Annotated in this window: 50 protein-coding genes and 14 pseudogenes (2 of these 64 running past the window's edge); 32 read left to right on the forward strand and 32 right to left on the reverse strand. The window is 68.4% G+C overall.

Translation table 11 applies throughout. The annotated features are described in order from the left end of the window. From HK415_RS09525 to HK415_RS09535, 3 genes and pseudogenes are all read left to right on the forward strand, one after another. Positions 1–7 (forward strand): annotated as a pseudogene (locus HK415_RS09525) (tripartite tricarboxylate transporter substrate binding protein) (it extends 976 nt beyond the left edge of the window). 62 nt (positions 8–69) lie between these two features. Further along, positions 70–543 carry a tripartite tricarboxylate transporter TctB family protein gene (locus HK415_RS09530; RefSeq protein WP_171558461.1) on the forward strand — a complete coding sequence of 158 codons (474 nt, stop codon included), beginning with the start codon at positions 70–72 and terminating at the stop codon, positions 541–543. A 29-nt stretch (positions 544–572) separates the two neighbouring features. After that, positions 573–2,041: pseudogene (locus HK415_RS09535) on the forward strand (tripartite tricarboxylate transporter permease). Positions 2,042–2,141: 100 nt separating this feature from the next. Here HK415_RS09535 and HK415_RS09540 read toward each other — a convergent pair. Beyond that, entirely contained in the window at positions 2,142–3,203 is a 1,062-nt protein-coding gene (locus tag HK415_RS09540) for an Ldh family oxidoreductase (protein ID WP_171558463.1), read from the reverse strand. Between the two features lie 108 nt (positions 3,204–3,311). Between HK415_RS09540 and HK415_RS09545 the strand changes: the two genes are divergently transcribed. Beyond that, entirely contained in the window at positions 3,312–4,574 is a 1,263-nt protein-coding gene (locus HK415_RS09545; protein WP_171558466.1) for a phospholipase D-like domain-containing protein, read from the forward strand. 7 nt (positions 4,575–4,581) lie between these two features. Here the strand turns inward: HK415_RS09545 and HK415_RS23890 are convergent, their stop codons facing one another. The 4 genes and pseudogenes from HK415_RS23890 to HK415_RS24875 all read right to left on the reverse strand — a co-directional run. Then, positions 4,582–5,022, reverse strand: coding sequence for a hypothetical protein (locus HK415_RS23890; RefSeq protein WP_216369760.1), 441 nt, complete (start codon positions 5,020–5,022; stop codon positions 4,582–4,584). Continuing rightward, positions 4,995–5,621: a matrixin family metalloprotease gene (locus HK415_RS23895; RefSeq protein WP_216369761.1), complete on the reverse strand. Its 627-nt coding sequence runs from the start codon at positions 5,619–5,621 to the stop codon at positions 4,995–4,997. The genes HK415_RS23890 and HK415_RS23895 overlap by 28 nt, the downstream gene beginning before the upstream one ends. Before the next feature lie 11 nt (positions 5,622–5,632). Beyond that, complete coding sequence (locus tag HK415_RS09555) at positions 5,633–6,445, reverse strand: caspase family protein (protein ID WP_309246820.1); 813 nt, start codon at positions 6,443–6,445, stop codon at positions 5,633–5,635. 50 nt (positions 6,446–6,495) lie between these two features. Continuing rightward, a pseudogene (locus HK415_RS24875) lies at positions 6,496–7,452 on the reverse strand (hypothetical protein); the annotation flags it as partial. 112 nt (positions 7,453–7,564) lie between these two features. On the opposite strand from HK415_RS24875, the gene HK415_RS09565 reads away from it, so the two are divergent. Together HK415_RS09565 and HK415_RS09570 are read left to right on the forward strand one after the other, a co-directional pair. After that, positions 7,565–8,437, forward strand: a complete 873-nt coding sequence (locus HK415_RS09565; RefSeq protein WP_171558472.1) for an alpha/beta fold hydrolase — start codon at positions 7,565–7,567, stop codon at positions 8,435–8,437. A gap of 85 nt (positions 8,438–8,522) precedes the next feature. Further along, positions 8,523–9,872 carry a cyclic nucleotide-binding domain-containing protein gene (locus HK415_RS09570; RefSeq protein WP_171558474.1) on the forward strand — a complete coding sequence of 450 codons (1,350 nt, stop codon included), beginning with the start codon at positions 8,523–8,525 and terminating at the stop codon, positions 9,870–9,872. A 19-nt stretch (positions 9,873–9,891) separates the two neighbouring features. Here the strand turns inward: HK415_RS09570 and HK415_RS09575 are convergent. Then, positions 9,892–11,465: pseudogene (locus HK415_RS09575) on the reverse strand (ABC transporter substrate-binding protein). A 57-nt stretch (positions 11,466–11,522) separates the two neighbouring features. Then, positions 11,523–12,896, reverse strand: a complete 1,374-nt coding sequence (locus HK415_RS09580) for a S8 family serine peptidase (RefSeq protein WP_171558477.1) — start codon at positions 12,894–12,896, stop codon at positions 11,523–11,525. A gap of 333 nt (positions 12,897–13,229) precedes the next feature. Between HK415_RS09580 and HK415_RS09585 the strand changes: the two genes are divergently transcribed. Beyond that, on the forward strand, positions 13,230–13,406 hold the full coding sequence (locus HK415_RS09585) for a hypothetical protein (RefSeq protein ID WP_171558480.1): 177 nt from the start codon (positions 13,230–13,232) through the stop codon (positions 13,404–13,406). Between the two features lie 169 nt (positions 13,407–13,575). On the opposite strand, the gene HK415_RS09590 is transcribed toward HK415_RS09585, so the two are convergent. The 14 genes and pseudogenes from HK415_RS09590 to HK415_RS09645 all read right to left on the reverse strand — a co-directional run bounded on the left by HK415_RS09590 (position 13,576) and on the right by HK415_RS09645 (position 23,349). Then, complete coding sequence (locus HK415_RS09590; protein WP_171558482.1) at positions 13,576–14,355, reverse strand: phosphatase PAP2 family protein; 780 nt, start codon at positions 14,353–14,355, stop codon at positions 13,576–13,578. Next, the gene (locus tag HK415_RS09595) at positions 14,313–14,609 is read right to left on the reverse strand and encodes a hypothetical protein (protein WP_171558485.1); all 297 of its coding nucleotides are present in this window, start codon (positions 14,607–14,609) and stop codon (positions 14,313–14,315) included. The genes HK415_RS09590 and HK415_RS09595 overlap by 43 nt, the downstream gene beginning before the upstream one ends. Positions 14,610–14,736: 127 nt before the next feature. Continuing rightward, positions 14,737–15,960 carry a hypothetical protein gene (locus HK415_RS09600; RefSeq protein WP_171558487.1) on the reverse strand — a complete coding sequence of 408 codons (1,224 nt, stop codon included), beginning with the start codon at positions 15,958–15,960 and terminating at the stop codon, positions 14,737–14,739. Further along, entirely contained in the window at positions 15,912–16,631 is a 720-nt protein-coding gene (locus tag HK415_RS09605; protein WP_171558489.1) for an adenylate/guanylate cyclase domain-containing protein, read from the reverse strand. The genes HK415_RS09600 and HK415_RS09605 overlap by 49 nt, the downstream gene beginning before the upstream one ends. A gap of 86 nt (positions 16,632–16,717) precedes the next feature. Then, complete coding sequence (locus HK415_RS24880; RefSeq protein ID WP_373684640.1) at positions 16,718–16,942, reverse strand: NYN domain-containing protein; 225 nt, start codon at positions 16,940–16,942, stop codon at positions 16,718–16,720. Then, on the reverse strand, positions 16,840–17,259 hold the full coding sequence (locus HK415_RS26950) for a PIN domain-containing protein (RefSeq protein WP_373684667.1): 420 nt from the start codon (positions 17,257–17,259) through the stop codon (positions 16,840–16,842). The genes HK415_RS24880 and HK415_RS26950 overlap by 103 nt, the downstream gene beginning before the upstream one ends. Further along, a complete protein-coding gene (locus HK415_RS26275) occupies positions 17,244–17,558 on the reverse strand; it encodes an excalibur calcium-binding domain-containing protein (RefSeq protein ID WP_309246641.1) in 315 nt (104 codons plus the stop codon). The genes HK415_RS26950 and HK415_RS26275 overlap by 16 nt, the downstream gene beginning before the upstream one ends. Before the next feature lie 140 nt (positions 17,559–17,698). Further along, complete coding sequence (locus HK415_RS09620; RefSeq protein WP_171558492.1) at positions 17,699–18,649, reverse strand: SMP-30/gluconolactonase/LRE family protein; 951 nt, start codon at positions 18,647–18,649, stop codon at positions 17,699–17,701. A 187-nt stretch (positions 18,650–18,836) separates the two neighbouring features. Continuing rightward, positions 18,837–19,450: pseudogene (locus tag HK415_RS26955) on the reverse strand (tripartite tricarboxylate transporter substrate-binding protein); the annotation flags it as partial. Positions 19,451–19,458: 8 nt separating this feature from the next. Then, positions 19,459–19,644, reverse strand: coding sequence for a hypothetical protein (locus HK415_RS24895; RefSeq protein WP_253261833.1), 186 nt, complete (start codon positions 19,642–19,644; stop codon positions 19,459–19,461). A 38-nt stretch (positions 19,645–19,682) separates the two neighbouring features. Beyond that, positions 19,683–20,746, reverse strand: a pseudogene (locus tag HK415_RS09630) (cyclase family protein). 5 nt (positions 20,747–20,751) lie between these two features. Then, the gene (locus tag HK415_RS09635) at positions 20,752–21,681 is read right to left on the reverse strand and encodes an NAD(P)-dependent oxidoreductase (protein WP_171558494.1); all 930 of its coding nucleotides are present in this window, start codon (positions 21,679–21,681) and stop codon (positions 20,752–20,754) included. Beyond that, positions 21,678–22,369, reverse strand: a pseudogene (locus HK415_RS09640) (RraA family protein). The gene HK415_RS09635 and the pseudogene HK415_RS09640 overlap by 4 nt, the downstream one beginning before the upstream one ends. Before the next feature lie 5 nt (positions 22,370–22,374). Further along, the gene (locus HK415_RS09645; protein ID WP_171558497.1) at positions 22,375–23,349 is read right to left on the reverse strand and encodes a Bug family tripartite tricarboxylate transporter substrate binding protein; all 975 of its coding nucleotides are present in this window, start codon (positions 23,347–23,349) and stop codon (positions 22,375–22,377) included. A gap of 115 nt (positions 23,350–23,464) precedes the next feature. Here HK415_RS09645 and HK415_RS09650 point away from each other — a divergent pair, with 115 nt between their 5' ends. The 4 genes from HK415_RS09650 to HK415_RS09665 all read left to right on the forward strand — a co-directional run bounded on the left by HK415_RS09650 (position 23,465) and on the right by HK415_RS09665 (position 25,974). Beyond that, positions 23,465–24,247, forward strand: coding sequence for an IclR family transcriptional regulator (locus HK415_RS09650; RefSeq protein WP_171558499.1), 783 nt, complete (start codon positions 23,465–23,467; stop codon positions 24,245–24,247). Between the two features lie 95 nt (positions 24,248–24,342). Continuing rightward, entirely contained in the window at positions 24,343–24,708 is a 366-nt protein-coding gene (locus HK415_RS09655; protein ID WP_171558501.1) for a hypothetical protein, read from the forward strand. Between the two features lie 118 nt (positions 24,709–24,826). After that, positions 24,827–25,486, forward strand: coding sequence for a glutathione S-transferase family protein (locus tag HK415_RS09660; protein ID WP_171558504.1), 660 nt, complete (start codon positions 24,827–24,829; stop codon positions 25,484–25,486). Between the two features lie 119 nt (positions 25,487–25,605). Further along, complete coding sequence (locus tag HK415_RS09665) at positions 25,606–25,974, forward strand: c-type cytochrome (RefSeq protein ID WP_171558506.1); 369 nt, start codon at positions 25,606–25,608, stop codon at positions 25,972–25,974. Positions 25,975–26,113: 139 nt separating this feature from the next. Here HK415_RS09665 and HK415_RS09670 read toward each other — a convergent pair whose 3' ends face one another. The 5 genes and pseudogenes from HK415_RS09670 to HK415_RS09690 all read right to left on the reverse strand — a co-directional run bounded on the left by HK415_RS09670 (position 26,114) and on the right by HK415_RS09690 (position 32,567). Then, positions 26,114–27,724 carry a DNA polymerase gene (locus tag HK415_RS09670; protein ID WP_171558509.1) on the reverse strand — a complete coding sequence of 537 codons (1,611 nt, stop codon included), beginning with the start codon at positions 27,722–27,724 and terminating at the stop codon, positions 26,114–26,116. A gap of 639 nt (positions 27,725–28,363) precedes the next feature. Then, complete coding sequence (locus tag HK415_RS09675; RefSeq protein WP_171558512.1) at positions 28,364–29,266, reverse strand: RNA-directed DNA polymerase; 903 nt, start codon at positions 29,264–29,266, stop codon at positions 28,364–28,366. 449 nt (positions 29,267–29,715) lie between these two features. After that, positions 29,716–30,918, reverse strand: a pseudogene (locus HK415_RS09680) (aminotransferase-like domain-containing protein). Positions 30,919–30,989: 71 nt separating this feature from the next. Continuing rightward, positions 30,990–31,574, reverse strand: coding sequence for a hypothetical protein (locus HK415_RS09685; protein WP_171558514.1), 585 nt, complete (start codon positions 31,572–31,574; stop codon positions 30,990–30,992). A 96-nt stretch (positions 31,575–31,670) separates the two neighbouring features. Beyond that, positions 31,671–32,567: a LysR family transcriptional regulator gene (locus HK415_RS09690; RefSeq protein ID WP_171558517.1), complete on the reverse strand. Its 897-nt coding sequence runs from the start codon at positions 32,565–32,567 to the stop codon at positions 31,671–31,673. A 94-nt stretch (positions 32,568–32,661) separates the two neighbouring features. Here HK415_RS09690 and HK415_RS09695 point away from each other — a divergent pair, with 94 nt between their 5' ends. From HK415_RS09695 to HK415_RS24905, 7 genes and pseudogenes are all read left to right on the forward strand, one after another. Further along, positions 32,662–33,636 (forward strand): Bug family tripartite tricarboxylate transporter substrate binding protein, encoded by a 975-nt coding sequence (locus HK415_RS09695; RefSeq protein WP_171558519.1) that lies wholly within the window; start codon positions 32,662–32,664, stop codon positions 33,634–33,636. Positions 33,637–33,673: 37 nt separating this feature from the next. Continuing rightward, positions 33,674–34,477, forward strand: a pseudogene (locus tag HK415_RS26280) (CoA-binding protein); the annotation flags it as partial. Positions 34,478–35,250: 773 nt separating this feature from the next. Beyond that, entirely contained in the window at positions 35,251–35,790 is a 540-nt protein-coding gene (locus HK415_RS26285) for an acetate--CoA ligase family protein (RefSeq protein WP_309246643.1), read from the forward strand. Then, positions 35,783–36,562, forward strand: a complete 780-nt coding sequence (locus tag HK415_RS09705; protein ID WP_171558521.1) for an enoyl-CoA hydratase/isomerase family protein — start codon at positions 35,783–35,785, stop codon at positions 36,560–36,562. Before HK415_RS26285 ends, HK415_RS09705 begins: the two co-directional genes overlap by 8 nt. Further along, positions 36,559–37,991: pseudogene (locus HK415_RS09710) on the forward strand (aldehyde dehydrogenase family protein). The gene HK415_RS09705 and the pseudogene HK415_RS09710 overlap by 4 nt, the downstream one beginning before the upstream one ends. After that, positions 37,988–38,356 carry an enoyl-CoA hydratase-related protein gene (locus tag HK415_RS24900; RefSeq protein ID WP_253261834.1) on the forward strand — a complete coding sequence of 123 codons (369 nt, stop codon included), beginning with the start codon at positions 37,988–37,990 and terminating at the stop codon, positions 38,354–38,356. Before HK415_RS09710 ends, HK415_RS24900 begins: the two are co-directional and overlap by 4 nt. After that, on the forward strand, positions 38,350–38,799 hold the full coding sequence (locus HK415_RS24905) for an enoyl-CoA hydratase-related protein (protein WP_253262153.1): 450 nt from the start codon (positions 38,350–38,352) through the stop codon (positions 38,797–38,799). The genes HK415_RS24900 and HK415_RS24905 overlap by 7 nt, the downstream gene beginning before the upstream one ends. 6 nt (positions 38,800–38,805) lie before the next feature. On the opposite strand, the gene HK415_RS09720 is transcribed toward HK415_RS24905, so the two are convergent. Further along, a complete protein-coding gene (locus tag HK415_RS09720) occupies positions 38,806–39,429 on the reverse strand; it encodes a hypothetical protein (protein WP_171558523.1) in 624 nt (207 codons plus the stop codon). Between the two features lie 155 nt (positions 39,430–39,584). Here HK415_RS09720 and HK415_RS09725 point away from each other — a divergent pair, with 155 nt between their 5' ends. The 10 genes and pseudogenes from HK415_RS09725 (at position 39,585) to HK415_RS09765 (ending at position 47,641) form a co-directional block, all read left to right on the forward strand. Then, positions 39,585–40,424 (forward strand): dienelactone hydrolase family protein, encoded by an 840-nt coding sequence (locus tag HK415_RS09725; RefSeq protein WP_171558525.1) that lies wholly within the window; start codon positions 39,585–39,587, stop codon positions 40,422–40,424. After that, positions 40,355–40,807, forward strand: coding sequence for a response regulator (locus HK415_RS09730; RefSeq protein ID WP_171558528.1), 453 nt, complete (start codon positions 40,355–40,357; stop codon positions 40,805–40,807). The genes HK415_RS09725 and HK415_RS09730 overlap by 70 nt, the downstream gene beginning before the upstream one ends. 55 nt (positions 40,808–40,862) lie before the next feature. After that, a complete protein-coding gene (locus HK415_RS09735; protein ID WP_171558530.1) occupies positions 40,863–41,549 on the forward strand; it encodes a TetR family transcriptional regulator in 687 nt (228 codons plus the stop codon). Positions 41,550–41,700: 151 nt separating this feature from the next. Next, positions 41,701–42,066, forward strand: a pseudogene (locus HK415_RS24910) (TRAP transporter small permease); the annotation flags it as partial. Positions 42,067–42,168: 102 nt separating this feature from the next. Next, positions 42,169–43,449: a TRAP transporter large permease subunit gene (locus HK415_RS09740; RefSeq protein ID WP_253262154.1), complete on the forward strand. Its 1,281-nt coding sequence runs from the start codon at positions 42,169–42,171 to the stop codon at positions 43,447–43,449. A gap of 94 nt (positions 43,450–43,543) precedes the next feature. After that, positions 43,544–44,485: a TRAP transporter substrate-binding protein gene (locus HK415_RS09745; RefSeq protein ID WP_253262155.1), complete on the forward strand. Its 942-nt coding sequence runs from the start codon at positions 43,544–43,546 to the stop codon at positions 44,483–44,485. Positions 44,486–44,492: 7 nt separating this feature from the next. Further along, positions 44,493–44,966 (forward strand): type II 3-dehydroquinate dehydratase, encoded by a 474-nt coding sequence (aroQ, locus tag HK415_RS09750; RefSeq protein WP_171558534.1) that lies wholly within the window; start codon positions 44,493–44,495, stop codon positions 44,964–44,966. A 23-nt stretch (positions 44,967–44,989) separates the two neighbouring features. Next, positions 44,990–45,823: pseudogene (locus HK415_RS09755) on the forward strand (shikimate dehydrogenase family protein). Positions 45,824–45,827: 4 nt separating this feature from the next. Then, a complete protein-coding gene (locus tag HK415_RS09760; RefSeq protein WP_171558537.1) occupies positions 45,828–46,739 on the forward strand; it encodes a 4-hydroxyphenylpyruvate dioxygenase in 912 nt (303 codons plus the stop codon). Further along, entirely contained in the window at positions 46,736–47,641 is a 906-nt protein-coding gene (locus HK415_RS09765; protein ID WP_171558539.1) for a sugar phosphate isomerase/epimerase family protein, read from the forward strand. The genes HK415_RS09760 and HK415_RS09765 overlap by 4 nt, the downstream gene beginning before the upstream one ends. A gap of 195 nt (positions 47,642–47,836) precedes the next feature. Here HK415_RS09765 and HK415_RS09770 read toward each other — a convergent pair whose 3' ends face one another. Then, positions 47,837–48,262, reverse strand: a complete 426-nt coding sequence (locus HK415_RS09770; protein WP_171558542.1) for a type II 3-dehydroquinate dehydratase — start codon at positions 48,260–48,262, stop codon at positions 47,837–47,839. A 17-nt stretch (positions 48,263–48,279) separates the two neighbouring features. After that, positions 48,280–49,290 (reverse strand): TRAP transporter substrate-binding protein, encoded by a 1,011-nt coding sequence (locus HK415_RS09775; protein ID WP_171558544.1) that lies wholly within the window; start codon positions 49,288–49,290, stop codon positions 48,280–48,282. An 85-nt stretch (positions 49,291–49,375) separates the two neighbouring features. Here HK415_RS09775 and HK415_RS09780 point away from each other — a divergent pair, with 85 nt between their 5' ends. Next, complete coding sequence (locus HK415_RS09780) at positions 49,376–50,188, forward strand: IclR family transcriptional regulator (protein WP_171558547.1); 813 nt, start codon at positions 49,376–49,378, stop codon at positions 50,186–50,188. Between the two features lie 93 nt (positions 50,189–50,281). Here the strand turns inward: HK415_RS09780 and HK415_RS09785 are convergent, their stop codons facing one another. Together HK415_RS09785 and HK415_RS09790 are read right to left on the reverse strand one after the other, a co-directional pair. After that, positions 50,282–50,539 carry a hypothetical protein gene (locus HK415_RS09785; RefSeq protein WP_171558550.1) on the reverse strand — a complete coding sequence of 86 codons (258 nt, stop codon included), beginning with the start codon at positions 50,537–50,539 and terminating at the stop codon, positions 50,282–50,284. 182 nt (positions 50,540–50,721) lie between these two features. After that, positions 50,722–52,223 (reverse strand): annotated as a pseudogene (locus HK415_RS09790) (gamma-glutamyltransferase family protein). Here HK415_RS09790 and HK415_RS26960 point away from each other — a divergent pair. Then, positions 52,147–52,308 carry a hypothetical protein gene (locus tag HK415_RS26960; RefSeq protein WP_373684668.1) on the forward strand — a complete coding sequence of 54 codons (162 nt, stop codon included), beginning with the start codon at positions 52,147–52,149 and terminating at the stop codon, positions 52,306–52,308. The pseudogene HK415_RS09790 and the gene HK415_RS26960 overlap by 77 nt on opposite strands. 49 nt (positions 52,309–52,357) lie before the next feature. Here HK415_RS26960 and HK415_RS09795 read toward each other — a convergent pair. Further along, positions 52,358–53,325, reverse strand: a pseudogene (locus HK415_RS09795) (Bug family tripartite tricarboxylate transporter substrate binding protein). A gap of 81 nt (positions 53,326–53,406) precedes the next feature. Here HK415_RS09795 and HK415_RS09800 point away from each other — a divergent pair. Both HK415_RS09800 and nth read left to right on the forward strand, forming a co-directional pair. Then, a complete protein-coding gene (locus HK415_RS09800) occupies positions 53,407–54,267 on the forward strand; it encodes a LysR family transcriptional regulator (protein ID WP_171558552.1) in 861 nt (286 codons plus the stop codon). An 80-nt stretch (positions 54,268–54,347) separates the two neighbouring features. Further along, a protein-coding gene (gene nth, locus HK415_RS09805; RefSeq protein WP_171558554.1) for an endonuclease III crosses the window boundary here: on the forward strand, positions 54,348–54,760 show its 5' portion. It continues 241 nt past the right edge of the window; only the first 413 of its 654 coding nucleotides appear in the window; its start codon is at positions 54,348–54,350; its stop codon lies beyond the right edge, outside the window.

Consider the following 54,760-nt stretch of genomic DNA (forward strand, 5'->3'; position numbering starts at 1 on the left):
GAAGTGATGGGGTGGAAGCGAGCGCGCGGCGCTCGCCCCGCATGACCGCGGGAACGACGAAGAACAACAATGAAACTCAATGACGCGGTCTTCGGGCTGCTGCTGACGCTCCTGGGGGCCGCCGTGCTGTTCGGCGTCCAGGGCTATCCCAAGATCCCCGGCCAGCCGGTCGGGCCCGCCCTCTTTCCCGGCCTCATCGCCGCCGGCCTGTGCGTGGCCGGCGTGCTGCTGATCGCGCGCGGCTGGCGCCAGCGCGCGCAGCAGCACTGGCTGGCCTGGGACGACTGGGTGCGCTCGCCGCGCCACGTGATGGCGCTGGCGGTGCTGCTCGGCTCGGTGGTGTTCTACATGGCCGCGGCCGACGTGCTCGGCTTCCTGCTCACGGCCTTCCTGATCCTGATGGCGCTGTTCCTCGTGCTGCGCGTGCGGGTGCCGGTGGCGCTGGCCGTGGCCGTCATCGCCACGCTGCTGGTGCACACCGCCTTCTACAAGCTGCTCAAGGTGCCCCTGCCCTGGGGCCTGCTCACGGGGGTGTCCTGGTGACGAGCGCCGCCGTCCTGCAGGCCTTCGCGATGGTGTTCGAGCCGGCCACCCTGCTGGCCATCTTCCTGGCCGCGCTGTTCGGGCTGTTCGTGGGCGCGATCCCCGGGCTGACCGCGACCATGGCGACCGCACTGCTGGTGCCGGTCACCTTCTTCATGCCGCCGATCCCGGCGATCGCCACCATGGTGACGGCGACCGCGATGGCGATCTTCTCCGGCGACGTGCCGGGCTGCCTGCTGCGCATCCCGGGCACGCCGGCATCGGCCGCCTACACCGACGAAGCCTATGCCATGACGCGCAAGGGCGAAGCGGAAGTCGCGCTCGGCGCCGGCCTCGTGTTCTCCGCGGTCGGCGGCCTGTTCGGCACGCTGGTGCTGATCCTGGCGGCGCCGACGCTGGCGGAGTTCGCGCTGAACTTCAGCTCCTTCGAGTACTTCTGGCTGGTGCTGCTGGGGTTGACCTGCGCGATCTTCATCACCAGCGACGCGCCGCTCAAGGGCCTGGTGACGCTGCTGCTCGGGCTGCTGGTCGCCTGCGTGGGCCTGGGCAACCCGGCGGGCCACCCGCGCTTCACCTTCGGCAACTCGGAACTCACCGGCGGCATCGGCATGATCCCGATGATGATCGGCATGTTCGCCATCTCGGAGCTGATCCGCTATGTCGTGGACACCAGCCCCACCCCCGAACTGGTGGTGGAGAAGGTGGGCAACGTGATGAAGGGCCAGTGGGCGCTGGCCAAGAAATATCCGATCCAGATCCTGCGCGGCAGCACGCTGGGCACGGCGGTCGGCGCGCTGCCGGGCGCGGGCGCGGACATCGCGGCCTGGATGTCCTATGCCATGAGCAAGAAGTTCTCCAAGGAGCCGGAGAAGTTCGGCACCGGCCACGTGGAGGGCATCGTCGAATCGGGCTCGGCCAACAACAGCGCGCTGGCGGGTGCGTGGATCCCGGCGCTGGTGTTCGGCATTCCGGGGACTCGATCACGGCGATCGTGATCGGCGTGCTCTACATGAAGAACATGAACCCGGGGCCGACGCTGTTCACCACCAACCCGCAGAACATCTACGCGGTGTTCCTGCTGTTCATCCTGGCCAACCTGATCATGATCCCGCTGGGCATCCTGTGCATCAAGGTGGCCAAGCGCATCCTGCGGGTGCCGCGCAACATCCTGATGCCGCTGATCCTGCTGTTCTGCGTGGTCGGCACCTTCGCGATCAACAACACGCCCTTCGACATCGGCGTGATGCTGGTGGCCGGCGTGATCGCCTACCTGCTGGAAGCCAACAAGTTCCCGATCGCGCCCGCGATCCTGGGCGTGGTGCTCGGGGGCATGCTGGAGGAGAACTTCATCACCTCGATGATCAAGTCCAACGGCAACCTTGGCGCCTTCCTGTCGCGCCCGATCGCCGCCGGGCTGGCGGTGGTGACCATCCTGGTGTGGTTCCTGCCGGTGGTGATGCGGATGGTGCGGGCGCGGCGGGCGGTAGTCCCAGCGTAGCCGGCAGGGGTGCCTGCGTAGGCTGGCGGTGAGCGCCGCGAACCCCAGCGCTTGCGCGCATCGCTGGGGTTCCTGCGTCACCCCGGCCTACGAGCCTGATTCATTGCGCGGTGGGGAACTTCACCTTCAACTTCTCCGCCCACGGCTTCAGCGCCTCCATGATCCCCGGATGCAGCGTCACGCCCTCGGCGCGCTGCTGCCGCATCAGCGCATCGCCCTTCTCGCCCGGCAGCCGCACCGGCTTGCCGGCCTGCGCGGGCCGCGACGCGTGGCACTGGCGCGCGACTTCGTCCATCTGGCGCACGAAGTCCGCGCTGCCGCCGAAGGCCGCGGGGTCGATGATTTGCACGAACACCGTCGCGCCCCAGCCCTGCTTGGGGTCGGCGCGGCCGAAGCCCGCGAGGCCGCCGGTCAGCGCCTCCACCATCAGCGACAGCCCAAAGCCCTTGTGCCCCGAGTCCAGTCCGCCCAGCGGCAGGATCGTGCCCTTCGGTTCCTGGAACAGCACGGCCGGATCGTTGCTGGGCTTGCCGTGCCCGTCGATCACCCAGGGCGCCGGCAGCTTGCCGCCTTCCTGGTGCAGCCGGCCCGTGAGTCCGTTGGTGGTGGCGGACGTGGAGATGTCCGTGACGATCGGTGCGCCGCTGGTGGGAATGCCGGCGGAGATCGGGTTGGGCGTGAACACCGGGTCGAGTCCGCCGTAGGGCGCGACGCTGGCCGAGTTCGCGTCCGAGGACGCCAGGATCATCATCAGTCCCTGGTCGGTCGCCCGACGGTGGAAGGCGGCCAGGCAGGCGATGTGGTGGCTCTGGCGGATGACGACGGTGCCGGTGCCGCAGGCCCTGGCCTTGGCCGCCGCGGCCTTCATCGCCTCCAGCACCAGCCACGGCCCGGGCAGGCGCCGGCCATGCCAGGTCAACGCGGCCGGCGCTTCTTGGATCACCTCGGGGCCGCCCTCCAGCCGCATGGACCCGCTCTCGATCTCGCGCAGGTAGGCCGGCAGCAGCTGCAGCCCGTGCGTGGTGTGGCCCAGGAGGTCGCCGTCGACCAGGATCTCCGCGACGGCCTGGGCCTTGTCGCCGGGCATGCCGGCGGCGGCCAGCGCGTCGCGCGCGAAGGCGGTGAGGGAGGAAGCGGCGTAGCGCGGGGCGGACTGCGTCATGGTGGCGCAGTCTAGCGGCGGCGGCGAACACCTCGTTACGGACAAGCCCTAGCCCCCGCGCGGCCACCCACAATGGCCCACTTCAACGGCCCAGCTTCGCACCACTTCATGACCGACAACCTCTGGGCCTGGCTTTCCCTCGCCCTGATCGCCGCCCTGGTGCTCGTCATCTGGTCGATCCGGCGCCATCGCAGCCCCATCCTGCAGGTGCAGACGGACTGCGGCATCGAGCAGCTGATGCCCTCGCTGTCGGGCCTGACGCTCAGCACGCCGGTGGAAGGCAACAGCGTGCAGGTGCTGGAGAACGGCGGCTTCTACGACGTGCTGGAGCAGCGCATCCGCGCCGCCCAGCGCTCGGTGCACTTCGAGACCTTCCTGTGGAAGCCCGGCAAGCTGGGCGACCGGATGGCGGCGGCCTTCATCGACCGCGCCCGCGCCGGCGTCCCCGTGCGCATCACGCTCGACGCGCAGGGCTGCAAGACCCTGGAGAAGGACCAGGTGGCGCGGATGCGGGAGGCGGGCTGCAAGCTCAAGTTCTTCCACAAGCACTCGATCTACACCATCGGGGTGATGAACGACCGCACCCACCGCAAGATCTGCATCCTCGACGGCAGCGAGGCCTTCGTCGGCGGCCACTGCATCACCGACGACTGGCTGGGCGACGCCGAGGACCACCAGCACAACTCGGACGTCAGCGTCTGGCTGCACGGGCCCATCGTGCACAGCATCCAGGGCTGCTTCAGCGAGAACTGGGCGGGCGAGACCGGCGAGCTGTTCGTGGGCGACGAGTACTTCCCGGTGCTGCAGAAGGCCGGGAACATCTCGGTGCATGCCGCCTTCGCCAAGCCGGAGAACTCGGCGCCGGCGGTGAAGATCCTGCACCACACCGCGCTGTGCCTGGCGCGCAGGAAGATCTGGATCCAGAACCCGTACTTCATTCCCAAGCAGGAGGCCATCGCCGCCTTCGGCACCGCCGTCAAGCGGGGCGTGGACGTGCGCGTGCTGATGCCCTCCACCAGCGGCTCGGACTCGCCGCTGGTGCAGCACGCCGGGCACTACCACTTCGAGCAGCTGCTCAAGCTGGGCGTGCGCCTGTTCGAGTACCCCCACACCCTGCTGCACCAGAAGGTGATGACCATCGACGGCTGCTGGAGCGCGGTGGGCTCCACCAACTTCGACGACCGCTCCTTCGACACCAACGACGAGGTCACGGTGGGCATCCTCGACGAGGGCATCACGGCGCAGCTGGATGCCATCTTCGAGAAGTACTGCCGGCGCGCCGAGGAGATCAAGCTGGAGAAGTGGCGCAAGCGCAGCGTCTTCATCAAGGTCAAGGACAACGCGGCCTACCTGCTGAACGACCTGCTCTAGCCCCTCCTCACCAGACCATCACGGCCGCCTGGCCCGGCTTCTTCGCATAGCGCAGGCGCAGCCGCAGCAGGTACTCCTTGCCGGCGTCCAGGTGCACCTTCAGGTGCGCGTTGTCGTCGGTGCCGCCGTCGTCCTCCAGCGCCAGCGGCTTGCCCTTGGGGCTGGCCTGCCGGAACAGGGCCATCAGCGCGTCGGCATCGCCGAAGGTGCGGAACTCGTAGTCGCGCGTCTCGATCGGCTGGAAGCGGAAGTCCGCCTGCTGGCCCGAGCCGAGGTACAGCGAACTGGCCTTGAAGGGCTTGAGCGTCTTGATCGCCTGCGGCTTGAGCGCGGGATAGAAGGCCTTGGCCCACTTGCGGTCGCGCGCCGACAGGCCGCCCTTGGGATGCAGGCCCTTGCCGTACTTCTTCGGCTGCACGATCAACCCGGCCTCGAAGGGGTAATGCATGATCGAGTTCGGGTCCCAGGACGAGCCCTGCACCTTGTCGGCCTGCAGCTTGTCGATGATGTTGTGGCGGGGGTCGCCTTGCTCCAGTTGTTCGGCGGTGCCGCCAGCGCCTGGTACACGGCGGCTTCGTTCCACACGATGCCGGCGAAGGGGTTCTGGTGCTCGTGCGGGAAGCCCAGGCTGTGGCCGATCTCGTGCAGCGCCGTGTCCAGCCCCTCCGCGGGATCCTCGGTCAGGCTCCAGCCGAAGTTCATGGTGCGCGGGTCCTCGCGTTTCGTGAGCACGTCGGTGCCGATGTAGGACCAGGAACCGTCGCCGTCCTGGAAAGCGATGCGGAAGTCGGCCTCCCCGGCCTCGTGCACCTCGGCGAACTCCAGGCCGATGCCCAGCGCCTTCCACATCTTGAAGGCCTCGCGCACGACCTCGCGGTCGCCCTCGCTGCCGGCCCACTTCTTCGGCTTGTCGTAGAACCAGTACCGCAGCTGCGAGCCGTTGAGCCACTTGTACTGCGTCTCGCGTAGCAGCCGCGTGCGTTCGTCCGCGGCCGGCGCGGGACGCAGGTAGCCCTTGGGATAGGTGACGTTGCAGAAGCGGTGCATGAGGTTCTCCTTCAGAGGGGTGCCAGCCCCGGGATCATTTCGCGCCGGCGCATGTCGGCGCAGTGCAGCTGCGGGTTCTGCGGCTCGGCGACCACGCTGGCGATGCGTTCGCCGGCCCTGGCGATCAGCTGTTCGAAGTTCAGGCGCGGGCGTTTCTGCCGCGCGGCCTGGTGCAGCACGCTGCACACGCTGTAGGTGAAGGCGCCGAAGGCGGTGACGCCGTGCCGGTATTCGTAGGCCAGCTCGCCTTCGGCGCAGGCTTCCAGCATCACCGGCACGTAGGGGCCGAAGTGGTCGTTGGCGGACTTCGCGCTGCGGTACTCCGCCGCCGACGGCGTCCACAGGCTGGTGCCGCGGCCCATGCGGCGCACGCTGCCGTTCTCGCCCAGCCAGGACTTGCGGTCGCTGGCGCGCGCGAGCTGGCGGTCCTCCTTGGCCGTGACGCGCGCGAGCTGTTGGCGCGGCAGCCACATCTGGCTGCGGCCGTCCCAGCGCAGCATGCGGTGGCGGATGTCATCGGGCGGCGTGAGCCCGCGCGCGCGCAGCGCCGACCCTCGCGTCATGCCGCCGGCATGGCAGCAGTCCAGCATCACGGTGAACTGGCAACCGTAGGGAAGCTGGCCGTAGAGCGCCGCCAGTTCGTCGTCGGTGATGCCGTCGCCGCGGCTCCAGTCGAAGTCCCAGGGCACCAGGCATTCGTCGAGCCGGTCCACCTCGGAGTCGCGGCCGTAGCCCGGCACCTGCGCGCCGTGGCCCGCGAAATAGAAGAACAGCTGGTCGCCCTCGCGCGCTTCCTCCAGCAGCCAGCGCAGCCGCTCGCGGATCGCCTCCCCGTCGCGCGCTCGTTCAGCACCACGCGGATGCCGTCCACGGGGAAGCCGAGCTCCTGCAGCGCGGCGCTGACGGCGAACACGTCGTTCACCGGCCCTTCCAGCCGGTTCTGCGCTTCGGGATAGTCGGCCACGCCCACCAGCACCGCCTTCTGCTTGAGCTCCGGCGGCTTGGCGCGCGTGACGATGCGGGCGTGCTGCTGCGCGAGGTCGGTCGGCCGCGTGCCGGCGGCCACGGCGCGGCCGCGCGGCGCGGTGGCGGCCAAGTCCTGCCACACCGTCAGCGCGGTCTGCTCGTGCCCGAGGTAGCTGGCGCCCTCGTGGTCGGCGAAGCCGGGCAGGTCGAAGAAGGTGTCCACCTGGCGGAAGCGGCCCACCGAGGGCAGCCCCACCGGGCAGGTGAAGACGTCGTCTTCCGCGTTGAACAGGTGCCACCAGAAGCGGCAGCTCTCCAGCGGCTCGATGCGGCCGCCGAACACCGAGCGCACGGCGGGATTGCCGATCTGCGAGCCGAAGGAGACGAAGGTCAGGTCCTTGGCCAGCGTGCCGCCGGCGACCTCGTCGGGCCGCAGCGTGTCGTAGGCGATCAGCGAACCCAGGCTGTGGGCCAGCACGATGTCCGGCTGGAACTGCTGGATCACGAAGGACAGCCGGTCGCGCAGCAAGGCGCGCAGTTCCTCCAGCGCCACCCACTGGGCGATCATGCCGGCGGTCCAGCGCACCGAGTCGAGCGCCGACGCCAGGCCGCCGCGCGAACGCAGGCGGTCGGTGAGGCCGTGGAACAGGCCGCTGGAGGAAAGCCGGTAGAGCGCCTCGATGACCTCGGGCACCCCCAGCGGCGCGCTTTCGAACAGGTCGTCGTAGCCGAGGAATTCGACGGTGTGTTCCAGCCCGGGACGCCAGGCCCCCAGGCCGTCGGCCACCGCCTGCCGCCACTTGGGCTGCCAGTCCGTCGTCTTGGCATCGCCATGGCCGACGCCGTGAATCGCCAGGATCCGCATGTCTTCCCCCTGCCGGTGGAACGGGCCCCGGCCCGCCCAAGATATAGAGCGGATGCGGGGCGCGCAACATCCTCACGTCGGGAGATGCGCGCGCGCGAGTGACAATTGATCCATGTCGTCCATCGAGCAGCATCCCCTGGAATCCGAACTTCCCGCCGAAGCCCTGCGCGTGCTGGCGCAGGCGACCCGCCACGCCACGCCTTGCGGCGACGGCCAGCTCGTGTGGCACACCTGGGGACACGCTGGCGGCGAGCCGCTGGTGCTGCTGCATGGCGGCAGCGGCAGCTGGACGCACTGGATCCGCAACGTGGAGGCCCTGGCCGCAGCGGGCCGCCGGGTGGTGGTGCCGGACCTCCCCGGCTTCGGCGACTCGGCCCGGCCGCCGGGTGGGCAGGACGCCGACGCCGTGGCCCCGGTACTCGCCGACGGCATTCGGCAGATACTGGGCGACGCGCCGGTCGATATCGCCGGCTTCTCCTTCGGCGGCCTGTGCGGCACGCTGCTGGCCGCCTCGCATCCGCAGCGCGTCCGGCGCCTGGTCCTGGTCGGCGCGCCCGGCCTCGGCCTGCGCAGCAAGCGCCTGCCGCTGACCGCGTGGCGCGACCAGCCGACGCTGGAGGGCCGGCTGGCCGCCCACCGCAGCAACCTGGCCACGCTGATGCTGCACCGCCCGGAAGCCATCGACGCGCTGGCCATCGCGCTGCAGGCGGCCAACGTGCCGCGCGACCGCATGCACCGCCGCCGGCTCGCCCTGACCGACATCCTGCTGCAGACCCTCCCGAAGCTCGCCTGCCCGGTGGACGCGATCTACGGCGCGGCCGATGCCCTGTACATCGACAGCATCCAGCGCCTGGAGCCCCTGCTGCGCACGGCGCCGCGCTTCGGCGAGCTGGTGCTGCTGCTGGGCGCCGGGCACTGGGTGCCCTACGAGGCGCCCGCCGCCTTCCACCGAGAGCTGCTGCGGCTGCTCGCCGCGCAAAGGTGAATGGATTACATTCTGGCCGGTACCGCCCCCGGTCCTCCCGCGGAGCTTGCTGCCTAACTGGCCTGCATCCACACGGAGGAACACCATGTACGCAGCTGCCGAACAACGCATCCACAACGTGCACACCCTGACCGCGGGGCCGGCGCGCTGCGCGGACGACTGGGCCTGGCGCGTGCTGGAGGAGATCGACTACGGCCTGATCGTGGTCGACGTGGACTGCGAGGTGCTGCACGCCAACCACCTGGCGCGCCACGAGCTGTCCCGCGAACGCTTCATGCGCACGCACGGCGAACGCCTGCTCGGCCCGAGCGCCTGGCACACCGAGCAGATCGTGCGCGGCGTGCAGCGCGCCGCCCAGGGCCGCCGCGAGATGATCGTCCTGCGCAACGGCGACCTGTGCCTGCACGTGGCCTGCGTCCCGCTGTTCAACGGCTACGAACAGGGCGGCTCGGTGCTGCTGATGCTCGGCCGCCAGAACGACACCGGCAACCTGGCGCTGGCCTTCTTCTCGCGCAGCCACGGCCTGACCCCGGCCGAGGAGGCGGTGCTCAAGTGCCTGTGCGACGGCCTGCGCGTGCCCGAGATCGCCACGGCCAAGGGCGTGTCGGAGAACACGGTGCGCACGCACGTGCGGTCGCTGCGCGACAAGACCGGCATCAACAGCATCCGCGGCATGATCCAGCGCATCGCCGCCTTGCCGCCGGTGGTGCCGATGACCCTGTCGATCCGCCGCGCGGCGCATCGCAAGAGCAATGAGCGACCAGCGCCCGCTGCTGACCCCCTGCCCGCCCCGGCGGCGGTCGGCGGCGGCCTGCGGCCGGGCCAGTCGCACACCGAGGCGCTGGCCGCGCGCGGCACCGAGCGCACCTTCCGCAAAGGCCTGCTCCTGATCCAGGAAGGCGACCTCGGCAGCACGCTGTTCATCGTGCGCTCGGGCCGCCTGCGCGCCTATGCGGCGGATCCGCAGGGCAAGGAGATCACGCTGGGGATCTACGGCGCCGGCGAATACGTGGGCGAGATGTCGCTCGACGGCGGCCCGCGCTCGGCCAACGTGGAAACGCTGGAGACCACCACCTGCTCGGTGATCACCCGCGAAACGCTGCTCGCCTACATCGCGCAGGAACCCGCCTTCGCGCTGGAGATGATGGCCCGCCTGATCCGCCGCGCGCGCCTGGCCACCGAGAGCACCCGCAGCCTGGCGCTGATCGACGTGTACGGCCGGGCGAAGCGCCTGCTGGAAGAACTCGCCGGCCCGCCCGCCGCCGACGGCTCGCGCACCTTGCGCGAACGCATCACGCACCGCGAGATCGCCAGCCACCTCGCCTGCTCCCGGGAGATGATCAGCAAGCTGATGAAGGACCTGGAGGTGGGCGGCTACGTGGAGAAGCGCGAGCAGCGGATCGTGCTGGTGAAGGGGTTGCCGGCGCGGTGGTAGCGGCGCGGCGCGGCAGCACCTACTTCACCGTCACCCAGCGCCACTCCAGCCAGTTGTCCGCGCGATGCACCGCATCGACGTTGCTGCGCATCGCCCACGGAATCACCTGGCGGTGCAGCGGGATGTGGTGGACCTGGGCGTTGTGTTCGCGGAAGGCGGCCTTGATCAGTTCGGCGCGCCTGGCGGGATCCGCCTCGCGCGAGGAGGCAGCAGCCAGTTCGTCGAGCTTCGGGTTGTTGTAGTTCCCCCAGTTCCAGTAGCCGACGCCCTTCTCGCCGCGGGAGCGCACGATCGGCGTCAGGGTGGTCTCGGCGTCGGTGATGGACCCGCCCCACCCCAGCATGTACATCGAGGTCTCCAGCTTTTCCATCTTCGCGAAGTACAGCGCCCGGGGCATCGCGTTCACCCGGACCTTCACGCCCACCTGCCCCCACATGGCCGCCAGCGCGACGCAGATCTCCTCGTCGTTGATGTAGCGGTTGTTGGGGCAATCCATCGTCACCTCGAAGCCCTGCGGATAGCCCGCTTCGGCGAGCAGGCGGCGCGCCAGCTCCGGGTCGTGCGGCAGCCGCCGCTCGAATTCAGGATCCTCGTACGTGCCCAGGCTGCTGGGGAGGATGGATCCCGTGGGCACCGCCATGCCGCGCATCAGGTTCGCCCGGATCGTCTCGATGTTGATGGCGTGGTACAGCGCGCGCCGCACGCGCACGTCCTTGAAGGGGTTGCGGCCCTTGATGTTGCTGTTGAGCAGCTCGTCGCGCGCCTGGTCCATGCCGATGAAGATGGAGCGTGTCTCCGGTCCCTCCACGACCCGCACGCCGGGGGTCTGGCGCAGCCGCTGCAGGTCCTGCGGCGCGGGATCCAGCACGAAGTCCAGTTCACCGGAGAGCAAGGCGGCCGTCCGCGTGGCGTCGCTCCGGATCGACACGTACGCGACTTCCTGGACGTTGCCTTCGAAACCTCCCCAGTAGGCCGGGTTGCGGCGGAAGGTGGTGCGCACGTCGGGCTGGCGCGACACCAGCGCGTACGGTCCGGTGCCGTTCGCGTTCAGGTGCGTGAACTTGGCTTCCTTGTTCTTGAAGTCGAGCGGCGTCGCCGCGTTGTTCCGCTCGCTCCAGGCCCCTTGTTCATGATGAAGATGAGCGAGGCATGCTGCAGGAAGATGGGGTTCACCTGTGGCAGCTGGAACTCCACGGTGAGCTCGTCGATCCGCTTCGGCTCGCCCATCGCGCTGGCGTATGCCTGCATCGCCGACGTCGCCGACTGGGCGCGCCTGACCGAGAACACCACGTCGTCGGCGCTGAAGTCCGCGCCGTCGTGGAACTTGACGCCCCGCCGCAGCGACATGCGCCAGGTCGTCGGCCCGACCTGGGTCCAGGAGCTGGCAAGTCCCGGCACCAGCTCCAGCTTGCGCCCGCGCTTGACGAGTGTTTCGTACACCTGCCCGTTGATGGAATTGGTCAGGAGCTCGTTCTGCGAGTGCGGATCCATCGTCTGCGTGTCGCCCTGCGAGGCCCATCGCAACACCTGGGCCGGCAAGGCGACGGGCAGCGCCATGCAGGCGAAGAGGAGGACGGCGCGCAGGAGCTTCATGCGCGCCAATCTAGTTCCCCGTGCCGCGGTGTGTCCAGCGAAATCGGCGGCGCGCCGCTATTGCACGATGTGCTGGATGTCGATCTGCGGATCCTCGCGCGGTGTGGGGCCGGGGGTCAGGGGCGGCAGTGCGCGCAGCCGCACGACCGTGCGGGCGGCCAGGGGCGCCGCGACGCTGGTGCCCGCGCGGCGCGTGAAGCCCGCGCTGCGGTTGCCCCAACCCACGATCCCCAGCGCATTGGCGGACGCATCGGCCGGGGCGGCCACGTCGATCAGGAACCGGAGATGCGCGCTCGGCGGGCGCGCCGGGCCGCCCGCACTGTACTGCGACCGCAGCCGCTCGCGCGCCTGGTAACTGCCGACCACCGTGATGCCGCTGCCCGTGGCCAGCCCGTTGATCGAGTGGGCGTCGTAGGGCCGCCCCTTTCCGGCGGGCGCTCCCGACTCGAAGTCCCAGTCGCGCGAGAAGCGGCGCGGGAACGTGGACTGGTAGCTGCGCGTGGCGCCACCGAGTGCGGGCGTGCTGCGGGAGATGTAGGCGAAGACGTCTCCGGGGGCACCGGGCCTGCGGACCAGGATGCGCCAGTCGCCCACTTCGCCGCCCGCGCCCTGCGCCGCGAGGGTCGGCGGCAGCACGAAGAGCACCAGCCGCTGGTGTCCGCCGAACGTCGTCGCCTGCTGCAGGCTCAGGATGCCGGCAACCGGACGCCCCAGGCCGTCGGATCCGGACCAGGCGCCGTCGCCGCTGACGAATGCGGGTGCACCCGTGGCCTTCGGGGAAAGCAGCGCGAACTGCATGTCATCGAGCGTGTGCGGCGCCCACACCTCGACGAAGGTCTGCCGTTCGTTGCCGGGCAGGACGCGGACGCGGAACGTGTGGGTTCCACCGGGCGCGGCGGCCAGGTTGACGCGCTCGTGCGTGTTCGTGCGCAGGGTATTGCCCGCGCTCACCAGCACGTGCATGGTCTTGCCCAGCGTGAGCCGCGCATAGTCGATCAAGGCAGCGGCCGCGGTGTCGTAGAAGGACTGCCCGTCGTGGCTGCCATCGTAGGTCTCGGAGGAGATCGGAACCACGATGTCCGTCGTCTGCGGGCCGGCGCACTCCAGGATGTATTCCAGCGCGGCCAGCCGGTACGTCCCCAGGGCGCTGCGCGGCACGCCCTGGATGTACATGGATGGCAACTGCACGAACACGAGGTCCGGGAACTGGTTCTGCAACGCGCTCTGCCCGCGCTGCGGGGCGTGGTCGTGCTGGCCCTGCCACAGCAGGGTGGAGTTCGCGTGGGCTCCGAACAGGCAGCCCAGGATGTGCGCACCATGGGATGACTCCCGGCACAGCTCCGGCAGGCCGGCCCGGCGGTACAGGGCCCAATCGTCGGCGGCGGACCAGCCCGCGCTGAAGACATCGAGCTGGACGTTCGACGCTGCCATGCCGAAGTTCCAGGGGCTGGCGCGCTGGCGCCCGGCACGCCCAGCGCGCCGCCCTGTTGCCACAAGCTCAGCACCCGGGTGCCACCGGAGGCCAGGCGCAGCCGGCTGTTGGCGAAGGGGCAGCCGTAGTCGACCATGCCCACCAGGACGCGGCTCCGGCAAAGCGGCGGCGGGGCGCCGGGCCTTCCTGGCTGCAGGGGCTGCGCAGGCCCCGTGGGGCGCGTCGGCTGCGGGGCCACGGCGACCTCGAACCGCAGCACGGTGCCTGCGGCCGCCGCCTGTTCGACCCTGCGCAGCCCTGCCGGGTTGACGATGGCGGTGCCGTAGACGTGGGTGTTGTTCCACCACGGCTGGTGCAGCGTGGCGTCCGGCGCAGGGAACACGGTCTCGCAGAGCGCGCGGACCGCCTCCTTCTTCTTCTGGACCGTCAGCCGCAGCTCGAACGCGACCAGGAAGAAGGCGGGCGGCCCGCCGAACTGGGCGTACCTGGTGGCCGAAGCCCACGCGTAGTAGGCGTCGAGGGCGCGCGGTGGAATCGCAATTCCATGGCCGGCGTCCGGCAGCGACAGTGGGGTGAAACTCAGGTCCATGGCGGCTCCCGGCGTTCAGGTGTGCCGGTTGCGCCACTCTCCCCACGCGCCGCTCCAGAGGTAGCTGAGCAGCGGAGCCGTCGGGAAGGTCACGTTCGGCGCAGCGGCCACGCCGTTGGGCAGGTTCCCGCCCGGTGCGGGGGATTCGCGCGGTACCCGTCGAGGAATCCGGGCTGCGTGATCGTGTGGGTGGCGTAGCGGACCTCGTCGAATTCCCATTGCTGCAACGGACGCGCCTGCGTGTTCGTCACGTTGTTGCCGTTCACGACGGCCACGTTCCAGCTGTTGCAGGGATCCAGGACCGTGCACCGCCTGACGAAGTACTCGCCCAGGGCCATGCCCAACGCCGCACCCGGCGGCAGGTCCACGGGGAAATGGACGCCGGCGACGATGCGGTTGAAGGACATCCGGAAGGCCTGCCGGTACAGCATGGCGCGCAGGCCCGCGTTGTTCGCATTCGGGTCGGCCAGCTCGCACAGGATGCAGGCCGTCATGTAGGCCTGCGCCGCGTGTCCCATCGGCAGCGAGCCGTGGCCCGGAGTGGTCACCATCGGCTGCACGTCCGGAGAGTAGTTCACCGGGCGCCAGCAGCCCAGCTCGTGCTTGAACCGCATCTCGACGAAGATCGCCAGCTGCAGGGCGACGTTCAGGAGTTCGTAGGTCTTGGGGGTCAGGTCCGGCCGCATCTGCAGGATCGCGGCCCAGAACGCGAATTGCGAGTCGATCTGCGCCAGGATCTCCGCCGCGCGGTCCTCGCGCAGTTCCGCGTAGTTGAGGACTTCCGCCAGCTCGTTCACGAACAGGGGCCGGCCCGGCCGGCGGATGGTCACGGATGGCAGCGTGACGGGCCCGCTTGCGGTGATGTCCATCCGCAGTCCGGCGGTGAGGCCTCCCCGGCCGCCACCGGCTGGAAACTGATCGCCTGCAGCAGCTCGAAGGTGGCGAGATACGAGCGAACCCAGGGCTCCCACCGCCCCAGCGTCTCGATGTTCCCGATGGCGGGCAGCGGCGGCAAGGGATAGGGAACGCTGGGCATTCCGGGGTCGGTGATCCCTTCCCTCGCACGATTGATCGCGCCCACGAACAGCGGGTTCGCATAGCCGTCCATCAGGGTGGCGATCACGGCGGCCCCCCGGCCGCGCCGCCGGCCGCCCCACCCGCCGCGCCCCCGCGGCTCCGCCGGCTGCACCACCCGCCGGGTTTGCTGCACTGGAAAGTACATAGAAGGCCATGGCACCTCCTCGGTTTGTCTAACGTAAGGGGACGCCGGCCGCGGCCAGCGCCTTGGCGAACCGTTCGACCTTGTCCGTTACTGCGGGTCGACGGGAAAGGTATCGCTCGACGGTGAGGCGGGGCGCCACTTCCATCAGGCGGCGGACCATCTCGTGAGCGAACGCCTCCTGCCCCGTTTCCATGCCCGCGATGACGAGCACGCGGAGGGTGGGCGCATGGAACTTGTTCAACATCCAGGAGCGCCGCGCCTCCTGCAGCGCGCGCTCCATCTGGTCGTCGAACAGGAGCGCGGAGGCGAGCAGGCTGTGGTAGTAATAGCGGATCGGATCCAGCGGGGACAGCGCCATCGCCTTTTCGGCGCTGCTGACGGCCGCGCCCGTTTCCGCTGGCAGCACGGACTGGACGGTGGCACGGAACAGCCAGCCGAGGGAACAGCTCGGGTCCAGCGACAGCGCCGAATCGATGCGCTGGCGCGCCGTGTCCACGTCGGACTTCAGGTGGCAGTACACGAAGCCCTCGATGGCCAGCGCGAGCGCGTTGTCCGGTTCCGCGTCCAGTGCGCGCCGCGTCTGCGAAAGCGCGCTTTCCGCCTCGGCCTGCGGGTCTTCCACCAGCCCGCGGGTCGCCTTGAGGACGCTCCAGTTGGCGCGCCACGCGCGCGCGATGGAGGACCGCGGATGGCGCTCCAGGAGGTAGTCCAGCGCGGCACGGCTGCGGTCGAAGCTCGCCGGACTCGACTGGTGCATCAGCTGGATGCCGCCGAGCAGGACCGTGTAGCTGCGCAGCGTGGGCAGGGGCGCGACCGTGGCGCTGCGCGCCTGGGCATTCAGGAGCGCGGCCACGGCAGCGTCCGCGATCCGGTGCGGCAGCTCCGACTCCAGCCGGAACAGATCCTCCACCTCGGCTTCGAGGCGATCGGCCCAGACGACCGTCCCCTGCCGAGCATCGGCGAGCTCGACGCTGCACAGGATCCTGCTGCCGCGCACCAGGTAGTTGCCGGACAGGACGAAATCCGCCCCCAGGATCTGGTGCAGCGATTCGGCCCGGAGTTCGCGGTCGCGGAATGCGACGGCACTGAGCCTGGAGATCACCTTCAGCTGCGGCGTGCGCACCAGCTGGCCGATGACCCCGTCGGCGATCGCATCCCCGATGGCCCGGGATTCCGCACCGTCGTGGCCTCCCCGGAAGGGGATCACCGCGATCGTCGGATGCAGCTGCGTTTCCTGCTCGCGGGCGGGCACCAGCAGGGCTGCGCCGCCGCCGCCCCGACCCGGTAGACGCGCACCGGCTCGGCCACGTGCTTCAGGTGGCACTCGCCCATGTCCTCCACGTCGGCGTCGAGGCCCACCACGAGCTCGTCGCGCACCTGCTCCGTCACCATGGTTTCGCCCGGCGAGGCGAGGCTCGCCACGCGTGCGGCGAGATTCACGCCGGAGCCGTAAATGTCCAGTTCGTCGACATACACATGCGTGGCGTTGATGCCCGCCCGCAGGTGGAGCTGGGCCTCGGGCGGGAGGTCGCGGTTCACGTCCGCGAAGAACTGGTGCAGCTCGAGCGCGACGGCCACGGCCGCGGGGGCCGATTCGAACTCGGCCATGATGCCGTCGCCGAGGCTTTTCACGAGCCGCCCGGAATGTCTTGGCAGCACCGAGCGCGTGGTGTGCTGGACGAAGCGCCGCCAATGGTCGATGACGGCAAGCTCGTTGGCCGCCATCAGGCGCACGGACTCCACCAGATCCATCACCAGCACGACCTTCTGCCGCAGCGGAAGTGCGAGCAGCGGAAGGTCGTCCTCGTCACGATGTGCGGCACTACCCATCGTGTCCGGCGGTGGTGGCGCAGTCATACCCTGGTCTGGGGAGGCGGAGTCGGAGTCGGAGTCGGAGTCGGAGTCGGAGTCGGCCAGTTTCACACAGCGTCCGTCCGCTCACAAGCGGATACGGCCCTCGCTCCCCCGCCATCAGGAGGAAGCCGGCAAGCCGGTGCCCGGGTCAGTCGCTAAGGCAGGCGCGCGACGACGTCTTCGTAGTAATGGAACGCATCGCAGGCGCTCGCCCAATGCCGGTTCGTCGCATTGCGCGTGCCGATGCCGACGATGCGCCGGCCTGCAGCCCTTACCTTCAGGGCCAGCGGCGCGAAGTCACTGTCCCCGCCGACGACCACGATGCAGCCGATATGCGGCCGGCGATCCAGGTCTTCCATCGCATCGAGGCACAGGCGGATGTCGGCACCGTTCTTGGCGCTGCCGCCCGGGGGAACAGCTGCACCAGGTCCATGGCGCTCTCGAGCAGGACCTCGCGGTAGCGGCCGAAGAACTGCCAGTTGCAATACGCGCGGTTGATGGAGAGCGGCCCCAATGACGCGGCGAGCGCGATCACGGCGGGCACGTTGACCAGCGGCTCCTGCACCTTGAAGCGGTTGTCCGGCCGCGCATAGGCGCCCGGGTCCACGGCCTCCACCAGGCCGGCGTGCAGGTTCTCGAAGTCCCAGTAGAGGGCGACCGAGCCGGTCGGCACCACGGCGTTCAGCGCTGGCACCACTGGATCTCGCAAGGGATGCCGTCCTGGTCCTGGTCCAGGTTCAGCTTGGGGCTCTTGCAGTTCTGCAGGAAGAACATCGCTTCCTCACAGGACGTCATCTGCTCGCATTGCGTGCGCGCATCGCAGCGGAACAGCGGCTTGCCCGCGTTCACCGACGACGATTCGGTGCGCGGCACCTCGATGCGGGGCACGGGTACGGTCGTGCGCTCGCCCGGCGGCTGCCACCAGACGAACCAGGCGATGCCCGCGACCACGCCGAGCACGATGGCGCCTGCAACGACTCTTTCCGCAACTCGCACCGGGGTTCCTCCTCGGCCGATGGTAACGGGCCGCAGCACATCCGTGGGGCAGCGCGGCGTCGTTCCCGCGGAGGCGGGAACCCAAGGCGTCGAAAAGACGCTCGAGAGCCAGCTGTGCTTGCAGCCTCGTCCGTGGCGGGCTACTTCGGTCCGTGTGCCGCCCAGCGATCAGGCGAAGGCCGATGCAAGGGCAGTCCCGGAATGTCCATCCGCGCGCGCAAGATGCTTCCGCTGGTGGACTCGGTGAAGTAGACGTCGGTCCGCTGGGGTCCCCCGAATGCGAGATTGGTCAGCGACGTGCCCACCGGGCTGCGGATCACCTCCACCGGCTCTCCGTGCGGTTCCAGCACCCAGCAGCAACCCAGACCAGGATTGGCGACCAGGATGCGGCCGGTGCTGTCCACGGCCAGTCCGTCCGGGCCGCTGGGCCCGTACGACGTGAAGAAGGCGCTCACCTTGGAGACACTGCCATCCTCGAGCAAGGGCACGCGCCAGACCTGGTTGCCGCGGGTGACGGCGAGATAGAGCACCCGCTCGTCCGGCGACAGCGCGACGCCGTTCGGGCTCGGTACGTTGTCCAGCAGGCATTCGAGGCGGCCATCCGGCCGCAAGCGGAACAGCCGTCCCGTGGGATCGTGCAGCCCCGTCTGCCCCTGGTCGGTGAAGTAAAGGTTGCCCGACCGGTCGAACACCAGGTCGTTCACGCCCTTGAAGCGCTCCGAGTTGCGACGCTCCAGCACCGGGCGCACCTGCCCGGTGGCAATGTCGCACTGCATCAACCCGTTGAGGTAGTCGGTGACCAGGAGCCTGCGGTCATCGATCCACTTCATGCCGTTGGGCTCGCCCCGCCATTCGGCCACCAGCGACCAGTTGCCTTGCGGGTCGATCCGGAAGATGCGGCCGAACGGAATGTCCGTGACGTACAGGTTGCCCGCGGCGTCGAAGACCGGGCCCTCCAGGAACGAATCCGTCGGCTGGCCGCCGCGATTGGCGTCGGCCCAGTCCGAGCGCACGCCCGTGCGGCGGAACTGCTCCGGCATGGCCGTGAAGACCTCCGCCTGGCGAACGAGGGGCTTCTGCAGCAGGAACATGGCCGGATCCTACGGGAGGCTCATTCCTTGCGGATGTCGGCGGCCTTGACGGTCTGCGCCCATTTTCCGGACTCCACCGCCAGGTACTTGCGGAACTCCTCGGGGTGGAAGCGACCAGCCGCGAGCCGAGGCTGTCGAACTTCTCCTTGACGTCGGGCTGCGCGAGCACTTCCTTGACCGCCGCCTGCAGGCGATTGACGATCTCCGGCGAGGTGCCCGCGGGCACGAACATCCCGTTCCACTCGTAGGACTCGTAGCCCTTCACCGCGGCTTCGGCGATGGTCGGCACGTTCGGATAGTTCGGGTGACGGGTGGCAGAGGAGATGGCCAGGGGCTTGACCAGCCCGTTCTTCACATGCCCGCTGAGCGCGGGCAGGTTGCCGAAGCCCATGTCGACCTCGCCGCCCACCAGGGCCATCAGCGCGGGGCCACCGCTCTTGTACGGGACATGCAGCATCTTCACGCCGGCGCCTTGCGTGAAGAGTTCGGCGCCCATGAACTGCACCGTCCCCTGGCCGCCGGAGCCGAAGGTGAGCTTGCCCGGCGCCGCCTTCGCCGCCTTCAGCAGGTCCTGCAGGCTGTTGTAGGGGAGGACTTGGGCACCGCGAGGAGCATCGGCGTGACGGCGACGAGGCTCACCGGCGCCAGGTCCTTCTGCGGGTCGAACGGCAGCTTCTGCAGGTGGGGGTTGATGGACAGCGGGGTCGCGTCGTACAGGACGGTATAGCCGTCGGCGTTGGCCTGGGCCACCGAGCTTGCCCCGATGATGCCGCTGCCACCCGCCTTGTTGACCACGATCACGCTGGTCTTCAGCTTCGGACCCAGGTGCTGGGCGATGAGGCGCGCAGCGCATCGGCGGTTCCGCCGGGGGCATAGGGCACGACAATGCTGATGGGCTTGCCATCCGGCCAGGTGGCCGCAGAAGCTGCAGCGGGAATGGCAGCAAACGCAAGGGCCGCGCTCGCCATCAGGGCGTTCATCGATCGACGATTCATGTGTCTTCCTCTCCGGTGGAAATGGGCAGGCGCCTGCCTCAGGTGGTCGCGATCGGCGTCGCGGGCGATCCCACTGCGCCGGGCAGGCGCAGCGGGGGTGCGGTGAGCAGGAAACGATGGCGCGCGTGGGTGCGCAGCCAGCGCGCGAGTTCCGTCAGGTACCAGAGCTCACCGAGCGGAATCCCGTTCTTGAACAGGCAGTGCTCATGCAGAGGCAGGCGCGGCCGGCGGATGCGGCCGGCGGAGGCCGGTTGGGGCACCACCAGTTCGACGGCGGGGTTGTCCGCGACCAGGCAGGCCAGGCGCACGTCGACGATCCAGTTCAGGAGCTTGTCGTCGTTGCCATCCAGGCCGCTGCCCGTCTCGTGCAGGCGGGCCGCATCCGGCTGGCGGTTCATGGCCAGCAGGGTGTCGGCGAACCCGGTGTGCAGGCACACCATGTCGCCCGGCTCGATCCGGACGCCGTCGGCTTCCAGTACGCGCATGAGCATGTCGTAGCCCACCGCCTGCCGGCGGCGGCCCAGGTGGTGTTCGAGGTCGACCAGCACGCCGCGGCCCTGCACGCCGTGTTCGGCCATGTGCTCGATGCCAAGCCTGGCAGCCTGCGGGTCCGGGTAGTGCGCGAACGTGCCCGCTGCCGCGGCATCCACCCTGCCGGCGTGGATGTCGGTGCCGGCGCGAAAGCCGTTGTAGAACACCATCTCCGGTATGCCGTCGCCGTCCGCATCGAAGCGGCTGCCCACGTGGGCCAGGCTGTCCCACTGGGTCGAATACTGCAGGCTCATCAGGACCACGTCGTCGTTGACGACGTCGGTCAGGTTCTCGTCCTCGGTGGCATAGCTCCAGCAGAAGCCTTGCTGCCCCTCGCTCCGGCCGTCCCGCACCACCGCAAAGCGCCGCGGCGGAATGCGCCGCTTGTTCAGCGACTGGCCGCCCGGGAAGTCCAGCGGCAGGCTGAGGCAGAAGGTGCGGCCCTCGCGCACTTCGGCGATGCCCTGGAGCACCTTCTCCGAAGTCACCAGGTTCAGCCGGCCCCTCTGGTCGTCCGGCCCGAATTCCCCCAGCGGGATCCCTCCGGCGCTTGCTTCCAGCGGCGCGGCATGGCGGTCAGGCGGGCTGGGCCTGCAGGACCTGCAGCAGGTTCTGCGCAGCACCCACGCCCATGTTGACGTAAGCGTCGGCAGTGACCCCGCCGATGTGCGGGCTCAGCACGATGTTGGGTTCGCCCTGGAAGGGGTGCGGCGCAGTCATCGGCTCGACCGCGAAACTGTCCAGTCCCGCGCAGGCGACCTGCCCGGAGCGCACGGCTTGCAGCAGTGCCGCCTCGTCGACCAGGCCGCCGCGGGCCGTGTTCACCAGCAGGACGCCGCGCTTGCAGGCGGCGAGCGATTCTGCATTGACCATGCTGCGGTTCTCCGGCGTCAGCGGGCAGTGCAGCGAGATTGCATCCGATTCACGCCAGACGGCCGCCAGCTCGACCCGACGGACGAAGTCCGGCAGGTCGCGCGCGAACGGATCGAAGCCGATCACCTTCATGCCCATCGCGTCGCACATCCGCGCAAAGCGCAGGCCGATGGCGCCCAGCCCGATGAGACCGATGGTGCGGCCGTTCAGTTCCACGCTCTTGTGCGTGGCCTTGTCCCAATGGCCGGCATGCATGCGCGCGTTCAGCTGCACGACCGACTTGGCGCAGGCCAGCAGCAGCGCGAGCGCCTGTTCCGCCACGGCCGCGGCATTGGCGCCGACGGCAGCTCGCACCTCGATGCCGCGCGCACGGGCGGCCTCCTTGTCGATGGTGTCCGTCCCGCTGCCGTGCTTGGAGATGACCCGCAGGGACGGGGCCGCATCCATCACGTTCGCGCCGACCTTGCCGTAGCGCACGATCATGGCCACCGGGTCATGGCGCCGGCACAGCGCGACCAGGTCTTCTTCCTGCGGCGTCTTGCCGGCGTAGACGATGTCGAAGCCTTCCAGCAACGCGAGCGCCTGCGGCGCGAGATCGGCGCCCGTGACGAGGATGGCGCGGCGCTCGCTCACAGGCTTTCCCCTGCCTTCAGCACGCCCGCGGTGCGCAGGGCGCCTTCCAGCCAGGAAGCGGCCGTCTTGCCCTCCCCGATCTGCGCGATGCGGGCGGTTTCGTCCTCCACCTTCTTGCGCGCAAGCGGTAGCAGGGCCTCGACGCGTTCGCGCTCGATGACGACCACGCCGTCGGCGTCCGCCACCACGAGATCACCGGAGTGCACGGTCACGCCGCCGCAGCTCACCGGATGGCCGATGCGCCCGGGCACGTTCTTGGTCGGGCCGTTCGGATTGGTGCCGACCGAGAACACGGGGTAATCCATTTCGTCGATTTCCAGGCTGTCGCGGACGGCGCCGTCGATCACCACGCCGGCCAGGCCCAGCTGCTTGCAGGCGGTCATCATGATGGTGCCCATCAGGGCGGCGGTGCGATCGCCCTTGCCGTCGATCACGAGCACGTCGCCGGGCTTCGCCAGCGCGATGGCGGCGTGGATCATCAGGTTGTCACCGGGGCGCACCTCCACCGTGAGGGCCGTGCCCGCCAGCTTCATGCGCGGGCGCAGCGCCGCGATGCGGCCGTCCAGTGCGCCGCGGCGGCCGTTGACGTCCGCCAGGATGGCGGCCTGGAATTCGGACGCCTGGCGCACGAGCTGGGGGAGACGCGGTCGAAGTCGCGCACGATGTCGGAAGTGGGTTGCATGCTCATCGTCCTCAATCCACCTTCGCGCCGGATTCCTTGACGACCTTGCCCCAGCGGACCATGTCGTCGCGAATCAGCTTGCCGAACTGCTCGGGGGTGCTGCCTTCCACGTCCGCGCCCTGGTCGCTCAGCTTCTTCAGCAGGTCGGGCGCCTTCAGCGCCTTGTTGATCTCGGTGTTCAGGCGCGCCAGCACGTCGGCGGGCAGCTTGGCCGGGCCGGCGATGCCGAACCAGGTGACCGCCTCGAAGCCCTTGTAGCCGGACTCGGCGATCGTGGGCACCTGCGGCAGGTCGTCGGCGCGCTTGGCCGAGGTGACCGCGATCGCGCGCATCTTGCCGTTCTTGATGTGACCGATCAGCGTGGGCACGGAGGACACGTACAGCTGCACCTGGCCACCGATCAGGTCCGTGGCGCCCTGCGCCGCGCCCTTGTAGGGCACGTGCGTGAGCTGCACGTTGGCCGTGCGCTGGAACAGCTCGGTGGCCAGGTGCGCCACGGTGCCGTTGCCGGAGGTGGCGTAGTTCAGCGACAGCGGCTTGGCGCGCGAGGCAGCCACCACGTCGGCCAGCGTCTTGTAGGGCGAGTCGGCCGCCACCACGATCACCAGTGGCGCGCTGGCCACCAGGCTCACGGGCGTCAGGTCCTTGATGGGGTCGTAGGGCAGCTTGCTGTACAGCGTGGGGTTGATCGCCAGGTTGCTGGTCTGCCCCAGCACCAGCGTGTAGCCGTCGGCCGGCGACTTGGCGGCGGCGTCCACGCCCAGGTTGCCGCCGGAGCCCGGCTTGTTGTCGATGACGATCGTCCAGCCGGTGGCGGTGGCCACCTTCTGCGCGACCTCGCGGCCGATGATGTCGGTGCCGCCGCCGGCCGGGAAGGGCACGATCAGCTTGATGGGCTTGGCGGGCCAGGCCTGCGCGAGGGCGGAGCCGGACGTGAAGGCGGCGGCCAGGGCGAGGCCCAGCGCGGCGCGACGAGTGAATTGCATGCTTTGTCTCCTGCGGGTGGATGGCGGCCCGCCTGCCTGCGTGACCGTGGGGCGGACTTTAGGGGCGCGTTTCGCTCCGTACAATGGGGTTGCATTCCATACACCCCGGTTCACCATGCGAAACGCTACCGTCCGCAAGCCCGCTCCCGCCCCTGCGTCCGCCGAGGAAGGCAGCGGCGCCGGCGGAGTCACCGCCGTCACCCGCGCGCTGTCGCTGATGGAAGCCTTCGCCGTGGGAGAGGCCAGCCTGCCGCTGGCGGAACTGAGCCGCCGCACCGGCATGCACAAGACCACCGTGCTGCGGCTGGCGCGCACGCTGGCGCAATCGGGCTACATGGTGCAGCGCGAGGACGGCGCCTGGCGCCTGGGCCCGGCCACCGGGTGGCTGGGTGCGCGCTACCAGGCCGGCTTCGACGTCAACAACGCGGTGGAGCCGGCGCTGCGGCAACTGAGCATCGCCACCGGCGAGAGCGCGTCCTTCTACGCCCGCGAGGGTGACAGCCGCGCCTGCATCTCGCGCGTGGAAGGCCCGCAGGCCGTGCGCCACCACGTGCGCATCGGCGAGCGGCTGCCGCTGGATAAGGGCGCGCCCGGCAAGGTGATCCTGGCCTTCATGGGCGAGAAGGGCAAGGAGTACGAACGCATCCGCCAGCGCGGGTATCACATCTCCATGGGCGAGCGCGAGCCGGAAGTGGCGAGCGTGGCGGCGCCGGTGTTCGGCCTGAGCTGGCGGCTACTGGGCTCGATGTGCATCTCGGGGCCGGTGGCCAGGCTGTCGCAGAAGAAGCTGGAGGCGCATGCGAAAACGGTGATCGCGGCGGCGAACCAGCTGTCGTATGCGCTGGCGGGGAGCGTGACGGGGGAGACGCCGGGGGTGGTTTCGACCTGGCATCCGTGAGCGAAGGGGCAGGCCAGCGAAAGGCGGGATGGCCGCACACGATTGCCGCCCCTCGGTTCAGCCAGTACGATCCCCTCAACGCAGCAGGAGAGGCCATGTTCACGATCAGCTCCGAGCGCGCTCCAGACTACCTCCGGTTCGTGGTGGTCGGACCTGGGGATGTCGACGAAACCTGCGCCGGCGCGATGTTCTGCGCCGAACTGCTGCGCCGCACTTCCGCACGGCGCGTCCTCATCGACATGATGGCGTTCCGGCCGGAGTTCGCCCAGACCGATGGACTCGACGTCCTGTCGGCCCTGTACGGCACCATGCCCGTCCTGGAGCGCCTCGCCGTGCTCATTCCTGCCGGCAAGTCGCACGGGCTGGTGCTGGATGTCGCACGTCACCGCAATGTGCCCGCGCGGGAATTCGAGGATCTGAACGAGGCGGAGGCGTGGCTGCGAGGCGTCGGTCCATCGTGAGCCTGAGGCAGGGCCGCGCGATCCTTCAGCCCGCGATGTGACCTCGCCGTTGCGCTCCTTGCCCTGAACGAAGGCGCTCGCCTGCACAATGCAGGGACTGAAGGAAAGGTGCTTTCCAATGTCCCTCGTGCTGTATGGCCATCCTTTTTCCTCGTACACGCAGAAGGCGCTGATCGCCCTCTACGAGAACGACATCCCCTTCGAGTTCCGGTGCATCGACGCGGAGCACCCGCAACACGCGCAGGAGTGGCTGCGGCGCTGGCCGATGGCCAAGTTCCCGCTGCTGCTGGATGGCGAGCGCGCGATCGTGGAAACCAGCATCATCATCGAGCACCTGCAACTCGCCCATCCCGGCCCGATGCGCCTGCTCCCCGAGGACCGCATGGCCGCCCTCGACGTGCGCTTCCTCGACCGGTTCTTCGACCTGCACGTGATGTCACCCGTGCAAGCCGCGGTGGGCGCTGCACTGACCGGCGATGCCGGCCAGCGCGACTACTTCCGTGACCGTGCCCGCGAACTTCTCGAGCGAGCCTACGCGTGGCTCGAAGCGCACCTCGGGGACAAGCAGTGGGCCGCCGGGAGCGACTTCTCCCTGGCGGACTGCGCGGCCGGCCCTTCGCTGTTCTATGCGGACTGGACCCACCCGATCTCCGACGCATTCCCGCGCGTTCGCGCTTATCGGGCGCGCCTGCTCGACCGGACTTCCTTCGCGCGGGCAGTGAACGAGGCAAGGCCCTACCGCCACCTGTTTCCGCTGGGCGCGCCGGACCGCGACTGAGGTCTCGCACCGTCACGTGCGATCGCATGGGCGCACCCGCTCAAGAAGACCCGTGGAAAGCGCGTGCATCCGATCCGCAACTGAGCGCGTGAAGTGGTTTTCCACTCCAAGGAGCGCGCATGCACTCAACCCTCATCGGCCGCGCCGGCACCCTGGTGCTGGCTGCCGCGCAGGTCCCGCTGGCCGGGGCGCAGGATTTGGCCGCGGGCAAGGCGCGCGCCGATGCCGTCTGTGGGGCCTGCCATGGCGCCAACGGCGTCAGCGTCAGCGACACCATCCCCAATCTGGCCGGGCAGAAGTCGGCCTACCTGCAGTCGCAACTGCGGGCGCTGAAAGAGGGCACGCGCAAAAACGCGATCATGGGTGCCATCGCTGCGCAGCCAAGCGCGGAGTACATCGCCAACGTCGCAGCCCATTACGCGTCCCTACACATTGGAGAAGAAGTCGCGGGCGGGGGTGAACCAGGCGGAGTGCTTGGCGTGCCATAAGCCTTTGGACAAGGCGAGCTTACGTTTTCGCTGCAGGCGTTGCAGGCGAAGGCGCGCTGACATTGAGGATGCCAGAGGTGGGCACCTTGGAGGTTGTGAGGTCGGCTACGCAGCCGCCAGTATGCGCATGGAGGTGAACCTAAGCGGGAATCACTGGTGCAAAATTGGCTGAGACCACCTTTGGAGAGACGCCCGGGCAGTACTTCGTGAAGGCGCTCTTCATCAGCTCTATGCAAGAGTTTTCAAACTCTGCCCGCGAAATATGCGCCGGCGAAAACTGAAGCAACACCGCGTCGTGCATCGGCAAGAGAATAACCGCCGGCCCAAATCTGTCAGCAATATTAATTAGCGCACGCTTGAAGATTAAAGAGGCAGTCGCCTGTACCTTATGGTTCATAGCCCACCTCTGCTCCTTCGCTGATAGGTCCCCGGTCGCGCGACGCCGTCTGGCGTTTCCAAACACGCTTGCCACCTTGCCGTGTTGGCGTAGCTCTTCTTGCGCCTTCTCCCGGAAACGTTCCACTTCAGGAAATCGAGAGAAGAACGTTCGCACGCGCTCGGCGCTTCGACTTTCGGCTTCATTGGCGTTCAACAGGGCGGCTATACGCACTGCCGACATTCCGTAGAGGTGAGCGAGAAAGATCCTTTTAGCAAGATCACGACCTTGCTCATCTTCAAAAACGCTGCGCGCGAGTGCCACATACATATCCGATTGCTCGTAGGCAGCCTGAAGCCCCGGATCGCGTGCGAGCACTGACAGTACCCCGGGCTCGAATTGCGCATAGTCCAAGTAGGTCAACTCGTTGCCTTCGTCGGGCAACAGCACCGCCCTGTACCTCTTTCGAAGTTGCTGAATCCGAGGCTCTGACGCTAGAACTCGAGACGTGACAGTGCCTTGGACATGGAAAATAGGAAAGACTCGTTCATTGGCGAATGCAACGTCGCGCAATACGGCGAGGTCTCGTTTTGCCTTCATGTAGTCCAGCATAATGCTGGCACTCTGCGAGCGAAAACTCAAGATATTGAGGCGGTCTTCTATGGCTCGGTCATCGCCTCCCAGATGAAACTCCTCTTCCTCAGTGTCAACCAGCTGTGAGGCCAGACGCTTGTCGGTCATGCCTAGCGGGCTATAGCCCAGAATCGAGGCAATCTTCCGGAACAGGGAGAATTTCTCATTCTCAGCCGCTCGAATGAATCTCTGGACGGCGTCGCGGTCGACTCGGATGCCTGAGCTCTCGCGGTGATTAAAGATTTGCTGCACCGGAACTTCAATCTCCAACCAACGCTGGAGTTCTTCACGCTCCTCCATATCGGCGAGCATCTCCTTCCAAAGCCCCCTTAACGCAGTTGCAGCGGAGGCAGTAATGCGCAGGAGTTCCTCCTCACCGGGCGGCTCAGACTCGGCGTTCAGGAGGCTTTCCATTTGCCGCAAGTCTGTGGAGGATTCAGCGTAGGGACGAGAAGTTCTCCAAACCGCCCATTGCTTCTCGCCCCCATCGTCTCGCGCCTGCTGGGACCGAAGCTTCAAAACCTCGCGGACATCAACGATGGTGCGCGGTATCGGAGCTGACGCCTTCGTCATCACACGAATCAGAAGCGGCAAGTCATGAGTGATGATTAGCTCAGCGAGGGAGGACAACTCATGGAGTTGAACGCGTCGGACGCTCCCGTCAGTGGTGACCAGGGAAAGTGCAAGGGCGCGCTGCTCAAATCGGTCAATTGCGAAAGCAAGGAAGGAGGCGTCACTCATATGATGGCTCCTGCAGGCCGCTCAACTCGATTCGCATATCCTCCCTAGGCAGAAAGTACGTGCCGCGGTGAGAGGATCTGTTCAACCCTCGGTACACCCCGTGTAGGTCTACACGAATGCTCGATATGTGATCACGGATCGCCGGGTAGGGATGCTCATGGATGGCAATGATCGCCGCGCGTTGTCCCATAAACGACTGAACTTCGAAAAATCGCTCAGCGACAAGCGCGGTATCAGCCCTTGATCCGACGGCACCCAGGTAGATGGAAGCTCCCGCACGCGCAGGCGTATCGGGTCCCGCAAGACTCGCTCGCGCCGCGCGGATTAACGCGTCGCTCGCGATCCGCTTCTCGGCGAACATCAGCCAGAGCCTATAGCTTTGCCACGTATAAATGCTCTTTGTGGGGTTTGATAGGTACTCGATCACTGGCTCAAGTTCATCAACAGTAACGTGTACCGACGTTAAGTACTCCACGTACTGATCTGTACACGCAGGATGGCTTGCCACAGCTCTACAGATCGCCGTGGTGACAGGCCGATACAGCACTGGGGGAAAATGCAGATCTTTGAATCGTGCAAGGAGTGCTATGCGACGAACGCAATAGCGAAATTCGCGACAATCGACTTCACCAGCCGCTATCAGTTGGAGCACTCGATCTCGCAATAAGGGCCAAAGCGTGAAGATGGCCCCCGACTCTTACGTCTCCACAATTGATCGATCTGTTGAATCGCCTCTGAACCTTCATCAAGACATGCATCTACTGCCGTAATGTCTGAGGCCGCCACAATCTCCGTCTTGCGCGCGTTCAATGAAAGGCCTAACTCTCGAAGTCGCACAGATAGATCCTTGATGGCCCGCCTTGCTTGGTACAGGTCTTCGCAGACTACTTTGATGTCATCCATGTACCGAAAGTAGGTATCCTTGTACCCCGCATCGATCATGCTCAGATCGATCTCGCGCATGTACAAGTTTGCGAGGAACGATGAGGCGTCGCGATTCTGCGGCAGACCGCGCCCAGGCTCGTATGCCCACTTATCCAGGAAGTTGAAGAGAACTTCTCGATGCGCCCGCAACCGTGTCTGTAATTCTGGAGAGTCGGAAACGATCGGCGACAGTTCCTCCATTGTTTGTCGTAGCCGCTGCAACTGAATATGCTCGAAGAAGTTCGCCACATCCGTGGAGACCAAGTAGGAACTTGGGGACAGTGCACTTCGGGTCGAGCCCACAAAGTGCTTCCATGACTCGATCCCATTCTTGAACGTATATCGCTCACTAGAGCGCCTGCTCTCGTAGTCAAAGCGGTGACTGAAGGAATTCCAAGGGATCAGCTTGTCGTAGTAGGGTATGAGAAAGCTAGCTAACCCTTGATACAGCGCCCTATCAGTCACGCCGGTTTCGAGCGCATACCGCAGCGTGAAGCCAGCCTTAGGAATGTTGAACAGCGTGCGGGCGCCGGGAACATATTCCCCTCCATTCGCTTCCATGTTTGCCTCAACCAGGCGTCGCAAGGTGTCGCCTGTCAACATGTCGCTGAAGTTCAAGGGGTCGGGAAACCAGTCGTCGCGTAAGTCGTTCTTCAACTGGCGCCCAGCCAGGCGAAGGTCTAAGAGTACTGGTCCGATCTCCACCCCGGCGGGGAAGGAGCTTTAGCGAAAGACGCTAAAATCTTTTGGCTGCCGAAGAGCGATCGGAACCTATTTGCACCGGCGACCAAAAAGTTGCGCGTGGAAGCGGGAAGCCTCCTCCAATAGATGGACAAGAGCAGAAGTGTGCGCAGCCGAAGGGAGTTAAACCACTCCTGCGCGGACTTGCCCGAATTCATCTTGCCCTCGGCCACTGGCGGCATCGTGAACATGCCCTATGGCGCACAGGGGCACCCCGCGTGACACGCGATATAAGTTTCAATTCCCCCCTTCAGCACTTGCGCAAGCGATTATCCGCAGGTTCTTGTCCAATAACCAGCGCGCACCCTTCAGGCGACGGAGAAAACTTAGGACTTGGAAATGGCGCTGCCCAACCTCAATACACCCTGCGCAATCTTGTCCACATCAGCCGTCGCGAAACTAAGCCTCAACGTAGTCGGATCCGCCCCCTTCGCAAAAAACGGCGCCCCCGGCACAAACGCCACCCCTGCTCGATCGCCCTCTTCGCGAACTCCCCGCATCCTTCACCTTCCCGCCGGCGCCCGTCAGCCGCGCCCAGAAGAACAGCCCACCCTGCGGCGCGGTGAACTCGATCGCATCGCCCAGCTCGCGCTTCAGCGCCTCCGCCATCGTCCGCGCGCGCTCCGCATAGACCTCGCGCACGTGCTTCAGGGTGGCCGGCATGCGGCCGCTCTTCAGGTATTGCGCCGCCGTCGCCTGCGCGAAGGTGCTGGTGTGGGCGTCGCTGAACTGCTTGCACATCGTCGCCTTGGCCAGCAGCTCGGGCTGCGCGATCAGCCAGCCCACGCGCAGGCCGGGGCTCAGCACCTTGCTGAGCGACCCGCAGTGCGCGATCCATTCGCGGCTGCCCGGCACGTCCTTGGACAGCGCCAGCATGCTCGGGGAGGCGCCTTGCCGAAGTACAGGTCGCCGTAGGGGTCGTCTTCCACCACCAGCACCTGGTACTTCACGGCCAGTTCCAGGATCTTCCTGCGCCGCTCCAGCGACAGCAGCGCGCCGCTCGGGTTGCCGAAGGTGGGGATCAGGTACACGAACTTCGGCTTGTGCTGCGCGATCATCTGCTCCAGCTTGTCCACCTGCACGCCGTGCGCGTCGATCGGCGCGCTCTCGATGTCGGCGCCATAGAGGCGGAAGCACTGGATGGTGGCCAGGAAGGTCGGGCCCTCCACGATCACCTTGTCGCCCTCGCTGATCAGCGTCTTGCCCAGGAGGTCCAGCGCCTGCTGGCTGCCGGTGGTGACGATCAGGTTGTGCGGCTCGATGTCGGTCACGCCCTTGCTGCGCTCGAAGGCGGCCAGTTGGGTGCGCAGGGGCTCGTAGCCTTCGGTGGCGCCGTACTGGAGCGCGCCGCCCGGCTCCTCCTGCAGCGCGCGCTGCGAGGCTTCGCGCAGGCCTTCGACGTCGAACATGGCGCTGTCCGGGAAGCCGCCGGCCAAGCTGATGATGCCGGGCTTGCCCAGGAGCTTGAAGAGCTCGCGGATGGCGGAGGTTTCTACGTTGTTCAGGCGGGTGGCGAATTGGAGGGGCATGGCGGGTCTCGGGGTGCGTACTCCCGCCATTCTTGCATCACCGTGAAGAGACCCCCTGAAGGGGGCCAAGGTCAGCGCGGCTTGTCGCTGTCCTCGCGGACTTCGATGTCCGGCGACGCGATCGGCTTGTCGTCGTCCACCACTTCCAGCTTGCGCTGCTCGCCCCAGCCCTGGGACGCCATGGCGCGTTCGGGCTGGCGCTCGGTGGGCGCCATGTCCTCGCGGGCGGTGCCGAAGTTGCGCTCCAGGTCCGCGTCGGTGGCCTGGCGGTCGGCGACCACGTCGCGCAGCGGGCGCTGGCCGGCGCGGTGGACCAGGTCCAGGTCGCCGGCTTCCAGGCCGTGCAGCACGTCCTGCGCGCGCTCGGCATCGGCCTCGTCGCGGCCTTCCACGATCACGACGTACATGCCGCGCTCCACGGCGCTGGAATACTTGTCCGCGTGCGGCACGTGCTTGCCGGCGCCGAACAGGCGCTCGAAGAAGGAGAACTTGGCCACGACGTCGTGGTCGCGGCCTTCGGCGTCGCTCATCGGGCTGCCGTCGGGATGGCGGTGCTCGACGTGGATCGCGTGCTTGTCGAAGCCGGATTGCGCCAGCCGTTCCGCCGCCTCTTCGGCCTGGACGCGGTCCTCGAAAGTACAGATCGCGGTATGCATGGGCACCTCCTGTGGTTCGGTAGTCCATCCATTGGATGACCGGAACGGCGGTCGTCCCATCGTCCGGTGAGCAGGCCGGTCGTAGGCAGCGGACTACTAGCCCACCAGTCTAGGCGCCAACGCGCGGATGCGGGAGGCGACATGCCGCGCGGCGCGCGAAAGGGGCCGCTGCGTGGTCAGCGCCAGGGCGATCGTGCGCCGGATGCCGGGCTTGACCACCCGCGCGGCGCCCAGCGTGCCTCGGGCCAGCTCGTCCTTCACCGCCATCAGTGGCAGCAAGGTGTACGCATGGCCGCTCAGCGCCACGTCCTTCATGCTGCCCGAGCTGTCCACCTCCATCACGATGTCGAGCTGGATTCCGTGGCGCCGCGACAGCTGGTCGAGCGTGACGCGCAGGCCATTCGGCGTCGAAGGCAGCACCAGCGGCACGCCGGCCAGGGCCTTGAAGGGCACGCCATCCTCCTTCAGCAAGGGACTGCCGGCCTTGCCGATCAGCCAGGTGTCGGCCGTGCCCAGCACCTCTTCGTTCCTTGCGGACGCAGGCCCGTAGCGGTTGATCACCGCGAGGTCCAGCCGGCCGCCGGCCAGTTGCTCGTCCAGGTTGCCGCTGAAGCCTTCGGCCGCGTGCAGCGTCACGCCCGGCGCGCCCGCGCGCAGGTCGGCGAACAGCAGCGGCAGCAGCTGCGGCGCCAGCGATGGCAGCACGCCCACGTGCACGGTGCCGGTCGGCACGCCGGCGGAATCGCGGGCGACGGTCTCCAGCCGCCCCACCTGCTCCAGCGCGGCGCGCACCTCGGGCAGCATGCGCCGGCCGAACTCCGACAGCGCCATGCCGCGCCCGGTGCGCTCGAACAGCCGGTCGCCCCACTCGGCTTCCAGGGCGGCCACGTGCCGGCTGATGAGCGACTCGGCCAAATCGGTGGCGGCGCCCGCCCGTGCCAGCGAGCCCTGCTCCGCCACGTGCACGAAGGACTGCAGCTGCTTCAGGTTCATGCCTTCACTTTAATGCAAGCCTGGATTGCTCCTGCCGCTCTTTCCGGCAAGGCACGCGCGGCCTAAGCTGCCGCCATCCCACAGGAGACAAGACATGCGCATCGCCCCGCTGCTGCTGGCCGTCACGGCCGCCTTCACGCTCGTCCCGCTCGCCCAGGCCCAGGCACCCGCGTATCCCAAGGGTCCGGTCACGCTCGTGGTCCCCTTCCCGGCCGGTGGCCCCACCGATGCCATGGCGCGCACGCTGGCGCTGAAGCTGGGCGAACGCCTCGGCCAGCAGGTGGTGGTGGACAACAAGGGCGGCGCCGGCGGCAGCATCGCGGCCGAGGCCGTCGCGCGCGCCGCACCGGACGGCCAGACGCTGTTCTTCGGCACCACCGGCACCATGGCGATCAATCCCAGCCTGTACAGCAAGCTGCGCTACGACCCGATCAGGGACTTCGCGCCGGTGAGCCTGATGGCCACCACCATGAACGTGCTGGTGGTCAACCCCGAGGTGCCGGCGAAGAACCTGGGCGATCTGGTGAAGCTGGCCAAGGCGAAGCCCAACACCGTCTCCTACGGCTCGGCGGGCAACGGCAGCTCCAACCATCTTTCCGGCGAGCTGCTGCGCAGCAGCGCCGCGGTGCAGATCACGCACGTGCCGTACAAGGGCAGCGCACCGGCGCTGGTGGACCTGCTGGGCGGTCGCCTGACGATGATGTTCGACACCGTCGCCCAACAGACCGGCAACATCGCCGCCGGCAAGGTGCGCCCGCTGGCCGTCACCGGTGCCAAGCGCTCGCCGCTGCTGCCGGACGTGCCCACCGCGCAGGAAGCGGGGCTGAAGGACTTCGACGTGACGATCTGGTTCGGCGTGCTCGCGCCGGCCGGCACGCCCGCCCCGGTCATCGAACGCCTGAACCGCGAGATCGTCGCCGTGATGTCCACCGACGAAATGAAGAAGAAGATGCAGGCCGACGGCGCGGAAGCGAAGCCGACTTCGGCCGCCGAGTTCGGTGCCTTGATCAAGCACGACATGGCGAAGTGGGGCCCCGTCGTGAAGGCCTCCGGCGCCACGCTGGACTGAGGCCGCCATGACCGCCATCGACCCGCGGCTGGCCGCGATGTTCCGGCCGCGCAGCATCGCCGTGGTCGGCGCCACCGAAGACCGCAACCGCGTCGGCGGCCGCCCGCTGCACTACCTGCGCAGCTTCGGCTACCAGGGCGCGGTGTACCCGATCAACCCGAAGCGCGACACGATCCAGGGCTACAAGGCCTACGCCTCGCTGGAGGACCTGCCCGAAGCACCCGACGTGGCCGTGGTCGCGGTCGGCAGCGACCACGTGCAGGGCGTGCTGCGCCAGTGCGCGGCGCGCGGCGTGCACGGCGCGGTGCTCATGAGCTCCGGCTTCGGCGAGACCGGCCCCGAAGGCAAGAAGCGCGAGGCCGCATTGGTGGCCGAGGCGCGCGCACTGGGCATCCGCCTGGTCGGGCCCAACGCGCAGGGCATCGCCAACTTCCAGACCGGCGCGGTGCTGAACTTCAGCACCATGTTCATGGAGGTGCCGCCGCAGGACGGCCCGGTGGCCGTCATCAGCCAGAGCGGCGCGGCGAGCGTCATGCCCTACGCCCTGCTGCGCGAGCGCGGCATCGGCGTGCGCTATGTGGTGGCCTCGGGCAACGACGCCGATGCGTCGGTCAACGAACTGGCGCTCACCGCCGCGGCGGATCCCGACATCCGCGTGCTGCTGCTGTACATCGAATCGCTGACCGATCCCGACGTGCTGGCGGAAGCGGCACGCATCGCACAGGCCCGCGGCGCCGCCGTGGTGGCGCTGAAATCCGGCCGCAGCGCGCACGGCGCCAAGGCGGCGGCCTCGCACACCGGCGCCCTGGTCAACGACGACGCGCTGGTGGACGCCTTCTTCGCCGCGCACGGCATCTGGCGCGCCGACGACGTGCACGGGCTGGTGAACGCGGTGGAGCTCTACCTCGCCTGCGGCCTGCGGCCCGCGCAGCGGCTGGTGGTGATGAGCCACAGCGGCGCGGTGGGCGTGGTGTGCGCCGACACCGCGGAGCGCATGGGCCTGCCGCTGGCGGAACTGGGCCGCGGGACGGTGCAGGCGCTCACGGCCATCATGCCGGGCTTCGCCACCGCGCAGAACCCGGTGGACCTCACCGCCTCGCTGCTGGCCGACGGCACCATGTTCGGCCGGACGCTGGAGGCGCTCGCCGCCGACCCGCAGGGCGACATGTTCCTGGTCGGCGTTCCGGTGGCAGGCGAAGGCTACGACGTGCCCGGCATGGCGGCCGACACCGCCGCCTTCCTGCGCCGCACCGGCAAGCCCGTGGCGGTCTCGGCGCCGCAGGCCTCCGTGCGCGCCGCCTTCCGCGCCGCCGGCGTTCCGGTGTTCGGCCACGAGACCGACGCCCTCGCCGCCCTCCACCAGGTGAGCCGCCATGCCGCCCTCGTCCACGCCGCCGACCGCCGTCGCACGCGCGCCGACGCCCTCCCCCGTAGGCTGGCGGTGAGCGCGCGCAGCGCCGAACCCCAGCACCTCGAACCCCGACACACCAGCACCCTCAGCGAAGCCGCCAGCCTCGCCCTCCTCCACGAAGCCGGCCTCCCCGTCGCCCCGCACCGCCTCTGCCACTCCCCCGCGAAGCCGTGCAAGCCTGGCGCGACCTCGGCCCCGAGGTCGTGGTCAAGGCCTGCTCCGCCGCGATCCCGCACAAGTCCGAGCACGGCCTGGTCTTCCTCAACCAGCGCAGCGAAGACGATGTCCTGCAGGCCTACGAGCAATGCGTCACCCGCGTGCGCGCTCTCGGCCAGCTTCTCGACGGCGTGCTGGTGGCGCAGCGCGTGCGCGGGCAGCGCGAGTTCGCGCTCGGCGTGAAGCAGGACCCGCTGTTCGGCACCGCCGTGATGGTGAGCGACGGCGGCAAGTACGTCGAGGCCCTGAAGGACTTCGTGGTGCTGCTGCATCCCTTCGGCGAGCAGGACGTGCTGGACCAGCTGGCGAAGCTGCGCATCGCTCCGATCCTCGCGGGCGTGCGCGGCGAGCCGCCGGTGGACCTGCAGGTGGTGGCGCGCGCCGCCGTGGCGCTGGGCCGCTACGCCGCGGAGCACGCGGACCGCATCGCCTCCATCGACCTCAACCCGCTGATCGCCGGCGCCGCCGGCCAGGGCGGCTGGGCGGTGGACGCCGTCATCGAACAGAAGGAGCCCACCCATGGCTGACACCGACGCCGTCACGATGGAGCTCGATGGGCGCATCGCCATCGTGCGCCTGAACCGCCCCGAGGCGATGAACGCCGTCAACGACGCCGTACGCCAGGGCCTCACCCGTGCGCTGAAGCAGCTCGATGCCGGCGACCATGCCGACGCGATCGTGCTCACCGGCAGTGGCGAGCGCGCCTTCTGCGCCGGGCAGGACCTGGAGGAGTCGGCCGCGATCACCACCGACCGGCTCGCCGGCTGGCTGAATCGCCAGCACGCGATGTACCAGGCCGTGCGGGACGTCAGCAAGCCGATCGTCGCGGCCATCAACGGCACCGCCGCCGGCGCCGGCTTCCAGATGTCCCTGATGTGCGACCTGCGCGTAGCCCATGGGGGCGTGAAGATGGGCCAGCCGGAGGTGCGCGCGGGCCTGGCGAGCATCGTCGGGTCCTATCTCATGTCCCTGCAGGTCGGTCATTCGCTCAACCAGCAGCTGTCCCTGACCGGCGAGCTGCTCTCCGGCGAACGCGCGCATGCGCTGGGCCTGGTCAACGACCTGGTGCCGCAGGCCGAAGTGCTGCCGCGCGCCCTGGAGCGCGCCCGCGAACTCGCTGGCCTGCCCCGCGCCGCCGTGCGCGCCACCAAGCAGCGCTTTCGCGAGCGCACGCAGGCCGGCTTCGAGGAGGCCTGCAGCGCCGGCATCCGCTACCAGCTGGAGTGCTACGCCACCGGCGAGCCGACCCGCGTGATGCAGGAATTCCTGGCCCGCCGCCAGCGCAAGGACAAGCCATGAAACGACACACCCGACTGTTCATCGCCGGCGCCTGGCGCGAAGCCACCGGCACCCAGGACCTTCCGTCACCGACAGCTACACCGAGCAGGTGTTCGCCAGCTACCGCAGCGCCTCGCGCGGCGACGTGGACCTGGCCGTGAACGCCGCCCGCGCCGCGTTCGCCTCCTGGTCGCAGACGCCGCTGTCCGAGCGCATCGCCGCCGTCCGCCGCATCGCCGCAGCCCTGCGCGAACGCAGCGAGGCGATCGCGCAGGTGATCACCCGCGAAGTCGGCATGCCGGCCAAGCTGTCCGCGCGCATCCAGGCCGGCGCACCGATCGCCGCCTGGGAGCAGTACGCCGAACTCGCGTCGGCCATCGACTGGGAAGGGCGCATCGGCCATTCGCTGGTGCAGCAGCTGCCGGTGGGCGTGGTCGCCTGCATCACGCCCTGGAACTACCCGCTGCACCAGATCACCGGCAAGGTGGCGCCGGCGCTGCTGGCGGGCTGCACCGTGGTGCTCAAGCCCTCGGAGCTGGCGCCGTCCAGCGCCTTCCTGCTCGCCGAAGCCGTGGCGCAGGCGGGCCTCCCGCTGGGCGTGTTCAACCTCGTGCACGGCAACGGGCCGGAGGTCGGCGAGGCGCTGGTCAGGCACTCCGAGGTGGACATGGTGTCCTTCACCGGTTCCACCCGCGCCGGACAGCGCATCGCGGCCCTCGCGGGGCAGGACATCAAGCGGCTGGCGCTGGAACTCGGTGGCAAGTCCGCCGCCGTGGTGCTGCCGGGCGCGGATCTCGCCGCCGCCGTCAAGGCCACGCTGGGCGGCTGCTTCCTCAACGCGGGCCAGACCTGCTCGGCCACCACCCGCCTGCTGGTGCCGCGCGCGCAGGCGCAGCAGGCCGCGCACCTGGCGGCGGAACTGGCGCCGGCCTGGCGCATGGGCGACCCGGCCGACCCGGCCACGCGGCTCGGGCCGCTGCTGTCGCACGCGCAGCGCGAGAAGGTGCGGGACATGGTGCATGCCGCCATCGCCGAAGGGGCGCAGCTCGTCACGCGCGACGGCCCGCTGCCGCCGCACGGCTTCTTCTTCCCGCCGACGGTGCTGGACCACGTCACCCCGCAGATGGCGATCGCGCGCGAGGAAGTGTTCGGCCCGGTGCTGGCCCTGATCGCCTACGACAGCATCGACGAGGCGGTGGCCATCGCCAACGGCACCGGCTACGGACTGGCCGCCACCGTGTGGGCCGCCACACCGGCCGCCGCCCTGCCCGTGGCGCAGCCCCTGCGCGCCGGCCAGGTCGACATCAACGGCGCGCCCTTCAACCCGCTGGCGCCCTTCGGCGGCTTCGGGCGCTCGGGCATCGGCCGCGAGAACGGCCGCTTCGGCATCGAGGAATTCCTCGAGCCGCGCTCCCTGCAAATGCCTGCCACCTATTTCGAGACGCCATGAACCCCACCCAGATCCAGGTCGCCCTGGACGGCGCCACCGCCGTCATCACCCTGAACCGCCCCGAGCGCATGAATGCGCTGACCAAGGTGCTCGAGGCCGAGTTGCGCGATGCCGTGGAGCAGGCGGGCCGCAACCCGGAGATCCGCGCCATCGTCCTCACGGGCGCGGGCCGCGCCTTCTGCGCCGGCATGGACATGGACGAACTGGAGGTGCTGCCGCCGGAGGACATCCAGGCCGAGCAATGGATGCGGCCCTACGACATGAACCGGCGCGCCGACTACCAGACGCGCTACTCGTACTTCCCGGCGGCGCCAAGCCGATCATCAGCGCCATCAACGGCGCGGCCGCGGGCCTGGGGCTGGTGATGGCGCTGTACAGCGATTTCCGCATCGCCTCCGAGCAGGCGGTGTTCGCCACCGCCTTCGCCAAGCGCGGGCTGATCGCCGAGCACGGCATCGCCTGGATGCTGCCGCGCATCGTCGGCCATGCGAACGCCACCGACCTGCTGCTGACGTCGCGCAAGATCGACGCCGCCGAAGCGCTGCGCATGGGGCTGGTGAACCGCGTGGTCGCCGGCGACCGGCTGCTGCCCGAAGCGCTGGCGCTGGCACGCACGCTGTCCACCGAGGTGTCGCCGCGCTCGGTGCACGTGATGAAGCGGCAGCTCTGGGAAGCGCCCTACCAGACGCTGGGCGAAGCCGTCGCGCTGGCGAACACGGAGATGTTCACCAGCATCCAGAGCGAGGATTTCCGGGAAGGCGTGGCGCACTTCCAGGAGCGGCGGCCGGCCCGCTTCACCGGCCGCTAGACTGTCCTAGAGCGGCTTGTCCTTGTCGGCGTAGCGCAGGCCGGGGGCACGGTCCAGTTCGGGTTCGCGCAGGTCCGGGCCCGTGGTCGGGCTGATCGCGTTGGAGGCCATCGCGCGCTCTCGCTCGCCCAGGGAGGCGCTGCTGCCGCCTTCGTAAGGTTCGCGGCCGCGCTCCACCATGCCCGCGGTGCCCGTGCCGTCGCCGCGCAGGCCCACGATGTCGCGCAGCGGCTGCTGGTCGCGGCGGTCCACGATGGTGAGGTCGCCGGCCTGCATGTCGTGCAGCATGGCGCGGGCACGGTCTGCCTCGGCGGCGTCCCTCGTGTCCACGACGACCACGTAGCCGCCACGCTGCACGTGGCGCGCGTAGGTGTCCACGTGGCTGCGGCCGTCGTCGCGGCTGAACAGGCGGGCGAAGAAGTTGCCGAAGGACTCCAGCACGTGGCGGTCCACGGCCACCTCGCGCTCCATGCCGTCCCAGCGGTCGTTGGAGTCGGCGCCTGTGGCGGCGTGCCTGTCCTCCCGGTGCTCGATGTGCAGGTCGTCGCGCGGGAAGCCCGCCCGCACCAGGGTGTCCACGGCGTCCCGGGCGCGGCTCTTGTCGTCGAATGCGCAGATCGCGGTATGCATCTCGTTTTCCTTTCGTTCTCCGGTGTCACCTTTCCCATGTTGGGCGCACGAGGCGGAACAGGTGTCGTCCAGCCCGCTCCCGCCGGGTAGGTGCGGGACTACCCTGACACGGCAGGCCGCCTGCCGTGCCATGCTGGACCGCACAGGAGGCCGCCATGATCGAAAAGCACCTCGACATTCCCACCGGCGACGGGGACATGAACAGCTTCGTCGTGTACCCGGAGGAGGAAGCGCCGCACCCGGTCGTGCTCTTCTACATGGACGCGCCCGGCAAGCGCGAGGAACTGCACGACATGGCGCGGCGGCTGGCCAGCGTCGGCTACTACGTGGTGCTGCCCAACCTCTACTACCGCCGCACCCGCGAGTTCGAGCTGAAGCTGCGCACGCCCGAGGGCATGAAGCCGATGTTCGAGCTGATGGACAGCCTGAGCAACGGCATGACCGTGCGCGACACGCATGCCATGCTGAAGTTCGTCGACGCCCAGCCGGAAGCGGACGGCAGCCGCGTGGGCGCCGTCGGCTACTGCATGAGCGGGCCCTTCGTGTTCGCGGCGGCCGCCGCCTTTCCCGAGCGGATGCGCGCCATCGCCTCCATCCACGGCGCGCGCATGGTCACCGACCGCGACGACTCGCCGCACCTCATGGCGCCGCGCATCCGCTGCGAGACCTACGTCGCCTGCGCCGAGACCGACATCTGGGCGCCGCCCAAGGACGTGACGGCTTTGCAGGCGGCGCTGGAAGCGGCCGGCACGCCCCATCGCATCGAGTGGTACCCGGGCGCGCACCACGGCTTCGTGTTCCCGCGGCGCGAAGGCATCTACCACCAGGCCTCCGCCGAGCGCCACTGGGAAAGGCTGTTCTCGCTGTACCGGCGCACCATCGGGCCGGGGGCAGGACAGTGTCATGACATTACAATGTTCTTCGCATGTCCACCGCCCCGCGCATCCTCGTTGCGGAAGAACCCGCGGCCTTCGCGGCCTTCCGTGACGCGCTGACCAGCAGCTACGTGCTGGTGCACGCGGCCACGCTGGACGAGGCGCTCGCGGCCCTCTCCGATCCGCCGGCGCTGGTGGTCTGCGGCTGCCACTTCGACGAAGGCCGCATGTACGACCTGCTGCGGCACCTGCGCTCGAACCCGCAGCTGCGCGCAACCTGCCCTTCCTGGGGTGCGCTGCACCCCGACAGGCTGCTCGACGGCGCCTTGTACGAGAGCGTGAAGATCGCCGTGCGGGCGCTGGGCGGCAACGCCTTCGTCGACCTGCTGCGCTGGCAGAAGCGCTGGGGCGGCGCCGAAGCGGCGCACCGCCTGACGCACCTGGTCGAGACGCTGATCAAGGGCAGCCCGGCCGACACCGGCTGGACCGGCGACAGCGGCTAGGAGTCTGCGCGGCAGACTCCTAGGCAGCGGCGCAGCGCGCCTCTATACTGCCGCAATGAACGAACTAGTACATTCCGGCTCGCGCTCGGCCAGGGGCGGGCCGAAGGCGCCCGCGCGGGAGCCGAGCCGCACCAACGACCCGGAACGCACCAAGGCCAACATCATGGAAGTGGCCGCGGCGGAGTTCGGCGAGAAGGGGCTGGCGGGGGCGCGCATCGACGAGATCGCGGCGCTGACGCAGACCAGCAAGCGGATGATCTACTACTACTTCGGCAGCAAGGAAGGCCTGTACCTGGCCGTGCTGGAGGAAGCGTACAAGCGCGTGCGCGACGTCGAGTCGGAACTGCACCTGCAGGACCTGGAGCCCGAGCTGGCGCTGCGCCGCCTGGTCGCCTTCACCTTCGACCACCACCTGCAGCACGAGAACTACATCCGCCTGGTGATGAACGAGAACATCAACCGCGGCCAGTTCCTGGCGCAGTCGCAGCGCATCCAGGAACTGAACGTGCCGGCGATCGCGGCGATCCGCAAGCTCTACGAGCGCGGCGTGAAGGCCGGCATCTTCCGGCCGGGCCTGGACCCGGTGGACATCCACGCGTCGATCTCGGCCCTGAGCTTCTTCAACGTCTCCAACCGCCACACCTTCGGGCTGATCTTCAAGATCGACATGAAGTCGGCGGCGTACATCGCCCACCGGCGCGACAACGTGGTGGAGATGATCGTGCGCTTCATGAAGGCGTGAAATCCTGGATCCGGGTTTCCCCGGAGTACGAAACTAACCGGTTCGTACAAAATGCGGCGCCAGGAGAACGCCCTTGTTCCAGACCCTCGTCGACCGCCTTTGCCAGCTGCTGTCCTTCGTGATGGTGCTGTTCCTCGCCGCCATGGTGCTCATGGTGTTCGGCAACGTCGTGCTGCGCTATGGATTCAATAGCGGCATCACCGTGTCGGAAGAGCTTTCCCGCTGGCTGTTCGTCTGGATGACCTTCCTGGGCGCGCTGGTCGCCCTGCGCACCCACGGTCACCTCGGCACCGACAGCCTGGTGTCCCGCCTGCCGGTCAAGGGACGCAAGATCTGCCTGGGCATCACCCACCTGCTGATGCTCTACCTGTGCTGGCTGATGTTCCGCGGCGCCTGGGCGCAGACGGTCATCAACTACGGCACCACCAGCGCGGTGATGGAAGCGTCCATGGCCTGGTTCTATTCCTCCGGCCTGTTCTTCTCCGTGCTCGCCTTCGTCTTCATCCTCAACGAATTCTGGAAGCTGCTCTCCGGCAAGCTCTCCGAATCCGAACTGATCGGCGTGAGCGAGTCCGACGACATGCCGCACGGCAACCCCAGCCCCAGCCCAAGTAAGCCGATGACCATCGCCATCTTCCTCGGTGCCCTGCTCGGCACCATGGCCATCGGCCTGCCGATCGCCTTCGCCCTGCTCGCCACCGGCGTCGCCCTCATGTGGCACATGAACATGTTCGACGCGCAGATCCTGGCGCAGAACGTGATCGAGGGCGCCAACAGCTTCCCGCTGCTGGCCGTGCCCTTCTTCATGCTGGCCGGCGAGATCATGAATGCCGGCGGCCTGTCGCGGCGCATCGTCAACTTCGCGCTGGCGCTGGTGGGCCACGTGCGCGGCGGCCTGGGTTACGTGGCGATCATGGCGGCGGTGATCATGGCCGCCCTGTCCGGCTCCGCGGTGGCCGACGCGGCGGCGCTGGCCGCGCTGCTGCTGCCGATGATGAACCGCGCCGGCTACGACCGCGCGCGCTCGGCCGGCCTGCTGTCGGCCGCCAGCATCATCGCCCCCATCATCCCGCCCAGCATCGGCTTCGTGGTGTTCGGCGTCGCCGCCAACGTGTCGATCTCCAAGCTGTTCATGGCCGGCATCGCGCCCGGCCTGATGCTCGGCGCGGCACTGTGGATCACCTGGTGGTGGCTGGTGCGGAAAGAAAAGATCGAGGCGCCGCCGCGCGCCACCCGCGCCGAGGTGATTGCCGCCGCGCGCGACGCCACGCTGGCCCTGGGCCTGCCGGTGATCGTGGTGGTCGGCCTGAAGTTCGGCGTGTTCACGCCGACCGAGGCGGCGGTGGTGGCGGCGGTGTACGCCCTGTTCATCTCCACCGTCGTCTACCGCGAGCTGAAGCTGTCGCAGCTCTATGGCCTGTTCCAGGCCGCGGCGCAGACCTCCGCGGTGATCATGTTCCTGGTGGCGGCGGCCATGGTGTCGGCCTGGATGCTGACGGTGACCAACCTCACGGCCGAACTGGTGACGCTGCTGCAGCCGCTGATCGAACGGCCGGTGATGCTGATGCTGGCCATCATGCTGATCACCATGCTGGTGGGCACGGCGATGGACATGACGCCCACCATCCTGATCCTCACACCGGTGTTGATGCCGCTGGTCAAGGCCGCGGGCATCGACCCGATCTACTTCGGCGTGCTGTTCATGATCAACAACGCCATCGGCCTCATCACGCCGCCGGTGGGCACGGTGCTCAGCACCGTGGCCGGCGTCGGCAAGGTGAGCATGGACGAGGTGACGCGGGGCGTGTGGCCCTTCATGCTCGCCCAGTTCGCCGTGATGTTCCTGTTCGTTTTCTTCCCGCAGCTGGTGATGGTGCCGGCGCGGTGGTTCTACGGCTGATTCCCAACCCGCTCGACTTAACCCTGGAGACAAGAGCAGGAAAAGACTGTTCGTCACGACGCTGATTGCCGCCGTCGCCCTGTCCGCCTTCGGCCTGGTGCAGGCGCAGACGCGCACGATCAAGTTCGCCAACCAGAACGCCAAGGGCCACCCCATCGTGCTGGGCATGGAGAAGTTCGCCGAGCTGGTGGAGAAGAACTCCGCCGGCCGCCTGAAGGTGCAGGTCTTCCCCGGCGGCGCGCTGGGCAGCGACCAGGCCAACGTGTCGGCCCTGCAGGGCGGCACGCTGGAGATGGCGTCCATGAACTCGGGCATCTTCGCCAGCGTGGTCAAGGACTTCGAGATCTACGACTTCCCCTTCCTGTTCGGCAACCCGAAGGAAGCCGACGCGGTGGTGGACGGCCCCTTCGGCAAGTCGCTGCACGCCAAGCTGGCGGACAAGGGCATGGTCGGCCTCGCCTACTACGAGCTGGGCTTCCGCAACCTCACCAACAGCAAGCGCCCGATCACCAAGGTGGAGGACATCGCCGGTCTGAAGCTGCGCGTGATCCCCAACCCGATCAATGTGGACTGGGTCACCGCCCTGGGCGCCAACCCGACGCCGCTGCCTTTCCCCGAGCTGTACGCCGCGCTGGAGCAGAAGGCGGTGGACGGCCAGGAGAACCCGGTGGCCACCATCCGCGGCGCCAAGCTGTACGAAGTGCAGAAGCACCTGGCGCTGACCAACCACCAGTACAACCCGCAGTCGGTGGTGATCAGCAAGAAGTTCTGGGACACCCTGTCGGACGCCGACAAGAAGGTGCTGCAGGACGCCGCCAACGAATCGTCCACGTACCAGCGCGAGCAGTCCCGCGCGGCGCAGGCCTCGATCCTCGAGGAGCTGAAGAAGAACGGCATGCAGGTCACCGAACTGGCGCCCGCTGAAGTGGCCAAGCTGCGCGACAAGATGAAGCCCGTGATCGCCAAGCACTCGGCCAGCGTCGGCGACGCGACGGTCAAGGCGGTGATGGCCGAACTGGACAAGGTGCGGAAGTAAGCGCCACATGAAGAAGGTCCTCGTCCTCAACGGGCCCAACCTGAACCTGCTGGGCACGCGCGAGCCGGCGCAGTACGGCACCACGACGCTGGCCGACGTGGAAGCGATGTGCCGGCAGGCGGGCGAGCGGCTGGGGTACGAGGTGGAATGCTTCCAGAGCAACTGGGAGGGCGCGCTGATCGACAAGATCCACGAGTACGGCCGCCTGTGGAAACAGGGCGGCGTGCTGGGTTGCGTGTTCAACCCCGGCGCCCTCACCCACACCTCGGTGGCGCTGCACGACGCGATCAAGGGCGTGGACGGCCTGCCGGTGGTGGAGTGCCACATCTCGAACGTGCATGCGCGCGAGGCCTTCCGGCACCACTCCTTCATCTCGCCGGCCGCCGCCGGCATCGTCGTCGGCTTCGGCGTGCAGGGCTACGTGATCGCGCTGGAAGCGCTGGCCCGCACGCAGGACGCGGACAACCCCAGGCTGCGATGAACGCGCGAGTCCCCCGCCCCATGCTGATCAACGGACACACGGAGCTGGTCGCCCACATCGGCTGGCCGACGCACTCCTTCAAGGCGCCGATGATCTACAACCCCTACTTCGAGTCGGTGGGGGTGAACGCGATCGTCGTTCCCATGGGCTGCCGGCCGGAGAACTTCGAGACGGTCTTGCGCGGCGTGTTCGCGCTGGAGAACGTGCGCGGCGCGCTGATCACCATGCCGCACAAGGTGAGCGTGGTGGAGCTGTGCGACGAGGTCACGCCCACCGTCAAGGTGGCGGGCTCTTGCAACGCGGTGAAGCGCCTGCCCGACGGCCGCCTGCAAGGCGACATGTTCGACGGCGAAGGCTTCGTGCGCGGCCTGCAGCGCAAGGGCCTGCAGCTTGCGCGGCGCTCGCGCGCTGGTGGTGGGCAGCGGCGGCGTCGGCTCCGCGATCGCGGCCTCGCTGGCCGCGGCGGGCGTCGGGGCGCTGGCGCTGTTCGACGTGAACGAGGAGATGGCCGACGCGCTGGCCGCGCGCCTCGCGACCCACTACCCGGAGATCCGCGTCAGCACGGGCCGCCGCGACCCGGCGGGCTTCGACCTGGTCGTCAATGCGACGCCGCTGGGCATGAACGCGGGCGATCCGCTGCCCGTGGACGTGTCGCGGCTCGATCCGCGCACCTTCGCCGCCGAGGTGGTGATGAAGACCGAGATGACCGCCTTCCTGCTGGCGCGCGCGCGCGCGGCTGTCCCGTGCAGGTGGGCACCGACATGCTGTTCGAGATGATCCCGGCCTACCTGGAGTTCTTCGGCTTCCCGACCACGACGGCGGAGACCCTGCGCTCGGTGGCACGCCTGGAGTACTGAGACCATGAGCGACCTGCTGCTGCAACCGCAACACGCCCGCGAGCCCCTGCAGGAGGCCTTCAGCGACGCGGCCAACCCGATCGCGCTGGACGGCGTGGAGTTCATCGAATACGCGACCCGGCAGCCGCAGGCCGTGGGCCAGGTGCTGGAGATGATGGGCTTCCGCCCCGTCGCACGGCACCGCTCGCGCGAAGTGCTGCTGTACCGCCAGGGCGGCATCAACATCGTGGTGAACGCGCATCCGCGCGACGCCGAGGGCGCGACCCACGGCGCCGAGACGCCCGCGATCAGCGCCATCGCCCTGCGCGTGCGCGATGCGCGCGCCGCCTACAGGTACGTGCTGGAGCGCGGCGCCTGGGAAGTGCCGACGCATCCCGAGGCCATGGAGCTGAACATCCCCGCCATCCACGGCGTGGGCGGCAGCCGCATCTACTTCGTGGACCGCTACCGCGAGTTCTCGATCTACGACGTGGACTTCGTGCGCATCCCCGGCGTCGACCCGGATCCGCCGGCGGTGGCCGGCATCCATTTCTTCGGCATCGTGCAGTACATCGGCACCGGCCGCAGCTACGACTGGCTGGAGTTCTACCAGGAGCTGTTCGGCATCGAGGTGATCCCCGACGAGCAGCGCTTCGGCATCATGCCCGCGGGCAAGCTGCTGCGCGCACCGGCCCTGCGGCCGGAGAGCCGCTTCATGCTGCAGGTGATCGAGCCCGAGGCCGATTCGCTGGACACCAGCGAGCGGCTGCAGCGCATCGGCCTGGGCGTGCCGGACGTGCTGGCGGCGGTGCGCGCTCTGCGTGCCCTGGGCATGGAGTTCGTGGAAACCGAGGCAGCACACACCGAGCGACGCGGCGCGATCACCCGGACCTACCTGGGCTCCATGGTGTTCGAGCTGGTGCACAGCCAGACATGACCGACCAGCGCAGCCTGCAGCAGGCGATCCGTGCCTTCGGCATGGACACCATCACGCTGGCCGGCCCGCTGGAGGCCAAGCTGGAGGCCATGCAGGAGGCCGGCTTCGGCCAGGTCATGCTCAAGGCCAACGACCTGGTGGGCCATCCGCAGGGCTGGCAGGCCGCGGTGAAGGCGGTGCGGGCCAGCGGCCTGCGCGGCACCGGCTTCCAGGTGCTGCGCGACTTCGAGGGCCTGTCCGGCCACCTGCACCAGTACAAGGTGGACATCGCCAGGACCATGCTGGAGATGTGCGCGGCGCTGGGCTGCGACGTGCTGCTGGCGTGCTCCTCGACCTCCACCCACGCCACCCAGGACCTGGACCACATCGCGCGCGACCTGCGCAAGCTGGCGATGCTGGCCATTCCCTTCGGCATCCGCATCGCCTACGAAGGGCTGTCCTGGGGCCGCACGGTCAACGAATTCACCACCGCCTGGGACGTGGTGTGCCGCGCCGACTGCCCCAACCTGGGCATCGGCATCGACTCCTTCCACATCCTGGCCGCCAAGACGCCGCTGGAGGCGATGGACGAACTCGACCCCAAGCGGATCTTCCTGGTGCAGCTGTCGGACTTCATGTGGCAGGAGACGCGCACCTTCGAGGAACGCATCGCCACGGCGCGCACCTTCCGCGTGTTTCCGGGCGAGGGCGTGCACACGCAGCAGCTGGTGCAGATGGTGCTGAAGCTCGACGCGCTGGGCTACGCGGGCGACTACAGCTTCGAGGTGTTCAACGACGACTACGTGCAGATGCCGCTGCCGATGGTGGCGCAGCGGGCGAGGGATGCGGCCTTGTGGCTGGGGGAGGATGTGCTGCGGCGGGCGCAGCCGCTGCCGAACCAGTTGCGCTTGCGGGCGCGTTGACGCTGGGGTTCGCCTTCCGGCTCACCACCAGCCTACCAAAGCCGCTGCCTTCGTAGGCTGGCGGTGAGCGCGCGCAGCGCCGAACCCCAGCGCTCCCTCACCCCTTCTCCCTCACCCCTTCTCCCTCACCCCTTCTCCCTCACCCCTTCTCCCTCACCCCTTCTCCCTCACCCCTTCTCCCTCACCCCTTCTCCCTCACCAGCGCCACCACCCCCGCAAGGCCACCAGGTACGACTGCTGGCCCAACCCCTGCACCGTCCCCCGCACCGCCGGCGAAATGATGGAATGGCTGCGCCACTCCTCGCGTGCGGCAATGTTCGACATGTGCACCTCCAGCACCGGGAAGGGCATCGCCTTGATCGCATCGTGCAGCGGCACGCCGTGCTGCGTGAGTCCCGCGGGATTCACCAGCGCGCCGGCGGCCGCGTCGATGTTGGCGTGCAGGAAGTCGATCAGCGCGCCTTCGTGGTTGGACTGCAGGATGTCCAGCTCCACCTCCAGCTCGCGCGCCAGCGACTGCAGGCGCTCGTCGATCTGCGCCAGCGTAGTGGTGCCGTAGATGTGCGGTTCGCGCCGGCCGAACAGGTTCAGGTTCGGGCCGTGCAGGACGAGGATTTTCACGGGATGGCCGCTTCGCATCAGAGCTTGGACACGCGTTCCAGTTCGGCCTTGAAGAGGTTCACGACGGCCGGGTCGTAGGCGGAGGAGAACTTGTCGTACACCGGGCGCACCGCGGCCCGCATGCTCTGCAGTTCGGCTGGGGGCACGTCGTTGTAGATCATGCCCTTGGCCTGCAGCTCGCCCAGCGCCTTGCTGGAAACGTCGCGGCTGACCACGCGCTGCCAGTTCTGGGCCTCGATGGCGGCGTCCTGCAGCAGCTTCTGTTCCACGGGCGACAAGCGGTCCCAGAAGCGCTTGCTGATCTGGATCGGATTGGTCGCGTACACGTGGTTGGTGCCACTGACGTACTTCTGCACCTCGTAGAACTTGCTCGAGGCGATCACCGCGAACGGGTTCTCCTGGCCGTCCACGGCCTTGGCCTCGAGAGCCCCGTAAAGCTCGGCGAAGGGCATCGGCAGCGGGTTTGCCTTGAACGTCCTGAAAGTTTCCAGGAACACCGGGTTGGGGATCACGCGCAGCTTCAGCCCTTCCAGGTCGGACCCCTTCGTGATCGGGCGCTTGCTGTTGGTCACGTTGCGAAAGCCCAGGTCGAAGAAGCCCAGGACGATCACGCCCTTCTCGGGCAGCTTCGCGGTGAGTGCCTTGCCCAGGGGGCCGTCGACCATCGCATCGGCTTGCCTGGCATTGGCGAACAGGAACGGAAAGTCCAGCAGGCCGAACTCCTTCACGATGCCATTCAGCGACGTCGTGGAGGCGACGAGCATTTCCTGCACTCCGCCTTGCAGCGCGGCCTGCTGCTGCAGTTCGTTGCCCAGCTGCGAGGAGGGGTACTCCTGCACCTTGATCTTGCCGCCGCTCCTGGCGGCGACGATCTCGGCGAACTTCCGCACGCCCAGGCTCGTCGGGTGATCGGGGTTGTTCAGGTGGCCGAACTTGATCGTGCGCTCCTGCACGTCCTGCGCGCCGACGGCGGCGGCGGCAACAAGCAATGCAAGGCCGGCGAAGCCGCGGCGGGTGGTAGGTGTCACGCGTGTCTCCTGCGATGTAGACGGGAAAGTGCGGCATGATAGGCAGACGGTGGGAACACCGTTCCACACCAGAATTCCGTTTCACATGACGAATTCGGCAGCCGCCCCGACGGGCACCATCGATCGCGCCCTGCGCATCGTGGAGACCCTCGCCTCGCAGCCTGGGGGCATGCCGCTCGCGGCATTGGCCGACGAACTCGAACTTCCGCGCAGTGCCTGCCACCGCCTGCTGTCCGAGCTGCAACGTTGCGGCTACGTGCGCCAGGTACGCGAACACGGCGACTACGCGCTGACCACCAAGCTCGCGTCGGTGGGCCTCGGCTACCTCGGTGCTTCCGGCATCGTCGACATCGCGCAGCCGATCATCGACCGCCTCGCAGAAACCAGCGGCGAACTGGTGCGGCTCGCCTTGGTGGATGGCGACCGCCTCACCTTCGTGGCCAAGGCGCAGGGCGCGCGCTTCGGGTTGCGCTACGACCCCGACATGGGCATCGACGTGCGGCTGTCCTGCAGCGCGGGCGGCCACGCGTGGCTGATGACGCTGAGCGAGGAGCGCGCCACCGAGCTGGTCGCGCGGCAGGGCTTCGGCGAGCCAAAGGCCTACGGGCCGAAGGCGCCGACCACCTTCAAGGCGCTGATGCGCGTGCTGGAGGAGGACCGCAAGCGCGGCTTCAGCGTGATGAGCGAGATGTACGCGCCCGGCATGAGCGCGATGGCGGCACCGGTGCAGCGACGCAACGAAGCGGCCATCGGCGTGATCACCGTGGCCGGGCCGCTGGTGCGCCTGACGCCGCAACGCATGCTGCAGCTCGGCGACGCCGTGCTCGCCGCGGCGGGCGAGCTGGCGCTCGCGAGCACGACCTCGCCGCTGTTCGCGCGGCGCCGCGGCACGCGTTAGCTGGGGTTCGCCTTCGGCTCACCACCAGCCTACAAGGGGAACGCGCGGGCTTCGTAGGCTGGCGGTAAGCGCGCGCAGCGCCGAACCCCAGCGCTAAGCCGCCGGCCAGAGCAGCTCGACGCGCTTCGTGCGCAAGCGGCGCTCCGCGATTTCGCGCAGCAAGGCCTGCTCGGCCCGATCGAAGCGGCTCCCGAGCTTGCGCAGGTCGAGAACGACTTCCCCGTTCGGCCAGCTGCTGCTGTCGACTTCCAGCACCTGCAGAAGCGAAGAGAGTCCTGCCAGCGGCGGGTCGCCGCTCACCAGAACCCGCGTACGGCCTGGCTCGTGGGTGACCGTGACATCCAGATCCATGCACCCACTTTGGACGAGGCGCGGCGGACGCGCTGTCAACTATGCGGGGTGCTGCACCGTGAAACCTCTGTTGCGAAGGCGGCCAGGCGGCTCACGCCTGCTCACGCAATTTCCGGCTAGGTACGGCGGCATAGTTGGCGCCCCGCGGGGAACTCGCGCTCCCGGCAGAGGCACCGAATGGATCAGAAGCCCGCTGCGAGGCCGTCCCGGCGCGAGTCGGAAGCGACCACGTAGCCTTCCTTGCTGGTGTCGCCCATGCGCCAGATGAACTGGCCGGCACCGAAGTCCTGGTAGTTGTCGTTGATGACTTCCATGCGGTGGCCGCGGCTCGTCAGCTCCTGCACGGTGGCCGTGGCCATCTGCTGTTCGACGTTGATCTCCAGGCCGGAGTTGAAGCGCCAGCGCGGCGCGTCGCAGGCGGCCTGCGGGTTCTGGTCGTAGTCGATCATGCGCACCAGGGTCTGCAGGTGGCCCTGCGGCTGCATGTTGCCGCCCATCACGCCGAAGCTCATCACGGGCTGCCCGTCCTTGGTGAGGAAGGCCGGGATGATCGTGTGGAAGGGCCGCTTGCCGGGCGCCACCTGGTTGGCACCGGGCTGCAGGCTGAAGCCGTGGCCGCGGTTCTGCAGGCTGATGCCGAAGCCGGGCTCCACGCAACCCGAGCCGAAGCCCATGTAGTTGCTCTGGATGAAGCTGATCATCATGCCGTTCTCGTCGGCCGCCGTCAGGTAGATGGTGCCGCCCTTGACCGGGTTGCCGGCCTTGAAGTCCTGCGCGCGCTTCATGTCGATCAGCTTGGCGCGACTCGCGAGGTAGGCGTCGTCCAGCATCTGCTCGGTGCTGACTTCCATGGCCGAACGCTCGGCGACGTAGCGGTACACGTCGGCGAATGCGAGCTTCATCGCCTCGATCTGGACGTGCTGCGAGTCCGCGCCATCGAGCTTCATGGAACGCAGGTCGAAGTTCTTCAGGATGCCCAGCGCCATCAGCGCCGCGATGCCCTGCCCGTTGGGCGGGATCTCGTGCAGCGTGTAGCCGCGGTAATCCTTGGCGATCGGCGTCACCCACTCCGGCTTGAAGGCGGCGAAGTCCTGCGCCGTGTGGGCGCCGCCGTTGTCCTTGCTGAAACGCGCGATGGCCTCGGCGATCTCGCCGCCGTAGAAGGCCTGGCCCCTGGTCTCGGCGATCAGGCGCAGCGCGCGGGCGGCCGCCGGGAACCGGAACAGCTCGCCGACGCGGGGCGCGCGGCCCCAGGGCAGGAAGCTTTGCGCGAACCCGGGCAGGTGACCCAGTTCGGGCGTGGCCGCGTCCCACTTCTGTTGCACCACGATCGGCAGCAGGTAGCCGCGCTCGGCGATCTCGATGGCGGGCGCCAGCAGGTCGGCGAAGGGCAGCTTGCCGTAACGCTCGGACAGCGCGACCCAGGTGCCGACGGCGCCGGGCACGCTGACCGAATCGATGCCGCGCTTGGGCGGGGTCTTGGCGTCGGCGCCGTACTTCTTCTGGAAGTAACCGGGCGTCCAGCCCGCGGGTGCGGGGCCCGAGCCGTTGATGCCTTGCGCTGCTGGCCGTCCCACAGGATCGCGAAGGCATCGCTGCCCAGGCCGTTGCTCACCGGCTCGCAGATCGTCATCGCGGCGGCGGCGGCGATCGCCGCATCGACCGCATTGCCGCCCTGCCACAGCATGCGCAGGCCCGCCTGCGCCGCCAGCGGGTGCGAGGTGGAGACCGCGTTGCGCGCGAAGACCGGGATGCGCGTGGTGGGGTAGGGGTTGTGGAAGTCGAAGTTCTTCATGGGAGATCCTGCGGGAGCGCGGTTCAGTTGTCGGCGGTCAGCTTGCGCTCGGTGATGATCTTCTTCCAGCGCGTGCGGTCCTTCTCCAGCATCGCGGCGAACTGCTGTGGCGTGCCGCCCGCGGGCTCGATGCCCAGGCGCGCCAGCCGCTCCCCTTCACTTCCGGGTCCTGCAGGGCCTGGTTGACGGCGGTGTTGATGCGCTGGACCAGGTCCGCGGGCAGGCCCTTGGGGCCGTACATGCCAAACCAGGTCACCGACTCGAAGCCGGGGATGGTGTCGGAGATCGGCGGCAGGTTGGGCAGCAGCGGCGAGCGCTTCAGGCTGGTGATGCCCAGCGCGCGCAGGCGGCCCTGCTGCACGTGCGGCAGGCCGCTGGGCAGCGAGTCGAACAGCACGTCCACCTTCCCGCTGGCCAGGTCGGGAATGGCCAGCGCCGTGCCCTTGTACGGGATGTGCACGAGGAACAGGCCGGCCTGCGCCTTGAAGTATTCGGCCGTGAGGTGCACCACGGTGCCGTTGCCGCTGCTGGCGTAGTTCAGCTTGCCGGGGTTCTTGCGGGCGTAGTCCACCCACTCCTTCACGGTCTTGGCCGGTGCCGTGTTGGGCACCAGCATGATGCTGGGCGCGTCGCCCACGTGCGCGATCGGCGTGAAGTCCGCGACCGCATCGTAGGGCAGCTTGCCGCCGAAGCTCGGGCCGATGCTGTGCGTGCTGCTGGTGGCCAGCAGCAGCGTGTAGCCGTCGGGGCCGGCCTTGGCGACGATGTCGGAGCCGATGCTGCCGCCGGCGCCCGGCTTGTTGTCGACGACGATGGTCTGGCCGAGGCGCTCGCCGAGCTTCTGCGACAGCGCGCGGCCGAAGATGTCCGTGGCGCCGCCCGCCGGGAAGGGAATCACCAGGCGGATCGGCTTGTTCGGGTAGCCCTGGGCGTGGGCGGCGGGGGCCAGCAGCGCCGAGGCGGCCAGCAGGAGGGAGGCGAGCAGCTTCATCCGACCATCATAGGAAGGCCGACAGCAAAGGAAAAGCGAATAGTGCTTTAGGGACGATAAACCTTTGCTTTAGGATAAGGAATGAGCAGCATCCGGCTCCTGAAGACCTTCGCCGCCGTGGCCACGGAAGGATCGTTCGCGGCCGCGGCCTCGCAGGTCGCGCTGACGCAGGCGGCCGTGGGCCAGCAGATGCGCTCGCTGGAGGCCGAGCTGCGCCGGCCGCTGTTCGAGCGGCAGGGCAAGACCGTGGTGCTCAACGACGCGGGCCGCGCGCTGGTGCCGCAGGTGCGGCGCCTGCTCGGACTCTACGAGCAGATGCTGGCGGCGCCCGACGCCGCCGACGCGATGTCCGGCACGGTGCACCTGGGCGCCGTGGTGTCCGCCGTGCGCCCGCTGATCCAGGCCACGCTGGCGCTGAAGGCGCGCCATGCGGCGCTGGACCTCCACGTTTCCGCCGCCAAGTCGATCGAACTGATCGAGCGCGTGCAGGCGGGGGAGCTGGACGCGGCGATCGCGGTGCGCGAACCGGGCGCGCGGCCCGAGCTGGTGTGGACTGCCCTCTACGGCGAGGCCATGGTGCTGCTGGCGCCGCGCAAGCTGGAGGAAAGCAGCGCGCGCGCGATCCTGCAGCACCACCCCTTCATCCGCTTCGATCCTTCGCAGCACACCGGCCGGCTGGTGGAGCGTACGCTCAAGCGCCTGCGCGTGAAGCCCAGCGAGTTCCTCGAACTCAATGCGCTGGAGAGCATCGTCGAACTGGTGCGATCGGGGCTGGGCGTGGCGGTGGTGCCGCTGCTGCGCGACGCGCGCTGGGCCGGCGACGCGAAGCTGCGGGTGATCGAGATCCCGCGGGCGGAGGAGCGGCAGATCGCGCTGGTGCAGCGGCGGGATTCTGCGAAGGGAGTGGTGATCCAGGCGGTGGCGGGCGAGTTTCTCTCGTAGGCTGGGGTGAGCCCGCAGGCGAACCCCAGCGCTTCGCGCATCGCTGGGGTTCCTGCGTCACCCCAGCCTACACTTTCACCATGAAAGCCGCCGACATCGAGCCCTTCTTCGCCACCCTGCAGGCCGCCAACCCCATGCCGACCAGCGAGCTCGAATACAGCACCGTGTTCGAGCTGCTGGCGGCGGTGCTGCTGTCCGCGCAGGCCACCGACGCGGGCGTGAAAGGCGAGGCGACGCGCCGGCTGTTCCACGTGGCCAACACGCCGCAGGCGATCCTGGCGCTGGGGCAGGAGGGGCTGGAGGAATACATCAAGACCATCGGCCTCTATCGCATGAAGGCCAAGCATCTGCTGGAGACCTGCCGCATCCTGGTGGAGAAACACGGCGGCAAGGTGCCGCGCGAGCGTGAGGCGCTGGAGGCACTGCCCGGCGTCGGGCGCAAGACGGCCAACGTGGTGCTCAACGTGGCCTTCGGCGAGGAAGCGATGGCGGT

This window comes from Ramlibacter montanisoli (assembly GCF_013087525.1).
Taxonomy (GTDB): domain Bacteria; phylum Pseudomonadota; class Gammaproteobacteria; order Burkholderiales; family Burkholderiaceae_C; genus Ramlibacter; species Ramlibacter montanisoli.

What these genes read in the sequence shown, in the direction of transcription:
- HK415_RS09530 (WP_171558461.1), top strand. Translation starts at nt 70, where the DNA reads ATGAAACTCAATGACGCGGTCTTCGGGCTGCTGCTGACGCTCCTGGGG.
- HK415_RS09540 (WP_171558463.1), bottom strand. Translation starts at nt 3,203, where the DNA reads ATGACGCAGTCCGCCCCGCGCTACGCCGCTTCCTCCCTCACCGCCTTC.
- HK415_RS09545 (WP_171558466.1), top strand. Translation starts at nt 3,312, where the DNA reads ATGACCGACAACCTCTGGGCCTGGCTTTCCCTCGCCCTGATCGCCGCC.
- HK415_RS23890 (WP_216369760.1), bottom strand. Translation starts at nt 5,022, where the DNA reads ATGCATTACCCCTTCGAGGCCGGGTTGATCGTGCAGCCGAAGAAGTAC.
- HK415_RS23895 (WP_216369761.1), bottom strand. Translation starts at nt 5,621, where the DNA reads ATGCACCGCTTCTGCAACGTCACCTATCCCAAGGGCTACCTGCGTCCC.
- HK415_RS09565 (WP_171558472.1), top strand. Translation starts at nt 7,565, where the DNA reads ATGTCGTCCATCGAGCAGCATCCCCTGGAATCCGAACTTCCCGCCGAA.
- HK415_RS09570 (WP_171558474.1), top strand. Translation starts at nt 8,523, where the DNA reads ATGTACGCAGCTGCCGAACAACGCATCCACAACGTGCACACCCTGACC.
- HK415_RS09580 (WP_171558477.1), bottom strand. Translation starts at nt 12,896, where the DNA reads ATGGCAGCGTCGAACGTCCAGCTCGATGTCTTCAGCGCGGGCTGGTCC.
- HK415_RS09590 (WP_171558482.1), bottom strand. Translation starts at nt 14,355, where the DNA reads ATGGACATCACCGCAAGCGGGCCCGTCACGCTGCCATCCGTGACCATC.
- HK415_RS09620 (WP_171558492.1), bottom strand. Translation starts at nt 18,649, where the DNA reads ATGTTCCTGCTGCAGAAGCCCCTCGTTCGCCAGGCGGAGGTCTTCACG.
- HK415_RS24895 (WP_253261833.1), bottom strand. Translation starts at nt 19,644, where the DNA reads ATGAATCGTCGATCGATGAACGCCCTGATGGCGAGCGCGGCCCTTGCG.
- HK415_RS09645 (WP_171558497.1), bottom strand. Translation starts at nt 23,349, where the DNA reads ATGCAATTCACTCGTCGCGCCGCGCTGGGCCTCGCCCTGGCCGCCGCC.
- HK415_RS09650 (WP_171558499.1), top strand. Translation starts at nt 23,465, where the DNA reads ATGCGAAACGCTACCGTCCGCAAGCCCGCTCCCGCCCCTGCGTCCGCC.
- HK415_RS09655 (WP_171558501.1), top strand. Translation starts at nt 24,343, where the DNA reads ATGTTCACGATCAGCTCCGAGCGCGCTCCAGACTACCTCCGGTTCGTG.
- HK415_RS09660 (WP_171558504.1), top strand. Translation starts at nt 24,827, where the DNA reads ATGTCCCTCGTGCTGTATGGCCATCCTTTTTCCTCGTACACGCAGAAG.
- HK415_RS09665 (WP_171558506.1), top strand. Translation starts at nt 25,606, where the DNA reads ATGCACTCAACCCTCATCGGCCGCGCCGGCACCCTGGTGCTGGCTGCC.
- HK415_RS09670 (WP_171558509.1), bottom strand. Translation starts at nt 27,724, where the DNA reads ATGAGTGACGCCTCCTTCCTTGCTTTCGCAATTGACCGATTTGAGCAG.
- HK415_RS09685 (WP_171558514.1), bottom strand. Translation starts at nt 31,574, where the DNA reads ATGCATACCGCGATCTGTACTTTCGAGGACCGCGTCCAGGCCGAAGAG.
- HK415_RS09690 (WP_171558517.1), bottom strand. Translation starts at nt 32,567, where the DNA reads ATGAACCTGAAGCAGCTGCAGTCCTTCGTGCACGTGGCGGAGCAGGGC.
- HK415_RS09695 (WP_171558519.1), top strand. Translation starts at nt 32,662, where the DNA reads ATGCGCATCGCCCCGCTGCTGCTGGCCGTCACGGCCGCCTTCACGCTC.
- HK415_RS09705 (WP_171558521.1), top strand. Translation starts at nt 35,783, where the DNA reads ATGGCTGACACCGACGCCGTCACGATGGAGCTCGATGGGCGCATCGCC.
- HK415_RS24900 (WP_253261834.1), top strand. Translation starts at nt 37,988, where the DNA reads ATGAACCCCACCCAGATCCAGGTCGCCCTGGACGGCGCCACCGCCGTC.
- HK415_RS09720 (WP_171558523.1), bottom strand. Translation starts at nt 39,429, where the DNA reads ATGCATACCGCGATCTGCGCATTCGACGACAAGAGCCGCGCCCGGGAC.
- HK415_RS09725 (WP_171558525.1), top strand. Translation starts at nt 39,585, where the DNA reads ATGATCGAAAAGCACCTCGACATTCCCACCGGCGACGGGGACATGAAC.
- HK415_RS09730 (WP_171558528.1), top strand. Translation starts at nt 40,355, where the DNA reads ATGTCCACCGCCCCGCGCATCCTCGTTGCGGAAGAACCCGCGGCCTTC.
- HK415_RS09735 (WP_171558530.1), top strand. Translation starts at nt 40,863, where the DNA reads ATGAACGAACTAGTACATTCCGGCTCGCGCTCGGCCAGGGGCGGGCCG.
- HK415_RS09740 (WP_253262154.1), top strand. Translation starts at nt 42,169, where the DNA reads ATGACCATCGCCATCTTCCTCGGTGCCCTGCTCGGCACCATGGCCATC.
- aroQ (WP_171558534.1), top strand. Translation starts at nt 44,493, where the DNA reads ATGAAGAAGGTCCTCGTCCTCAACGGGCCCAACCTGAACCTGCTGGGC.
- HK415_RS09760 (WP_171558537.1), top strand. Translation starts at nt 45,828, where the DNA reads ATGAGCGACCTGCTGCTGCAACCGCAACACGCCCGCGAGCCCCTGCAG.
- HK415_RS09765 (WP_171558539.1), top strand. Translation starts at nt 46,736, where the DNA reads ATGACCGACCAGCGCAGCCTGCAGCAGGCGATCCGTGCCTTCGGCATG.
- HK415_RS09780 (WP_171558547.1), top strand. Translation starts at nt 49,376, where the DNA reads ATGACGAATTCGGCAGCCGCCCCGACGGGCACCATCGATCGCGCCCTG.
- HK415_RS09785 (WP_171558550.1), bottom strand. Translation starts at nt 50,539, where the DNA reads ATGGATCTGGATGTCACGGTCACCCACGAGCCAGGCCGTACGCGGGTT.
- HK415_RS09800 (WP_171558552.1), top strand. Translation starts at nt 53,407, where the DNA reads ATGAGCAGCATCCGGCTCCTGAAGACCTTCGCCGCCGTGGCCACGGAA.